The 57,671-nt window shown below is 34.3% G+C and carries 56 protein-coding genes and 9 pseudogenes (1 of these 65 running past the window's edge); 33 read left to right on the forward strand and 32 right to left on the reverse strand.

Annotated features, from left to right (window positions below; genetic code table 11):
- Positions 1 to 4 precede the first annotated feature (4 nt).
- From AC1RYN_RS12375 to AC1RYN_RS12470, 20 genes and pseudogenes are all read right to left on the reverse strand, one after another.
- Positions 5 to 373: a hypothetical protein gene (locus AC1RYN_RS12375; RefSeq protein ID WP_481807206.1), complete on the reverse strand. Its 369-nt coding sequence runs from the start codon at positions 371 to 373 to the stop codon at positions 5 to 7.
- A 152-nt stretch (positions 374 to 525) separates the two neighbouring features.
- Positions 526 to 1,344 carry a hypothetical protein gene (locus AC1RYN_RS12380; RefSeq protein WP_481807207.1) on the reverse strand — a complete coding sequence of 273 codons (819 nt, stop codon included), beginning with the start codon at positions 1,342 to 1,344 and terminating at the stop codon, positions 526 to 528.
- Positions 1,345 to 1,783: 439 nt separating this feature from the next.
- Complete coding sequence (locus AC1RYN_RS12385) at positions 1,784 to 2,167, reverse strand: hypothetical protein (RefSeq protein ID WP_481807208.1); 384 nt, start codon at positions 2,165 to 2,167, stop codon at positions 1,784 to 1,786.
- Positions 2,168 to 2,383: 216 nt separating this feature from the next.
- Positions 2,384 to 3,205 (reverse strand): trypsin-like peptidase domain-containing protein, encoded by an 822-nt coding sequence (locus tag AC1RYN_RS12390; RefSeq protein WP_481807209.1) that lies wholly within the window; start codon positions 3,203 to 3,205, stop codon positions 2,384 to 2,386.
- Positions 3,206 to 3,581: 376 nt separating this feature from the next.
- Positions 3,582 to 3,899: a hypothetical protein gene (locus AC1RYN_RS12395; protein WP_481807210.1), complete on the reverse strand. Its 318-nt coding sequence runs from the start codon at positions 3,897 to 3,899 to the stop codon at positions 3,582 to 3,584.
- 223 nt (positions 3,900 to 4,122) lie between these two features.
- A complete protein-coding gene (locus AC1RYN_RS12400; protein ID WP_481807211.1) occupies positions 4,123 to 4,332 on the reverse strand; it encodes a hypothetical protein in 210 nt (69 codons plus the stop codon).
- A 571-nt stretch (positions 4,333 to 4,903) separates the two neighbouring features.
- Complete coding sequence (locus tag AC1RYN_RS12405; RefSeq protein WP_481807212.1) at positions 4,904 to 5,491, reverse strand: hypothetical protein; 588 nt, start codon at positions 5,489 to 5,491, stop codon at positions 4,904 to 4,906.
- A gap of 133 nt (positions 5,492 to 5,624) precedes the next feature.
- Positions 5,625 to 6,153 (reverse strand): annotated as a pseudogene (locus tag AC1RYN_RS12410) (chromate transporter).
- Positions 6,104 to 6,703, reverse strand: coding sequence for a chromate transporter (locus AC1RYN_RS12415; RefSeq protein ID WP_481807213.1), 600 nt, complete (start codon positions 6,701 to 6,703; stop codon positions 6,104 to 6,106). The pseudogene AC1RYN_RS12410 and the gene AC1RYN_RS12415 overlap by 50 nt, the downstream one beginning before the upstream one ends.
- The gene (locus AC1RYN_RS12420) at positions 6,606 to 6,947 is read right to left on the reverse strand and encodes a chromate transporter (RefSeq protein WP_481807214.1); all 342 of its coding nucleotides are present in this window, start codon (positions 6,945 to 6,947) and stop codon (positions 6,606 to 6,608) included. Before AC1RYN_RS12420 ends, AC1RYN_RS12415 begins: the two co-directional genes overlap by 98 nt.
- A gap of 481 nt (positions 6,948 to 7,428) precedes the next feature.
- Positions 7,429 to 8,234, reverse strand: a pseudogene (locus tag AC1RYN_RS12425) (PRTRC system ThiF family protein); the annotation flags it as partial.
- Positions 8,231 to 8,476, reverse strand: a complete 246-nt coding sequence (locus tag AC1RYN_RS12430; protein WP_481807215.1) for a hypothetical protein — start codon at positions 8,474 to 8,476, stop codon at positions 8,231 to 8,233. The gene AC1RYN_RS12430 and the pseudogene AC1RYN_RS12425, both read right to left, overlap by 4 nt.
- Positions 8,442 to 8,555 (reverse strand): hypothetical protein, encoded by a 114-nt coding sequence (locus AC1RYN_RS12435; protein ID WP_481807216.1) that lies wholly within the window; start codon positions 8,553 to 8,555, stop codon positions 8,442 to 8,444. The genes AC1RYN_RS12430 and AC1RYN_RS12435 overlap by 35 nt, the downstream gene beginning before the upstream one ends.
- Positions 8,531 to 8,950 carry a hypothetical protein gene (locus AC1RYN_RS12440; RefSeq protein WP_481807217.1) on the reverse strand — a complete coding sequence of 140 codons (420 nt, stop codon included), beginning with the start codon at positions 8,948 to 8,950 and terminating at the stop codon, positions 8,531 to 8,533. The genes AC1RYN_RS12435 and AC1RYN_RS12440 overlap by 25 nt, the downstream gene beginning before the upstream one ends.
- Positions 8,947 to 9,273, reverse strand: coding sequence for a hypothetical protein (locus AC1RYN_RS12445; protein ID WP_481807218.1), 327 nt, complete (start codon positions 9,271 to 9,273; stop codon positions 8,947 to 8,949). Before AC1RYN_RS12445 ends, AC1RYN_RS12440 begins: the two co-directional genes overlap by 4 nt.
- A 55-nt stretch (positions 9,274 to 9,328) precedes the next feature.
- Positions 9,329 to 10,093: a hypothetical protein gene (locus AC1RYN_RS12450; RefSeq protein ID WP_481807219.1), complete on the reverse strand. Its 765-nt coding sequence runs from the start codon at positions 10,091 to 10,093 to the stop codon at positions 9,329 to 9,331.
- Positions 10,094 to 10,096: 3 nt separating this feature from the next.
- Positions 10,097 to 10,249 (reverse strand): PRTRC system protein C, encoded by a 153-nt coding sequence (locus AC1RYN_RS12455; protein WP_481807220.1) that lies wholly within the window; start codon positions 10,247 to 10,249, stop codon positions 10,097 to 10,099.
- Positions 10,250 to 10,306: 57 nt separating this feature from the next.
- Positions 10,307 to 10,846 (reverse strand): annotated as a pseudogene (locus AC1RYN_RS12460) (prtrc system protein e).
- A gap of 62 nt (positions 10,847 to 10,908) precedes the next feature.
- A pseudogene (locus tag AC1RYN_RS12465) lies at positions 10,909 to 11,972 on the reverse strand (DUF932 domain-containing protein).
- 178 nt (positions 11,973 to 12,150) lie between these two features.
- The gene (locus AC1RYN_RS12470; RefSeq protein WP_481807221.1) at positions 12,151 to 12,405 is read right to left on the reverse strand and encodes a single-stranded DNA-binding protein; all 255 of its coding nucleotides are present in this window, start codon (positions 12,403 to 12,405) and stop codon (positions 12,151 to 12,153) included.
- Between the two features lie 568 nt (positions 12,406 to 12,973).
- On the opposite strand from AC1RYN_RS12470, the gene AC1RYN_RS12475 reads away from it, so the two are divergent.
- A complete protein-coding gene (locus tag AC1RYN_RS12475) occupies positions 12,974 to 13,732 on the forward strand; it encodes a hypothetical protein (RefSeq protein ID WP_481807222.1) in 759 nt (252 codons plus the stop codon).
- A 410-nt stretch (positions 13,733 to 14,142) separates the two neighbouring features.
- Here AC1RYN_RS12475 and AC1RYN_RS12480 read toward each other — a convergent pair.
- Together AC1RYN_RS12480 and dinB are read right to left on the reverse strand one after the other, a co-directional pair.
- Positions 14,143 to 17,191: pseudogene (locus AC1RYN_RS12480) on the reverse strand (DNA polymerase III subunit alpha).
- Positions 17,192 to 17,245: 54 nt separating this feature from the next.
- Positions 17,246 to 18,419: pseudogene (dinB, locus tag AC1RYN_RS12485) on the reverse strand (DNA polymerase IV); the annotation flags it as partial.
- An 89-nt stretch (positions 18,420 to 18,508) separates the two neighbouring features.
- On the opposite strand from dinB, the pseudogene AC1RYN_RS12490 reads away from it, so the two are divergent.
- Positions 18,509 to 19,268: pseudogene (locus AC1RYN_RS12490) on the forward strand (XRE family transcriptional regulator).
- 69 nt (positions 19,269 to 19,337) lie between these two features.
- Here AC1RYN_RS12490 and AC1RYN_RS12495 read toward each other — a convergent pair.
- The 5 genes and pseudogenes from AC1RYN_RS12495 to AC1RYN_RS12515 all read right to left on the reverse strand — a co-directional run bounded on the left by AC1RYN_RS12495 (position 19,338) and on the right by AC1RYN_RS12515 (position 24,005).
- Positions 19,338 to 20,276, reverse strand: coding sequence for a PDDEXK nuclease domain-containing protein (locus tag AC1RYN_RS12495; protein ID WP_481807223.1), 939 nt, complete (start codon positions 20,274 to 20,276; stop codon positions 19,338 to 19,340).
- Positions 20,277 to 20,305: 29 nt separating this feature from the next.
- Positions 20,306 to 22,299, reverse strand: a pseudogene (gene mobC, locus AC1RYN_RS12500) (conjugal transfer protein MobC).
- Positions 22,300 to 22,382: 83 nt separating this feature from the next.
- Positions 22,383 to 22,622, reverse strand: coding sequence for a hypothetical protein (locus AC1RYN_RS12505; RefSeq protein ID WP_481807224.1), 240 nt, complete (start codon positions 22,620 to 22,622; stop codon positions 22,383 to 22,385).
- A gap of 10 nt (positions 22,623 to 22,632) precedes the next feature.
- Positions 22,633 to 23,625, reverse strand: a complete 993-nt coding sequence (locus tag AC1RYN_RS12510; protein WP_481807225.1) for a relaxase/mobilization nuclease domain-containing protein — start codon at positions 23,623 to 23,625, stop codon at positions 22,633 to 22,635.
- Entirely contained in the window at positions 23,610 to 24,005 is a 396-nt protein-coding gene (locus AC1RYN_RS12515) for a plasmid mobilization protein (RefSeq protein ID WP_481807226.1), read from the reverse strand. Before AC1RYN_RS12515 ends, AC1RYN_RS12510 begins: the two co-directional genes overlap by 16 nt.
- A 770-nt stretch (positions 24,006 to 24,775) precedes the next feature.
- Between AC1RYN_RS12515 and AC1RYN_RS12520 the strand changes: the two genes are divergently transcribed.
- The 3 genes from AC1RYN_RS12520 (at position 24,776) to AC1RYN_RS12530 (ending at position 27,267) form a co-directional block, all read left to right on the forward strand.
- Positions 24,776 to 25,093: a hypothetical protein gene (locus AC1RYN_RS12520; RefSeq protein ID WP_481807227.1), complete on the forward strand. Its 318-nt coding sequence runs from the start codon at positions 24,776 to 24,778 to the stop codon at positions 25,091 to 25,093.
- A gap of 266 nt (positions 25,094 to 25,359) precedes the next feature.
- A complete protein-coding gene (locus AC1RYN_RS12525; protein WP_481807228.1) occupies positions 25,360 to 26,886 on the forward strand; it encodes a MauE/DoxX family redox-associated membrane protein in 1,527 nt (508 codons plus the stop codon).
- 93 nt (positions 26,887 to 26,979) lie between these two features.
- Positions 26,980 to 27,267 (forward strand): hypothetical protein, encoded by a 288-nt coding sequence (locus tag AC1RYN_RS12530; RefSeq protein WP_481807229.1) that lies wholly within the window; start codon positions 26,980 to 26,982, stop codon positions 27,265 to 27,267.
- Positions 27,268 to 27,337: 70 nt separating this feature from the next.
- Here the strand turns inward: AC1RYN_RS12530 and AC1RYN_RS12535 are convergent, their stop codons facing one another.
- The 4 genes from AC1RYN_RS12535 to AC1RYN_RS12550 all read right to left on the reverse strand — a co-directional run bounded on the left by AC1RYN_RS12535 (position 27,338) and on the right by AC1RYN_RS12550 (position 34,500).
- Positions 27,338 to 30,028 carry an alpha/beta hydrolase family protein gene (locus AC1RYN_RS12535; protein WP_481807230.1) on the reverse strand — a complete coding sequence of 897 codons (2,691 nt, stop codon included), beginning with the start codon at positions 30,026 to 30,028 and terminating at the stop codon, positions 27,338 to 27,340.
- Positions 30,029 to 30,055: 27 nt separating this feature from the next.
- Positions 30,056 to 31,399, reverse strand: coding sequence for a RagB/SusD family nutrient uptake outer membrane protein (locus AC1RYN_RS12540; protein WP_481807231.1), 1,344 nt, complete (start codon positions 31,397 to 31,399; stop codon positions 30,056 to 30,058).
- Between the two features lie 76 nt (positions 31,400 to 31,475).
- Positions 31,476 to 32,678: a TonB-dependent receptor domain-containing protein gene (locus AC1RYN_RS12545; protein ID WP_481807232.1), complete on the reverse strand. Its 1,203-nt coding sequence runs from the start codon at positions 32,676 to 32,678 to the stop codon at positions 31,476 to 31,478.
- Positions 32,656 to 34,500 carry a SusC/RagA family TonB-linked outer membrane protein gene (locus AC1RYN_RS12550; protein ID WP_481807233.1) on the reverse strand — a complete coding sequence of 615 codons (1,845 nt, stop codon included), beginning with the start codon at positions 34,498 to 34,500 and terminating at the stop codon, positions 32,656 to 32,658. The genes AC1RYN_RS12545 and AC1RYN_RS12550 overlap by 23 nt, the downstream gene beginning before the upstream one ends.
- A 364-nt stretch (positions 34,501 to 34,864) precedes the next feature.
- On the opposite strand from AC1RYN_RS12550, the gene AC1RYN_RS12555 reads away from it, so the two are divergent.
- From AC1RYN_RS12555 to AC1RYN_RS12565, 3 genes are all read left to right on the forward strand, one after another.
- Entirely contained in the window at positions 34,865 to 35,317 is a 453-nt protein-coding gene (locus AC1RYN_RS12555) for a helix-turn-helix domain-containing protein (protein ID WP_481807234.1), read from the forward strand.
- A 217-nt stretch (positions 35,318 to 35,534) separates the two neighbouring features.
- Complete coding sequence (locus AC1RYN_RS12560) at positions 35,535 to 35,714, forward strand: hypothetical protein (protein ID WP_481807235.1); 180 nt, start codon at positions 35,535 to 35,537, stop codon at positions 35,712 to 35,714.
- A 400-nt stretch (positions 35,715 to 36,114) separates the two neighbouring features.
- Positions 36,115 to 36,246 carry a DUF3781 domain-containing protein gene (locus tag AC1RYN_RS12565; RefSeq protein WP_481807236.1) on the forward strand — a complete coding sequence of 44 codons (132 nt, stop codon included), beginning with the start codon at positions 36,115 to 36,117 and terminating at the stop codon, positions 36,244 to 36,246.
- A gap of 250 nt (positions 36,247 to 36,496) precedes the next feature.
- On the opposite strand, the gene AC1RYN_RS12570 is transcribed toward AC1RYN_RS12565, so the two are convergent.
- Positions 36,497 to 36,616, reverse strand: a complete 120-nt coding sequence (locus AC1RYN_RS12570; RefSeq protein ID WP_481807237.1) for a hypothetical protein — start codon at positions 36,614 to 36,616, stop codon at positions 36,497 to 36,499.
- Positions 36,617 to 37,258: 642 nt separating this feature from the next.
- Here AC1RYN_RS12570 and AC1RYN_RS12575 point away from each other — a divergent pair.
- From AC1RYN_RS12575 to AC1RYN_RS12695, 25 genes and pseudogenes are all read left to right on the forward strand, one after another.
- Positions 37,259 to 37,429 carry a hypothetical protein gene (locus AC1RYN_RS12575; protein WP_481807238.1) on the forward strand — a complete coding sequence of 57 codons (171 nt, stop codon included), beginning with the start codon at positions 37,259 to 37,261 and terminating at the stop codon, positions 37,427 to 37,429.
- A 276-nt stretch (positions 37,430 to 37,705) separates the two neighbouring features.
- Positions 37,706 to 38,257 (forward strand): hypothetical protein, encoded by a 552-nt coding sequence (locus AC1RYN_RS12580; protein ID WP_481807239.1) that lies wholly within the window; start codon positions 37,706 to 37,708, stop codon positions 38,255 to 38,257.
- A gap of 138 nt (positions 38,258 to 38,395) precedes the next feature.
- Positions 38,396 to 38,629 (forward strand): hypothetical protein, encoded by a 234-nt coding sequence (locus tag AC1RYN_RS12585; RefSeq protein WP_481807240.1) that lies wholly within the window; start codon positions 38,396 to 38,398, stop codon positions 38,627 to 38,629.
- 282 nt (positions 38,630 to 38,911) lie between these two features.
- Positions 38,912 to 39,205, forward strand: coding sequence for a hypothetical protein (locus AC1RYN_RS12590; protein ID WP_481807241.1), 294 nt, complete (start codon positions 38,912 to 38,914; stop codon positions 39,203 to 39,205).
- 4 nt (positions 39,206 to 39,209) lie between these two features.
- On the forward strand, positions 39,210 to 40,460 hold the full coding sequence (locus AC1RYN_RS12595) for a SprB repeat-containing protein (protein ID WP_481807242.1): 1,251 nt from the start codon (positions 39,210 to 39,212) through the stop codon (positions 40,458 to 40,460).
- The gene (locus AC1RYN_RS12600; RefSeq protein ID WP_481807243.1) at positions 40,423 to 41,025 is read left to right on the forward strand and encodes a hypothetical protein; all 603 of its coding nucleotides are present in this window, start codon (positions 40,423 to 40,425) and stop codon (positions 41,023 to 41,025) included. Before AC1RYN_RS12595 ends, AC1RYN_RS12600 begins: the two co-directional genes overlap by 38 nt.
- Positions 41,026 to 41,467: 442 nt before the next feature.
- Complete coding sequence (locus AC1RYN_RS12605; RefSeq protein ID WP_481807244.1) at positions 41,468 to 41,704, forward strand: hypothetical protein; 237 nt, start codon at positions 41,468 to 41,470, stop codon at positions 41,702 to 41,704.
- 70 nt (positions 41,705 to 41,774) lie between these two features.
- Positions 41,775 to 42,386: a SprB repeat-containing protein gene (locus AC1RYN_RS12610; RefSeq protein ID WP_481807245.1), complete on the forward strand. Its 612-nt coding sequence runs from the start codon at positions 41,775 to 41,777 to the stop codon at positions 42,384 to 42,386.
- Positions 42,367 to 42,573 (forward strand): hypothetical protein, encoded by a 207-nt coding sequence (locus AC1RYN_RS12615; protein WP_481807246.1) that lies wholly within the window; start codon positions 42,367 to 42,369, stop codon positions 42,571 to 42,573. Before AC1RYN_RS12610 ends, AC1RYN_RS12615 begins: the two co-directional genes overlap by 20 nt.
- A 133-nt stretch (positions 42,574 to 42,706) precedes the next feature.
- The gene (locus AC1RYN_RS12620) at positions 42,707 to 43,333 is read left to right on the forward strand and encodes a SprB repeat-containing protein (protein ID WP_481807247.1); all 627 of its coding nucleotides are present in this window, start codon (positions 42,707 to 42,709) and stop codon (positions 43,331 to 43,333) included.
- Positions 43,334 to 43,347: 14 nt separating this feature from the next.
- Positions 43,348 to 43,455, forward strand: a pseudogene (locus AC1RYN_RS12625) (SprB repeat-containing protein); the annotation flags it as partial.
- 78 nt (positions 43,456 to 43,533) lie between these two features.
- The gene (locus tag AC1RYN_RS12630; protein WP_481807248.1) at positions 43,534 to 44,331 is read left to right on the forward strand and encodes a T9SS type A sorting domain-containing protein; all 798 of its coding nucleotides are present in this window, start codon (positions 43,534 to 43,536) and stop codon (positions 44,329 to 44,331) included.
- A gap of 3 nt (positions 44,332 to 44,334) precedes the next feature.
- On the forward strand, positions 44,335 to 49,710 hold the full coding sequence (locus tag AC1RYN_RS12635) for a fibronectin type III domain-containing protein (RefSeq protein WP_481807249.1): 5,376 nt from the start codon (positions 44,335 to 44,337) through the stop codon (positions 49,708 to 49,710).
- A complete protein-coding gene (locus AC1RYN_RS12640; protein WP_481807250.1) occupies positions 49,710 to 50,459 on the forward strand; it encodes a hypothetical protein in 750 nt (249 codons plus the stop codon). Before AC1RYN_RS12635 ends, AC1RYN_RS12640 begins: the two co-directional genes overlap by 1 nt.
- 164 nt (positions 50,460 to 50,623) lie before the next feature.
- Positions 50,624 to 51,307: a deaminase domain-containing protein gene (locus tag AC1RYN_RS12645; RefSeq protein ID WP_481807251.1), complete on the forward strand. Its 684-nt coding sequence runs from the start codon at positions 50,624 to 50,626 to the stop codon at positions 51,305 to 51,307.
- Complete coding sequence (locus AC1RYN_RS12650) at positions 51,307 to 51,720, forward strand: hypothetical protein (RefSeq protein WP_481807252.1); 414 nt, start codon at positions 51,307 to 51,309, stop codon at positions 51,718 to 51,720. The genes AC1RYN_RS12645 and AC1RYN_RS12650 overlap by 1 nt, the downstream gene beginning before the upstream one ends.
- A gap of 289 nt (positions 51,721 to 52,009) precedes the next feature.
- Positions 52,010 to 52,474, forward strand: a complete 465-nt coding sequence (locus AC1RYN_RS12655; RefSeq protein WP_481807253.1) for a hypothetical protein — start codon at positions 52,010 to 52,012, stop codon at positions 52,472 to 52,474.
- A 296-nt stretch (positions 52,475 to 52,770) separates the two neighbouring features.
- Entirely contained in the window at positions 52,771 to 53,529 is a 759-nt protein-coding gene (locus tag AC1RYN_RS12660) for a hypothetical protein (protein WP_481807254.1), read from the forward strand.
- A 61-nt stretch (positions 53,530 to 53,590) separates the two neighbouring features.
- The gene (locus AC1RYN_RS12665) at positions 53,591 to 53,959 is read left to right on the forward strand and encodes a hypothetical protein (protein ID WP_481807255.1); all 369 of its coding nucleotides are present in this window, start codon (positions 53,591 to 53,593) and stop codon (positions 53,957 to 53,959) included.
- A gap of 329 nt (positions 53,960 to 54,288) precedes the next feature.
- Positions 54,289 to 54,516, forward strand: coding sequence for a hypothetical protein (locus AC1RYN_RS12670; RefSeq protein ID WP_481807256.1), 228 nt, complete (start codon positions 54,289 to 54,291; stop codon positions 54,514 to 54,516).
- A gap of 474 nt (positions 54,517 to 54,990) precedes the next feature.
- Positions 54,991 to 55,203, forward strand: a complete 213-nt coding sequence (locus AC1RYN_RS12675; RefSeq protein WP_481807257.1) for a hypothetical protein — start codon at positions 54,991 to 54,993, stop codon at positions 55,201 to 55,203.
- Complete coding sequence (locus AC1RYN_RS12680) at positions 55,169 to 55,363, forward strand: hypothetical protein (protein WP_481807258.1); 195 nt, start codon at positions 55,169 to 55,171, stop codon at positions 55,361 to 55,363. The genes AC1RYN_RS12675 and AC1RYN_RS12680 overlap by 35 nt, the downstream gene beginning before the upstream one ends.
- 33 nt (positions 55,364 to 55,396) lie before the next feature.
- Entirely contained in the window at positions 55,397 to 55,612 is a 216-nt protein-coding gene (locus tag AC1RYN_RS12685; RefSeq protein ID WP_481807259.1) for a hypothetical protein, read from the forward strand.
- A 130-nt stretch (positions 55,613 to 55,742) separates the two neighbouring features.
- Entirely contained in the window at positions 55,743 to 56,345 is a 603-nt protein-coding gene (locus AC1RYN_RS12690) for an IPT/TIG domain-containing protein (protein ID WP_481807260.1), read from the forward strand.
- Positions 56,346 to 57,224: 879 nt separating this feature from the next.
- A protein-coding gene (locus tag AC1RYN_RS12695) for a PKD domain-containing protein (RefSeq protein ID WP_481807261.1) crosses the window boundary here: on the forward strand, positions 57,225 to 57,671 show its beginning. The gene runs 672 nt beyond the window's last position; only the first 447 of its 1,119 coding nucleotides appear in the window; the start codon lies at positions 57,225 to 57,227; its stop codon lies off the right edge, out of view.

Consider the following 57,671-nt stretch of genomic DNA (forward strand, 5'->3'; position numbering starts at 1 on the left):
AAGGTTAATACATGCTCCTGTTGTTAGGGAGGCAGCACCTCAATCCAAGTTGATAGTGCTTTTTCTGTGAAATCTCCTCAGCAAATGCAATAACTTGGTCAGGAAAAGCATCCATAAGTAAGTTAATAAGATGCTTATAGATATTGGGGTAAATTAATTCAGGCAGAGCATAACCACGCTTCCAGTTCATTCTATCCCTGAGATCAGGAATCAGTTTTCCAAGTAAATCTTTCAGCGTTGGTTCAAGTGATTTTATTTCATCAACTTTCCCATCGACCTGATAACGCTTTATTTTTCCATTTAGGAAACATAAGTAATGGAAAATCTTTTTAATACTATCTTCCCAATGATGAGAAAACCCATATTTAGGCAACTCTGGAAACTGATTGGTAATATCAAGGAATCCTTGACATTCTGCATAAAGTGTAAGTTGATGAATAGATTGATGATCTAAATCGACCCCATTTTCCTTTCTAATGTTAAACTCTTCTTGTTGGGGATATACCTCCTGATAAAGTTTTTCAATTATATCTTCTCTGTTTGATCTTCCAGAAGGGTATACAATAGCATGAAGTGATAATCAGGATGCATACCATATTTATCAATTACATACTCCAGATTTTCAATCCAATCAGGAATATTATCAACTGCTTTTCTTTTTGGGCTTTTTTCTTGAAAATCTAAAGCGTGGTAAAGACTTATTGCAATAAATCCACTTGATTTATCATCAAATGGGAACTTGTCTTCTATTTCTTTGGTAAAAGGTGGAAGATTAAATCTCCAAATGAAATAGCCACTGTTATATGAACCTATATCATCTTTAAATTTATGTATTGTTTCTTTCGGATTACCACTCATTTCAATCATTTTAATCGCTGTTTCCTTCAAATGATCAAATTCATGAAAAGCCTCTTCAAATTCTGAATTAGAAGATAATGTAACAGCACTAAACTTTAACTGAATATATCTGTTGAATGAATCAGTATCAAATCCGCTTTCTACTATATTTTTACATGTTCGATTAATAGTGTTTAATAAAATTTCAGCTTCTTCATCTGCATCATACTCATAAAACTTTTGTAGTAGATAAAGAGCATCTCCATCTTCTGTTATTAATGTTTTATTACGAACTACATATCTGATGGCTTCTTCGGGCTTATTTAAAGCAAGCAAGGCATTCACAAGAAAGATGGCATTTTCGTGGAAAAGTGTATTGTATCTGAAATTTACCCGCTGTGAAAGAAGTAGTAAGGAAATAACCTTATGTGCTATTCCCATTTCTGCCGCAAGGCTAATAATGTGTTTAATGTCGGACAAAACGATGTCGGGATTTATACTATTCATTGCACAATCATCCACCCAAGTTTGATTGCATTCTTCTATTGCATTTTTTTTACCTTGATCATCACCATGTGCGAGATGATAAACCCGCTCAAAATCCCAAAATCTGTTTTGGGATGCTTTAATGCAAAGGCAGCAATGTTTGTATGTACTTGATTGTTTATATCCCCGCTCTTTTCATTTATAAAATCAGAAAACGATGTGATAAATACTGATAAAGTCTTTATCTCTCAGTAAATGTTGTATTTCCTTAAGACTTGTTATAAAATGGTGTTTTGTGGAGGCCGGAAGCAACTCCTGCAATATGCTTTTTGCACTGGAACTCTCAATCTTGCTAATGTAGCTGCTAGCCAGATTTCATCAGTTTGATTATCAAATTGCTGCCATATCTTTTCGTATAATTTTTGATTTCTCCTCCAATAATCGGTATAAATCGATCCAGTTATCTATAAAAAGTAAGATTTTCACTTTCCAATACGTATTTAATAAGATAGCGCAAATACAGGGGGTGACCTTCTGATTTTTGAGCTAGTTCATTTATTTGGATAGAATTTAGTTGCTTGTCTTTTAATTGTTTAGACAGAAATCTCTCAGCATTTTGTATTGATAAAGGAGTGACTTTTATCTCATTTGAGAGATTAATTGCTCTCCGAATTGAAGATGGCAGTACTTCCTGAGAAATACAAGAGAAGATAACTTTAAAATTCGATGGCAAATGTTGAGGTAAAACAGACAAGTATTCTTCGACTTTAGATTTACTAACATCATCTAAACCATCAACAATCAAAAATGCAATCTTTCCTTGCTGCTGATAATGGCTTGACAATTGTTGTATGACCGTGGATAGTGAATATTCTTTCGTTTAAAGTTGTTTCAGGTTTAGGCTTTGGAGGAGGGCTATTATACAATGCACGATAACAGACTTCTTCAATCCATCTTGTGAAAAATTCCGGTGTCGCTCTGATTTGTGTTGGGATTTCTTCACTCTCTGGTACTTTAACAAAGAAACGATCAATGATTACATGATTTTTATCCCTTAAATCTAATTGAGCCGAAATAGTGGTTTTTCCAGAAGCGGACTGCCACTTACCAAAAAATAACCTGAAGTAATCTGATTTGCGATGACTTCATTTATTTTTTCCAGCACTTCATCGTTGGGAGTATTATTGGAAATATCCTGCTCTATTGAATCCGGTATAGAATGTTCTTTAGTATTTACAATTACTATTTCATATTTAGCTAAAACTTCAGCAATATTTCGTACGCTTGTTGCTCCAAGTGTGCCGGCATTATCATATCCAATAACACCAGTTGCAAAACCATCAATAATTAGTGCTGAGCCAGATAATCCGAAAAAGTCTTCAAGATTAGCATATTGCTCACAAGCTAAATCCACATCCCATTTCGTCCCCTCATTAATCCGGGATACAGTACCATTATATCTTCCTCCAGAATTTACTCTTTGCACAGGAAAACCATAAGTCTCCCAATTTTCATTATACGGTATTTGTATATTTCTTAAGGGAAGTGAAGCTATATTGCTTGTTGTTTCCAATCTAGTTATGAGAACGGCAACATCTCGCTCTTGTATTCTTTCTAATATTTCAGCTTGGATCTCGGTATTATCTCCAAAATATAATTTAACAGATTCTCCTTCTGGAAGATTATGCTCGGCTGTAAGCAATAGTTGTTTTTCATTATCAACAAAAATGAAAAAAGCAGTGCCGGATTTATTACCACTCTTTATCTTTACAGTTGCCATCTCAATTTCTGTAGGATTTAATATTCTTGATGTCATAACGATAAGGTATAAGGGGCTTGATTTAAATAATGAATTGAGTAATTGTATTTTTTTTCCAGTCATCTCTATTAAAATATTCTGAGTTATTAGTAATATAATTGAACCAAATCTTCCGATGGAAATCTGCCGGGCGACTAATGATATGGGCTATGGTTTCTTTATCAGGATGATTATGCCTTCCCCCATTAGTAGAAATAAGATACTTAGGAGAATCAATTTTTTCTAATAAATTTTTACTAACATTATTGAAGCTTCCATGATGTGAAACCTTAATAAAATCAAAAATAATCTTACCATCGTTTTGATAATCGTTGAGTGATTGGGCAATTAAATTTGGGTGGGCATCTGCGAGAAAAAGTACTTTTCTTTCTTTAATTTGTAAGATAAAAGCGATAGAACTGCCGTTTGTAGGAGTAGTATCTTCTTCAAAAGGGAGTTGTCATAACTTCTGGATCGTTTCTTTTGCTGCAGAAATTGTCGTTGGTCGTTTTTTAGGCATTTCTTTTTCCCATGTCATAGCCATTTCAAAAGCATCATCATAAAATTCTGAACTGCCGCTATCATAGTTTGTCCCATATCTCAGTAGTTCCTCCTTCCATAAATTTTTGAGTTTCTCTAACTTCTCCTTATCAGGAGAGAGAAGAAGTAATTTTGCATTTTCGTCAACTATAATTTCCTTTTGAAAATCTATGCAGATTGCATTTCCATCAAAATCACTATTCCATGAATATTCTCCTTGCAAAATCAATGCTCCCACTGTTGTTCCTTGCTCGGCGCTAATTTCTCGCCCTCCTTTATCTCACTTTTTTTGCTGGATAACCTCTTTGAATTATCTGGTCAAGTATTTTTTCTTGATTTTTATCAATCCCTAATTGTTTTTTCTCGAAAAGATGGCGAAATGTATTGTGCCATATTTCTTTAATCTCGATAAATTTTTGAGAATTATTATCCTTCAGAAGTCTTATTGCACCTTGAATATATCATCCGCATCTATGTAGAGTAGAAATCAATTTTTCAAGAATTTCACCTTTCGTTCCAATTCTTGTTAAATCTTCTTTTAAATAGTTTTTTATTGTATCAGCGTAGCCGCAATCAATCAACAAATGCTTTTGTTCTTTTTCTTCTTCACCATAGCTTATCAAGAAACAGTCTCCATTTTTAGCTGGATACGCAACAATATTAGTATTCATTTTTCTAAGCCACTTTTAATAATTCGTCCTATGTACATCATCATTTTTAAATTTCTAATATATAAAATAGAATTAAGATAAAATAATCATTATTCTAATAATGATTTATTTTGCTACAGATATTAAAATTTGTTAAACATTTAATGTTAGATTATTATGTAAAAACACACATGATTTTAATTACTTCTTCCCAAACAATCCAATTACTACCAAGAAATCACGTTTAATACTATATACTGGTTTATGGATTTTTAAAGAATAATATATCTTTTTTATTGTTTATCGCGTTTTACTTAATACTATTAACTAGTTGTCTCCTTAAGTGGTCGATGGGGCTACAATCGAACACTTTATACCAATCTTAACCTTCTTTGATAGTTTAAAATAACCGATTAACTTAGATTATTTTTTTTGATGTATTATTCATTCAGAATCATTTAATTTATCAACTCTCTTTCTTTCTTCAATAGTTCTTTTGTTGTTAAATCATATATTAAAACATATTTTGATGTATCGACAACATAGTATATTTTATCCGTTTTGTGCAAAAAGAAGGTTCCGTCTTTTAGCTTTATGTCTTTTTAAGCGCAGCAGCTTTAATTTGTTTTGCATCCGCTCCCGCTGATGTAACTAGGAACAATCCAACAAGTAAGATAAGACCATACACTGAATATTTATTGATAAACAAATATAAAACTACAATTCCAAATGCCATAACTATATATAAAAGGGTTTGATACCGCATAAAATATCCAATACTACCTACGACACCAATAACTAGACATGTGAATGATATTATTCCAAAGTGAAGATGGTATTTCCAAAAACGGACAGAAATTACGCAGGCCGCAATGGCAAATACCATAATTAACATTGTAAACCAAAGTAATGTACCTTTTCTGTAGAGGATATAGTAAACATCATCAAAACTGTAGCAGAATTCAAAATAATCAACGTGAAATTCTTCAAGAAGTAATCTCCAGTATGTAAAAGCAGAAAGAGGAAGTATTAAAGCGAAAGTCGTGACAAGCCCAGTTATTTTCATTCCGGTTTCTTCTCTCCAATCGATTTGGTATCTTTCTGCTTTCTGATACTGAAGAGCTTCAAAAACTGTTGTGACTTTTTCGTATCCGGTATTAATTAATTTTTTCAAATTCATAATATTGTATTTTTTAAGGCTTTATTCCGTATTTCAACGCCCGTTACTTCATATCTTTATCTGCCAATAATTATGATACTACAGAAACTTGCAGAATATAATTAAAAAACAGAAACAGTATTTTTTGGTATCATCAAAATATTAAAAAACGAAGCAGACCAAATAAGAAACTAAGTATTATAAGGTTTAACATATTTAGTTTAAACTTTGTCAGCAAAAGCAGTGAGATCAGGCACCATCCCAATGCTATCCAATCGAAATTATTCACAGAAATCATTTTACCAGAAAACAAAATCCCTTCTCCCAGGTAAAATGCAAGATTTACAATAACTCCGACAACAGCGGCGGTTACTAATGACAATACAGCCTGTACAGTTTTATTTTTCTGACCTTTCAATTAATGGAGCTCCTATAAAAATCATAATAAAATTAGGGAGAAACGTAAAATAACTTGCTGCCAAAAGTCCAACGGTTCCCATTAGCAGGGAACCATTAAAGTGATTAAATCCAGCCATAAATCCAACGTACGATAATACAATAACCAAGGGACCCGGAGTTGTTTCCGCCAAAGCAAATCCATCTATCATTTGCGATTTTGAAATCCAAGCCAGTTTATTGGTAACCAAATTGGCTATATATGGAATAACGGTATAAGACCCCAATTGTCAAGAATGCTGATTCTGTAAATAGCAATGAAAGTTTTTGCCAAAATGGTTTATCGACAAGCAGAAACGTTACGCATAAAAAGGGAATAAGCCAGAGAAAGATAAAAACAGTAAGTTGTTTGATTGTTGTCTTTAAAGATTTTTTAGTTGGAGCTTGATGACTATTTACGTAATATAAATCCTCGTGATTATCAGTTTTATTCTTTCCGTTGTTCAAGAACATAAACTGGGGAGTTAAAAGACTTATTACTATTGACAAAAAGATAACTCCAAATATTATCCAAGGCGTAGAAATATGCAGAAAATAAGAACAAATGAACGAGGAAAGGGCTACAAAATAATGCAAAAAACTAAGTAGTGATTTACTTCCGACTTTCCATGTAGCAAAGATAATAATGGCGAGTACTGCTGGTTTTAAACCATTGAAAACGGATGTTAGCAATGGAGTATTACCATAAAGGGCATAGATAATACTCGAGACATAATAGAATAAGCATAGAAGGCAATACAAAAAATATACCTGATATAATACCACCTCTAACTCCATGTAATTTCCATCCTAGGTAAATTGCTAACTGATGTGCTTCAGGTCCAGGCAAAATCATGCAAGCATTAAGTGCGCTAAAAAACTTGCTATTGCTGACCCATTTCTTTTTTTCTACCAGAAAATCATGCATTATGGTAACGTGACCTGTTGTACCTCCAAAACTTATCCAGCCTAGTATAAACCAAAAACGGATTGCTTGTGAAAAACTTGGTTGTTGAAATTTACTTTCTTTTAGTATCTGCATTTATTTTTTACTTTCCAACTAGGTTTGTAGACCTCCCTATCTGTAGATTTTTGAGCCTTGTTTTAATTGTATTTCAATTAATTTAATCAAGACTTCCTTGATTGCTAAATTAGGTAAAAGCAAAAATAAAACCTAAAATCTAACCTAAAACTATGTTTTTAAAGTAAAATCAATAGTTTTATTTTGTGTCGGTAGTGATTAATCTGTTTATATAGTTGATTTTCTATTTATTAAATGAAGTCAAATAATGCACTCATTTTTTTTAAGTAGGTAATTAGCACTTACATTTACTGTTGAGTAGAATAGTGCCTATTAGTTATTCTATAGTATACTTTAAAATTAGTTGAAATAGTAATTAAAAACCTCGCGCCCGCTTGCATGAACTGCCAATAAAGGCATGTTCTGTGCAAGGGGCGCATCCGATAGAACGCCCCGCAATTGTCCCGACGAAGGAAGTGCAATTGTGGGGCGGATGGGCATCAGCCACCGATATCGGTTCTGACCTGAAATTACTCAAATTCAAAAAGAATCCCCTTTGGGTTGTCATGCCTTCACGGAATAGTTTCCAAAGTAAAGAAGCCCCCATACTAGCTAGTGTAGCATTAATAAATAAATCCTGTTTTTCGAGTGCTTCGGCAAGGGAGCAACTTGGCTCATTGTTTTCGGTCTGCGCTTCTAACAGTTCTTTAAATTCATCGGTAACCATAGGAAGATTGGATACAGTCCTGTATAGATTGGAATTGGGTTGTCTGATTTCTCCAATAGTTGACAATAGGGCTTGTCCTATATTTCGGGAATTACCAAGGTCAAGCCAATACAGTGATTTATTGCGTTCCCAACTGCTGTTTTCTGCACAGTCCTGTACTACTTTTGCAATGTCAAATCGTGCCGATACGGTATCGACACAACTGATGTACATATTTGCTTTTCCACGATTGGGTAGAGATTTTTGAGATTCGCAGTAGAGAACTGCTCTGTTATGGCTTTCCAATTCGTACCAAAAAAACAATTGGTTCGGTTAATCAGTGCTACCGATTTGTACAAACCTACTTCGGTATCTGCAAAAAGCTGTCGCCCCTGATTGGCTTGGGTTATCCTATCATCATCGTATAAATTAACCTGTAATCCTGTATGCCCTAAAGCCATAAGGCGGTGGTTTTTAATTATTGCGAGTTCTGTGAGCATCCTGCTACCTGTCCCTCCTGCACCAATAAGATTTATTGTAATTGGATTGGTTGGGTTTATCAGGTAATTATCGGTGTAATGCATTGGTTTTAATGTGTTCATGACAGCAGTTTATTAAGGGTTAAACCATTTTTTATTAGCACTTTCATAGGGAACTTTTTTCGGGTATTAATAAGACTCTGCCACAACTGAATGATGTTTCCTTTTTTTACAGGGCTTTTTTCGCTAATCAGGTGGCTGAAATAACTATTAAAAAAATACTGCTCCCACAACTGAATAAATTCTTCCAATAGGCAATCGGCTTTAATATTAGACTGAAACGGTTCCCATGCAAACCCTACCATCGGAGTATAAATTAAAATAAGGGGCATTGTATAAAGGGGTCGTTTCGGTAATGGCTACAGTTTCCCCCAAAGCATACATCGACAGCGTGTTTTTAGAGGCTTTCCAAAGCAAAGGAGGTATTGACGCTTTGCCGTTGGAATACCCAAGCTATCAACAAAAAACAAGTCTACCTTTTGGGATGGTGTATGCCAAATGGCATAGCCATCGTGGTTGGGATTGATGTACAGTACATTTTTGGGAAGTAATCCTAAAGGTTTCAAAAAGTTGCGTTTGAGTTCGTCAGAAGTATCTAAAGCATTAGCAAGCTGTGTACTTTCTTTTACGCTCAGTGGATGGGCATTGGTGGGATAGCCATTTTTATCCATGTCGTAGCTTTCCACATAAGTAGTCTTGTCAGACGAATTTTTCTGATAGATTACCAAGGCTTTTACAGGAGTGTATAATGTTCCGAAATCGGCTGTTATATCTTTCATGGTATATAGTTTAAAAGGGTACATAGTTCATTAATCAAAGGGAAAATTCGGTATTCAAAATCAAGTAGCTCTTTTGATGGACTGTTTTCGCTATCATAGATTTGCTGTAGTGTGGGTTCTTCGATTTCCCCACATTCATTAAATTCATCATTGACAACACGAGCAATGTTCTCATACAACAAACCATCGGTGTCCGCTATAAAAGAGATGTATTGTTCTGCGTGTATGATGCTATCATCTTCATCCAGTTTGGGATTCAGGGTATTTCGGAAAATGCTGGCATCGGGATAATCACTTAAGAGCGCAAATGCTTTTTGTGCCACGTTAAGGCAATCCCAACCAAAAGAAGACGTTGGCTTGTAGGTATCGATTCGCTGTTTAAAAACATTCAGATGATAGGGATTGTATATTTTTCAGTAGCATTATATCCCCATATTGGTTTGCCTCGTTAAATTCTGAAAATTCACGGTTCGCATGTTCATTATCGCAATTTTCCAAATCATCTATCAACCATTCTTCCATACACTGGTACTGATAAAATAGATAGGTATGGTTTTCTCTATAATACGGAATCCCTGCAACATGGTAGAGATAGCTAAACACCGACAATAAAAGTTCAGCAGTCTGTTTCTGTTTTTTGTCCTGCAACAATCGGTACAAAAGGAGTACTGCAATATAATACAGGGTTGTACCTGTATTATAACTGTGATTGGTTGCCAGTTTTATCATTCCATTATCGTCCTGCATAATGACAAGTTCAATGTCCTGTCCTGATTTTTTTAGTTGTCTTTGAGCGTACTTATGCGCTAACAAGATATTGTACGGATAGGGTTTGCGCTCTACTTCTATCTGTTCGAATCCGTACAATCCTGTCAGGATGTTCAACGAATCAAAAAATCCTTTTTCAGTTGCTTCGGAATTTGGCATTTTTTCACCTTGTTCGTATAACGGTAAAAACTGGTGTTTTAAAAAACCATCGGTAAGAGTTCCAAAGGTACTGAGGTGGGTTTGTTGTTTTTTATTTCCTGCGCATCGGGCAAGCGGTTGGTGTTTTTCTGCCCAAGCGCCTAACTGTTGGTGTAGTTTGCATAGTTTTTTCGTTTTTGGCAATCTGATACTGCCTGTTATGGATTTCGTTTTCATGGTTTATCCTTTTGTTCCGATTTGCGATACAAATCTGTATTGTACGGCATCATCATTTATTACAGGTCCTTCGATGGTTGCTGTTGTTAGTATGGGATAGGTCTGCGCATAAAAATTCAATACCGCTGGGGCTGAATGAGGCGCACGGATCGGCAAGTTTAATATCGTGTTCTTTATCCTTAAAGGAAAAGACTCGCTCTAGTAATGTGGTTGTTAACATGGTGCTGAAGTGTTAGGGTCGTTAAAAAGGTCAATGGGAAACTTATCGGAAAGTTCTGCTTTTCGCTTGTGGATGATGTCCTTATGTTCGGGATATACGTCTGCTTGTGGCACTTTCATCCATGCTTCTTTAAATTTCCCAAGGGAGTTCCTTCGAGTTCATCGGCTTTCTTCATCGCTTCTTCGTATTTTTTCTGCATTTTCGGTTTTCTCCTTGCCCATCTTAAGGATGTTGTCCTTTTCCATTTGAGAACTGATTTTTGCCTGTGCTGATTCTTTTAGGAACTGTTCCATATTGGCAAATAGCTGTGCCGTATCTTTTACAGGTTGTGCGATAGCCTCAAAAAATCCTGCGTCCAATTCTTCGGCTGTGCCTTTAAGCAGTATAGGCGGTACTTTTTTACGTGCCTCATCGCCAATGGCATCATTAAAAAACAATACCGATACAATAAGCCTATCGGCAGTTTCTTTGACTATGTTTATTTTCCAGTCACCTGCAACCTGCAAGGCGATTAGGGTTTGAAAGAAATTCATGTTGTTCTATTTCCAAGTGAATAAAAAAGAAGGGACAGACAGGATGTGCCTGTCCCAATTTATTAATTGAGAATTAACATATCTGCACCTTTACTTGCAAAATCCATACACAAATTGAATGCGGACTGTGTGCGTAGCTGTCCTGTTCCTCCCATTAAAAGAGAGGTTAGTTTGGCTTCATCGTCTTTATAGTTTCGGACATGCTGAAAGTAACCTGTTACAGCATTGTACGCCCCCAAACACGTACTTTTGTGGTATCCATGAGTTGTGTAGGGTCACTCATGGCATACTCAAAAGCACTATCAACCATATTAGTAAAACAGGTAGAAAGTTCGTCTTCTTTACCGTCCTGTATGGATTTTAAAACCTCCTTGTTGGGAACAAGAGCGAACGAAATGAGCTTTTTAACCTCTTTATCTGTGATGCGCACTTTTGTCCAATCGTTAAAAATACTTTCCATTTGTGCCGATAACATATCGGATATGCCCATTACCTTATGTGCCTGTTCCAAACGTTGTTTGGCATTGGACGTATGGCGAATACGTACCGTGTTGGTTTTGTTGTTCATAGCGGCATTAAGGGTATTGGCGCATACAATTCGGATGGGGGTAAAAGCGGCTGTTATACTTCCGCTTCCGTCGTGTGAGGTGGTAAGGAACAGGTATTTTTCGATAAGGTCTTCATTGCCGACCCTAATGTAATCAGGTAGTTTAGCGGTTATAAAAATGCGTTCGCCTTTACCCAAAGCCCCTGCGGTTTCGTCTCAAGAATACCTTCACCACCAACGATGCTATCAAAAAAAGAAAAGGCATCCCTGTTCTGTACGATTTGGTAGTCCTTCCCCACTACACCCAAAACGGCATTGTTATCAGTACGTACCGTGCTGAAATAATTCGGTAATTCGATTTTTATTGTGGGTGGTTTCATTATTTACAATAATTTCCTGAGAATACGGTGTAAATAGCTTACGTTTTTCGACTTCGTAATTGAGTCCTGCATGCGCAATAGCTTCTGCGCTTGTTGGGTAGTCTGAAATTATCTGCCCTAAATTGTGCCATGCTTTTTCTTTTACGCTGAAAAAACTGTGTTTTTGACTTTGCTCGTTGTAATTTATATTATGTGCCATGATATTTAAATTTAGAATGTTATTGTTTGAATGGATTAAAAAAGGCAGGTCGTCTGCGGGTTCTTGTTTTACTCCCTCGTTGGATTGAGGTGTTATTTCGGTTTGGGTCTGTTCTGCTTTTTTGGCAAAAGCCAAAATTTTAATGTTGTTGGTATGAAACGTAAGGCTACCCAAAGCTTTAACCATCGCTACTGCTGTATACATTCAGACCGATACGCCCGAATAGTTGTACGAGTGCGCCTTTTTTAAGCCACTCGGCTGTCTTTGCGCTTAACCAATACGAACAATCAATATAGGTGGTGATTTCCTTTACCTCGGAACTGTTTTTGGGTTTGTAACTGTCATTGATGGCAATTGAAAAATTGACCACCTCTTTGTCACTCTTCACTTTGTAAATTGTGGCATCTTTTGTAATGCGTCCTGTGATTTCCATGATGTAAAATTTTAATGATTACTACTGTTTTGATTTCTTCTCCAATCCCTTAAAAAATTGTTTTCAAAAGAAAAAACGGGAAAAAAGAAAGCAAGAATCAAGTGACCAGTTAACGGATGCGGAGTGCTATAAGTCCCGAAGGGTGGCGCAGCCATTATGCGCATGCAGCATACGACGGGCACTATCTTGGCTGCCCTTTTAGTCCGTTTCGAGTGAAAGCTTTAAGTAAAATTTCTTAATGTACTTTTAATAGAAATATCATATATCTTATCACATGTAAAATCAATAAATGATAATGAGTTAAGAAAAGTTTGCGGACAGTTCCTACAGATTAGAATTAAAAATTGACGCTAGAATAACCTATGGAATGCTTTCCAAAAATTCATATCCTGAGTAAAGGAATTTTTATTCAATTTTTAGAAAACTAGTTTGCTGTTATTTTTACGAAAAATTGACCTTTCTAAAAAACTAAATAATATGATAATCAGTAAATTGCATAATAGTATGAAAATCATTTTTTTTATACGAAATTTATTATATTTTTGCAAAAATCATAAATACAATCGTAATGAAAAAAGTTTTATTTTTATTTAGTGCTATCAGTTTAGTACTAACTTCTTGTTCTAGTTCTGATGATGACAATGGTGGTGATAATTCTAATGTCGAGAATACAATTTTCCCTAAAACCGAAAAATACACTTCTACACTTTCTCCAGAAGAGAATTCGACTGTTACCTATGCTTATCAAGGGAACAAAATTGAAAGTCTTACCTACAGTGGTGGTGATAAAACAACCTTTTCATATACAGGAAATGTAATTACCAAAGCAGAGTCTTTTGAAGGTGGTGTATTAAAAACAACTACAAATTTCACTTACGAAAACAATAAACTGAAGTCTTATATTGAGGTTCCTGCATCAGCAGATTCTGCCAGCCTAAAGAAAAGCTATACTTACAATGCTGATGGAACAATTTCAACTGTTACAGTTATGATTGATCCTACCACACTAGTAGAAACACAAGAATCATCAAGTGTATTTACTTTAGATGCCAGAGGAAACATCACTAAAGTTGTATTTAATGATTATATCAATGTAGTTGAGTATGATACAAAAAATAATCCTTTTAAAAATATTTTAGGATATACTTTGTTATTGGATGCAGGAATTTTTGATAAAGACGTAAATACACCTAATAATTTCACTAAAATAACAGAAACAAAAAATGGAGAGAACGTAGGAACAACTACTTACGTAAACACATATGATGGCAATAACTTTTTGACAAAACAAGTTAGTGGTGGTGAAACGTTCGAATATACTTACTAGTATAAAAAACTCTTAACCTCACAAAAAAATAGGCTGTTCGATGAACAGCCTATTTTTTTGTGCTTTGAAACCAAATTCTGAGAAATATAGCAGTTTCCATATAAACACTCTCTATGTCTTAAAAAAGAAAACCAGCCTATAAGTAAGCTGGTCTTCAATAACAATGGTATTTGGAAATTATGACTACTTCTACTTTACTTAAAACAAAATCAACAGCTATCAATACGGAACTTGAATTTTTAATTAAACCATTTTGTTCCTCAAAATTTAGTAGTGTGACCTTATTAAATCATTTTATTTATTTGTACGAAAATACATAAATTAATACGCAAATTCAAGTTTATACTTATTTCTGTTTGACTTTAACATATCTGCTTCAGATAATACCTTAACTATCAACAGTTTTAAATTTAAACCATCTTTTGCCTAGGTAAATTAATTTCAGATTCTGAAGGATAAGGAGCACGATGTGTCATACTCACATCTTCTCGTATATGCTCGTGTGCTTTAATTGTCTGTCACTCGTATTTGAATATCGCGGATCAGGTATAAATGGCATCTTTGCCATTTTTGTTACCGTTACCGTTGGAAAATGATACTCTACGGCAACATTTCCTAATAGTAGATAACAACCACCACCTTGGAAAGGATATCTGTCCAGACTATCTGGGAAATGGGCTGTATCGAAATACTCCCCTTCTGTATCAATCCAAGTGCCAAAATACATGGTACCTCTTTTGGTAGGCACATGTTTTCTGGAAATGAGATAAGCGAGCATTTTTACTGTTTTCTTGTGATGACTCACTAAATCCTTTGCCATCACAGCCCCTCTGTATGGAGTTTGTAAAAGATCAAAAGGAGTACACGATACAGGGAAACTAAGTAGTTCAATTTCATCAAAGGCATCTTCATAAGCAGAGCGTTCGAGTACAGGTAGCTTATATTCTTTGACTGGCTCCTGAAGTAGCATGAGGTTTCTATTTTCAGGCTTAAAATTCACCAATATCAATCGGGCTATTACCAGCAATTGATTTTTTGTTTTACCAGTAAAGCGAAAAGCACCGATAAAAATCAAAATCTGAATGCCTTCAATACCAATTGGAATACGATTGATAAAATCTTCCAATGATTTAAAGTCCCCCCCATCCTCTCGATTGGATATAATAAGATGCGCCAGTTTAGTTTCTAAACCCTCTAAATGCATCAACCCGAGATAAACATCAACTCCGTATAGTGTTGCTTCGTATTCGCTTTTATTGACGCAGGGATTATGTATTACTGCTCCAGACATTCGAGCCTCATGAACATAGACTTCGGTCCTGTAAAAACCACCTTGATTATTGATAACGGCTACCATGAATTCCAGGGTAATGTACTTTCAAATAAAGACTCTGATAACTCTCTACAGCGTAAGATGCCGAATGCGCTTTACAAAACGAGTACCCGCAAAGGATTCGATCTGGCGGTATATTTCTTGACTCAATGTTACAGGATGCCCTTTTTGCAGGCAAGAAGCAAAGAAATTATCCTTTACTTTTTGTAAAGCTGCTTTAGAACGCCCCTTACCGCTCATAGCGCGACGCAGAATATCTCCGTCGGCAGCTGGTAAGCCCTCCATAATACAAAGCAATCTTAATGACATCTTCCTGATAGACCATAATGCCATAGGTTTCTCCCAATTGCTCTTTAAAAACTTCATGAAAATATTCGAATTTATCGGGATGGTTATGACGAAAAATATACTCTTTCATCATTCCAGACTGGGCTACTCCAGGACGAATAATAGAGGAGGCCGCGACTAGTATTTTATAATTATCACAATTCAGACGGCGCAATAGTCCTCGCATAGCGGGGCTTTCAATATAAAAGCAGCCAATGGTCTTGCCTGTAGCCAAATAGGTATTGCAAACAGCCTCATCTTTGGATAACGCCGTATTCCGAATATCTACCTTAATTCCACGGTTCTTTTGGATAAGTTTCACACTATCATCAATATGACCAATACCTCTCTGGCTTAGAATATCAAATTTTTCAAAACCAATATCCTTGGCGATGTGCATGTCAAAGAGCACAATAGGAAATCCTTTGGGCGGCATTTCCAGCAGGGTATAATTGGTGAGAGGTTCTTCGGAGATTAATATCCCACAGGAATGCATGCTGCGCTGGTTGGGGTATTTCTCGAGCAACATCCCATATTGCTGTACATACTTCACCACTGAATTGTCATCGTGGAGTGCCATGGGATTTTTAGCCAGTACATCGAGTTCTTCTTTGGGGAGCCCAAATACTTTTCCGACTTCTCTAAATATCGAGCGGTACTTGAATTCTACATTGGTTCCACAAAAAGCCACATGGTCTGCGCCATAGCGATTGAAAATATATTCAAGGATTGTATTGCGTTCTTTCCACGACCAATCAATATCAAAATCTGGAGGGGTTTTACGATTGAGGTTCAAAAAACGCTCAAAGTATAAATCCAATTCTATAGGACAGATATCTGTAATCCCAAGACAATAACTCACAATACTGTTTGCACCACTCCCCTGCCCTATATGCAGAAAACCACAGCTATTGCTATAGCGGATAATATCCCATGTGATTAAAAAATAACCACTGAACTCAATTCATCAATCACACGTAGCTCCTTCTCCACCCGCGCTTTTGCCTGTAAATTAGTCGTTCCGTACCTCCACACTAATCCTTGCTGAGCAAGGGTTGTAAGCAAAGCCATATCACTAGTTCTACTATTGGTATAGTATTTTTTATTTTTTGGTGTTTTAAAATCAAATTCGAAATTACACTCGTCTATTATTTTTTGGGTATTTTGGATAATCTGAGGATAATTCGTGAATTGGGCAAGCAAATCTTCAAGTGGTACCATTACATCCGAAGTGCTACAATAATCCGACTCGGAAAGCTTTGATAGGATAACATTGGTATCAATAGCCCGAAGAATTTTATGCAGATTAAATTCTTTTTTAATCCGAAAGGTTACAGGCTGAGAAATGACCATTTTATCAACTCTATTTTTCCAATGAGAACTGAATAGTTTTGGAAGTTCTTCGGGACGAATACCGATGTATTCATTTTCTTTCAGAGTTATTGGGGCGTTCTCCAAGGAATAGATTATAATAACCGATTTGAATTCAGGTGCCTCTAAAGACAAGGTTGTATTATCAAAGTTATGTTTGGTCAAAAAACGATTCATCTCTGCAAGACCTTCACTATTTTTGGCAAGCCCAATATATCGCAGTTTATGATTGCATCTAAATTCAATTCCAACAAGTGGTTTAATTGAAACTGCATTACATGCTTTGATAAAATCATAAATTCCAGTTACGGTGTTGATGTCTGTAAGAGCCATGGCTTTTACATTACATGCCACAGCTTGCTGTACCAAATCTACAGCGGAATAGTCCCATAGCGCAAGGAATGGAAAGAATGACAATTGAGATACATGGCTAGTGTATTTAAAAAATGGAACTTACAAAAAGATATATTTTGAATTATTGATTTACGTTTTAAAATTGCTGCTTTGTTGTTGGGTTTAACGAAGCCCCTGCACACCGCATAACGGCATCAAATCCATAGCGGCTTTTCATTTTATCCATTGCCTGATATAAGGTAACATTTCTTCGGTATCTTCAAAGAGATTAATTTGATAGGTTCCTCGAACAAGTCCACTAAAACGGATTCCAATCAGGCTCAGTCGCATCCGGCGCTGGTAGAGCTTGTCGAAAAGATCCGTCACATTCTTGGTCAGCGTATGATCGGCAGAGGTATAAGCGATACGACATTGTTTGGTCTCAGTATCAAAATTGGCGTAGCGGATTTTAATCACTACAGTTGAGGTAAGCCATTGCTCAGAGCGCAGTTGGAAGGCTAATTTTTCGACCATACCCACCAGGATGCGTTTAAGTTTTATAATATCAATAGTGTCTTGAGAGAAAGTATGTTCGGTTGATATGGATTTTCTCTCTGTATAGGGTTCCACAGGATTATGATCAATACCGTTGGCTTTCTTCCAGAGTTCTGTACCATTTTTTCCAATCATTTGCTGCAAAACTTCTGAAGGCATTTCAGAGAGTGTTTTAATGGTTCTGATCCCAATTCGTGAGAGTAGCTGAAAAGTCTTATCACCCACCATCGGAATCTTCTGAATAGATAAAGGATTTAAAAAGGGCTGTACCATATGCTCAGGAATCTCCAAATTCTGTTTTTGTTTTCCCTCTCCAGTACCAATTTTAGAAACTGTTTTATTCACTGATAAAGCAAAAGTCAGTGGTAATCCTGTTTCTTTGGTAATGGTTTGAGCCAGTTCACTTAGTCCATTTATAACTACCATAGAATTTGTCCATACCGGTTATATCCAGATAAAATTCATCAATACTTGCTTTTTCGACTATGGGTGCTTTCTCTTGAATTATTTCTGTAATGGTATGCGATAAGGTGGAATACAATTCCATATCGCCTTTCATCACTTTTGCCTGAGGGCAAAGCCGAAGTGCCATCTTAATAGGCATGGCCGATCGCACTCCAAAAGTACGAGCCTCATAGGAACAAGAAGCTACCACTCCCCTGTCCCCACCTCCAATAATCAGAGGTACTCCATTAACGCTGAATTGGTCAGCCTTTCGCAGGATACAAAAAACGTATTCATATCAATATGTACAATTGACCTTCCCATAATCCTCTTCCTTTTTATACGGAACAAAATTAGTACAGATTATAACAAAAATACTTATATTTGTTGATACAAATTGTAACAAAACTAACATGTCTTTATTTTCTGACAATATCAAAAGCCTTAGAGCAAAAAGGAAGTTTCTCAGGAAAAAGTCGCTGAGAGTCTTCTTATTACCCGGGGACGCTACGCCAAGTATGAAGACGGAACCTCTGAAGCACCGTATGAAATCCTAAAGAAAATAGCGCACTATTATCAAATCAGTATCGATTTGTTGCTTTCTGTAGATGTTCGGAAAATACCGATGGATGATTTGCTGAAATTGGAAAACAACAGATTACTGCTACCGATTACTGTTGATGCAGCAGGAAAGAATTATATTGAAGTAGTTACCCAAAAAGCAAAAGCCGGGTATTTGAATGGGTATGCCGATCCTGAATTTATCGAAAACTTACAGCAGATTTCTTTACCTTTTTTAGGACCATGGGAAACACCGGGGTTTTCCTGTGGAAGGAGACTCTATGCCACCACATGAAGATGGTTCAATTATTATAGGCCGCTACATAGACAAATTGGGAGAGGTAATGGATGGCAAAACCTATATCATAATCACCAAAAGCGACGGTATGGTTTATAAAAGGCTCAATAAAAAATAAAAGAAACACGCTGGTTTTAGAATCGGACAATCATTTTTATCCTGATTATGAAGTCAAGGCTTCTGATATTCTTGAGATTTGGGAGTATGAATGTAATATCGGCAAAAGCGACCAAAAACAAGAATCATCAGATTTTTCAAGTCTTAGAGACATGCTTTTAGAATTGAAAAGGGAAGTCAAAGAGTTGAAGAATTAATTTCTACCAAAACTTGATTAAGGCAGGAATCCCATTATTTCTATTCCAATAATTCTTTAAGCTTTTGCTTTAGTAATTGTTTATGGGTAACTGGATTCTATATTCAGCAACCATCGTAGAGGATAAACTTCTATTGAGTGCATACTCGACAACCTTACTGTCTTTATCTGTACATAACAATATTCCAATACTTGGGTTTTCATGTGTTTTTTTCACGTCACGATCTAATGCTTCAAGATAAAAATTCAATTGTCCCAAATGTTCCAGTTTGAATTTATCGGCTTTGAGTTCAAAAGCGACCAGACATTGTAATCCTCTGTGGTAGAATAATAGATCAACATAAAAATCGCTATTACCTACCTGTAGTTTGTATTCCTGATCGATGAAGATAAAATCTTTACCTAATTCCAGAATGAAATTTTTCATTTGTTTAATGAGTCCCTGTTGTAATTCATTCTCGCTATAAGATTCTGGAAGGTTTAAAAAATCAAAAATATAACTGTCCTTGAACGTATTATTAACCTCAGGATGTATTTCTCGCACCACTGGTGCGAGTTTTGAATTCCCAAGCATTGTTCTTTCAAAAAGACTGGATGAAATCTGGCGCTCAAGTTCTCTTTTGCTATAATTTTCATTTTTGGAAAAGTTTAGATAAAACTCGCGTTCTTCTACTGTTTTACATCTTGAAAAGATAATCAGATTATTAGACCAGTTAATTTCTCGCACCAGTGGTGCGAGTTTTGGTGTATCCTTATAAATCTCATAAAACTGTCTCATACGCCAAAGATTCGCATCTGAAAATCCTTTTAAATCAGGCTCGCTTTTCTGTAAAAAATCGGCTAATTCTTTTACGACTGATTTCCCCCACTCTGCTGTTTCGATACGATTGTGAATGTACTGTCCAATATTCCAGTATAGGTTAATCATTTCAGTATTAACTGCAAGAATAGCTTTTGATTTGGATTGTTTTATTAATTGGATAATATCGGTAAATTGTTCTTGTATCATTATTTCTCCCTTTAAATTGTTATTTTTTATCACTTCTTAATTACTAAATGCCTTAGCTCGTAATCATTTAATAATCTTTCTTTTTCAGAATAAATAATATCCTTGATGTCCTTTTTTATTTGCAAATAGTTGCGTTGTACCATAGCGTTATCAACTTTTCGAATAACAGGAATAGCTACATAATTATCCTGTTCTTCTTTCAATGCTTCATGGTTATTTACAATTTCAGAATGGAATGTTTTGAGTTCTATTTTACAATCAGGGTCATCCGCTACCATACCCACTAATTCACCGGAACTAAGTCCGGAAATTTTGGATGGAGGTACTGCGGATTCCAATTGTTTAGATCTACTTATAGAAGTATCTCCGCTATTAATGGAAAGACTTTCTCTGTCCTGCATAATTTTTCCAAAACGCTCTGATAATTGTTTGGCAGTATCACCTGTAACCTGTCCACTGACTACGTTTCCAACAATATTCATAATCACATCAGCCTGTTCTCGTCCATAGTCTTTACGCAGCTGGCTAAAATCCTGAATCCCCAAACAAGTAGCCACTTTATTACTTCTTGCCGTGGCAATCAAACTATCCATATTGTTGAGGTAAATTGTTGGAAACTCATCGAATATTAGGCTGCTTTTCTGCTTATTTTTCTGGTTCACTTGTTTTACCAATCGGTTTACGTATAGCGATAATACAGCCCCATATATTTGAATTTTCTGCGGGTTATTACCCATGCATACAATCTTGGGTTCTTCTGGATTATTGATGTCCAAAGTGAAATCATTACCTGATAAAACATAATACAATTGCGGGGAGGAAAGCCTTGCCATAGCAATTTTAGTAGAGGCAATTTGCCCCTCCAATTGGTCCATCACATGGTTAAGATAAGCATTCACAAAAGGATTAATGAGCACCTCAATTTCTTTTTCAGCTCTAAGTAAGGTAAACAGGCTATCATAATCCGCCTGCATGAGTTCAATCACATGAGGAAGGGTGCAGAATTCTCCGTCCTTGTATTTTTTTAAATACCATATTATGGCTGAGAGAAAATTAATTGGTGATTCTACAAAAAAATCTCCTTGTCTTTTTATCCATTCCTTGTTTAATCCTAACAGAATAGTACGTGCAGATTCTGAAGCATCTGTAATATCACTCATAGCTGAAGGATCTAATGGGTTACATCGGTTACTTCGGGTCAAATCATCAAAATTAATAACATAAAACTTTGGTACTATTGGATAAAGATGTCTGTATTTAAGCCACGTATTATAGACGATTTTCGTCAGATCATCAAACTTGAAATCATAGACGAACATGGTGAATTTTTTACAGATGTGCTGGGTGATTACATGACGTATGACAAAATAGGATTTTCCAGAGCCAGGAGTACCAGAAACTAGTAAACCCCGAAACGGATTAATGATGTTTATCCAACTGTTTCTTACCTTATCCTTTAAATGGTATCGAGCTGGGAGGTTGATGGAATATTCATTTTCCAAAAGTCTTTCTTCTTGCGGGAAGGTTTCATTTTCGGTATTAAAAATATCCTTGTTATTTAACCTGTTTTTTATAATTCTGGATAATAATGTCCCTCCTGTGAGCATTAAAAGAAAACCACTGGAAGTAATGGTCATGTAGGCAATTGCTGCCAGCATTAATTCTATTTTTAGGTATAATGAAAGGTAACTTATAAAGTAAATCAGAAATCCCGTAACTATATAAGCAAAAGCTGTTTTGTAATTTAGTTTTTCATCTTTTCGTCCTTTAGCTCCAATTAGTGAGATTATTAAAAATCCCAGTGCAAGGGGAAGAAAGGTTTGGATTTATGGAAATTACTGAACAATCCTGTATAGTAAATATTCCTCATAATTTTATCACTCAATCCGAAGGTAAACAAATGCCACTTTCCAAATGCGGCATAACAGTAATAATAAAAATGGATTGTTAAAATAGTAATAACTGATAGTCTTGTCATATCCAAGATCTTTTCTCAGTGCCTGTTCGTTTCTCCTGTCTGCATAGCCATAATTTCAAGTTTTATCGATTATTAGACTGTCCTCTTCTTCTTTTTTTCTTTTTTTTTTCAGCTCGTACGGAAGGTAATTAGCCGTTTGTTGCGACTTTCGTGAGCATCTCTGCTAATTGTGCCATTATAGTGCTGGATCCTGTGTATTTGTCATCCCTAAAATCATCACCAAACAGCGTTGCAATAATTTCCGATTTAGGTGCTTCAAATGTGATTGCATGTGATTTTTCTGTTATTAAACTTACCCTGTTTTGCTCTACCTGACTAATCGATGCACAGCGTTCCTGTATTGCTTTGGCACTGTATTGTTTTCCCAATATACTACCGTTAAAAACACATTTTTGTGGTATGGTCAACGTAGGTAATACCATAAAGTAATCCTTCTGCATTTTTTCTAAAAACTGTATCGATTCCCTCTTTCTCCAGTAGTTGCGCTAATTCTGTAAGTGAAATTTCCGTTCTTAAAAATGCCATATCAATGGCGTTTTTTACCCTTCTTATGTCTAAGACTTCATTTGTGGTATTGGATGCAAATTTTCCCTCTAAAAATTTCAGAGTTGGTTTGTTGTAAAAAAGACTTGCTTTTATAGGCACTCCAATAGGTTTTCCTGTATCATCGAGTATCCTGTACATTAATCCTTTTGCTTTAAACATTCTTGAATCATCATTACCTGGGTCTGCTAAAACATTGTATTGTTTCAGCACTGCATTGAGTTCTGGAAGACTGGTATATTTATAAGAGTAAAGTACTTGATCCAATACATTTGTAATAGCCTTTTTTGATTCGCTTCGCCCATACTGAATCTTTCCTGAGGTGATTGGCTTAAGTTCGAAATTCTGACTGTTTTTATTCCCTTCTGCTTTAACAAGTCCAAAGAGTTTTTCAATTTCTTTTCTTGCTGGTTCAGATCGGTTTTTACCAATATTTTGCATGTCAATTCGTGTGCCATCTCTCTGGACATTTATCGAAACCAGATGGATGTGCATATGACCGGAATCGTGATGCTGATATACTAGATAAGGTTGTTCACCAAAACCTATCTTTTCCATATACGAATCAGCAATAGCCATTAATTTTTCCTTAGAATGATTTTCTGACGGATCAAAATTGATTGAAATATGTACACTGTTTCGTTTTACATTTTCATTTAACTCCAGCTGTTTCAAAAAACGATTCAGTTTTATAGTAAGTCCCATTTTATCCACATCAATCGGGTAATTTCCGGCGCCTATACACTCCGCCACACTCTCTTTTACTTTGTTTTCATTGTAATAGAAAACCTTATGGATAGAGTATCCCGTTTTTATGATCGCAACCATCTTTCCGAGATTTTCTGGATGTAATTTTTGATTTCATCTATCTTATCAAAAAGATTTTTCTTGTCGAGTTCAGCACTTATAATCCATACTTTAAATTCCGGAATTTGATTTAGGGTATGTAGTTTTTTTACCGCCTGATTGTAGTTGTTTCCAATACCATTTAATTGTTTAAACAACTGCGTCATTTCATGAATCATATCATCTAATGACTGATTCCTATAAGTGATGTTTATAGATTTATCAAATAGGTGTTTGCGAATGTAATCGCTCAGCTTACGGCAAGTACTAGCTTTCCATTTTCGTTCCATTTTCGCATACTCTTCGGAGGTAAACCGTACCCCGACAATGCGTGTTCTGTTTGAATTTTCTCTTTTCATCATCTCTCTTCTTCATTATTATCAAACTCTTTTTAACCTTTCAGTATCACTGCTAACGAGTCCCGAGTGTATAGCAGCAAGAAGCTGTTGTTTAACAACAGGAACATCTTGCCGATTGCAGGAACGTTGCAATCTTCCTGAAACTTTAAAGGTTCTGTAGACATTGCTGAATTTTTAAAATGTTCCAAATTCAGTTTTTCCATTTATTGCTTTTTTATACTGTGTAATCTATTAATTGTATTATTCCGGAAACTCAAAACACTACTGATACAGTCATTAAAATTTTAGTATTTTTTATAAAAACTATTTCACTTTTATTTTTAGAACTCAAGGAAAGTGCGCACTGCATGTAATTCTGAACTGTTGTAACTAGGGAATCATAATGCCAATTTGTCCTCTGGTTTTAAATTGAAAAACGTGCTCTTTCAAAACAATAAACCAATTTTAAAACAACAAAATCCTGACTGTTTTCAGGGAGGTTTTGGTTGTTCATTCTAAAAGGGTAAAAGCGTCATTAAATACTTCAATGATGTCCTTTTCTAGGAACATTTTAATTCCATGGAAGAATTTCAATTTATATATTTTACAAATATTACTCATCTCCAGATTCTCTAAAATTCTCTTCTACATTTTAATACTTATCACTCATCTGCGATACAAAATTATGCAAGTGACCCGGATTCTAGCTATCACAGGTAAATTTTACCTATCAAAATTCATATCCGACTTTATACCTTTACAAGAATAAATTATTAATTAAAAACGTGAAGATTATGACAACAAATGATGTGGCTCAGGTTTTAGATACTGTGCTTAGTATCCCTGGAATGAATGATGTAGTGAAGATTGATTTGAAAATTTCACGAAAAAATGTACTGTTATTAAATCATGTGATTGAACGTGGATTATCTGCCAAAGAGAGTACTAAACCGTCGATTCTTATGACGAGTGTTCCAGAAGAAAATCTCCAGGAATTAAAATTTTTTGGGGAGGAATGTTTACAAAAAGCTGGACTTATTGAACTCAGTGAAAAATTGAAAACATTGAGCGAACCGGAAAGTAAAATAGGTTATGAATGCAAAGTAAAATAATGCCAATAAATAGTAATTGTTTATTGGCATTTTATTTTTCACCAATCTATTTTACCCAAAAAATAATGCTTTTGAATTATATACAATAAAAATGGCGCGTTTTTTACAAAAATTAGCACGTTTTTTACAACTACCTACAAAACAGCTTGTTGTAATTTTGTTTTAGCTCCAACTCTAAATAATTGAACCCCAGTTAAAAAGCTTCCTTTATTTGAGTTTTTAAAATTTGACACTTTAAAATTGTATCAACTTAAAGATTAGAAAGCATGAAACTTAACGAAAAAAGTAAGAGGATAATTATTGAAATAACTTGTCTATTGTATATCCTTTTATTGGTTTATGCAGCGATGAACAAAGGACTTGATTTTGAAAATTTCAAGATAGAATTGGGGCAGTCTCCATTGCTAAGCGCATTTGCCCATTGGATATCCTGGACTGTCCTGATTGTGGAGTTCGCTATTGCAATATTACTTCTTTTTCCAAAAACACGCATCAAAGCACTTTATGCTGGATTTTGTTTGATGACCATGTTTACGGCTTATATTTTTATCATGCTGAATTACAGTTCTTATCTTCCTTGCTCATGTGGAGGTATATTGGAGAAAATGAGTTGGAACGAACATCTAATATTTAATATCGTTTTTGTAGTATTGGCTGGATTAGCACTCTGGTTAAATCATACTCCAAATAATTCAAGAAGAAAAAACACAAGAGCTATTTCATATCCTATACAATTATCATTAGCTTTCATATGTAGTAGCATTGTAATATTGCTTTTATTTCTCTCTTCAGAGGAAATTATGCAACAGCAGAATCCTTTTATCCGCCGATATCCGCATCATCCAATTACTTTAACCCATACTTTAGATCTAAAGTACAACTCGTATTATTTTGCGGGAGCTGATGCTGAAAAATTATATCTTGGAAATTCAACCGTTCCCTTATACTTATTATCTATTGATACTAAACTAAAGCAACAAAAAATACGAGCAACTTTTAATCGCAATAGTTTTTCTTTTAAATCAATTCGAATGGTAGTTCAGCCTCCCTTTTTTTATATAATTGATGGTGTAGTTCCTGCTATTTTCAGCGGTCGGATTAGTAATTGGCACGCCAAATTACAGGAGCCAGAACCTCCTTATTTTAATATTGCTGTACCTATAGACAGTAGTGCAATTGTTTTTAGGGGTATTAGTACGTCAAGCACTAACAGTACTCTTGGTAGTTTCAAGGCTGGAGATTCATCAAAAACACGTATAGCACCTGAATTATTGCAAAAACAAATTGATGGTATTTTTGATACTGACGGCATGTTACATTACAGCCAGGAAATGAAACGAATGATCTATCTCTATAGTTATCGAAACCAGTACATAGTAGCAGATGAAAATGGAAGATTAGATTACCGTGGCAATACCATTGATACCATATCGCGGGCACAAATAAAAGTGGCTTATCTCAAAGAAAAAAAAGAGCGAACAATGGCCATACCAACTCTAACGGTTAATAGAACCAGTAGCGTCTACGGGCATCTTCTTTTTGTAAACTCTAATGTTCCGGGACGTTACGAACAAAAAGAGGTTTGGAAACAAGCCTCGGTAATTGACGTTTATGATCTTAATAGAAAAGGGTATTTGTTTAGTTTTCATATTTATGGTATTGGTAATAAAAAGCTTAGAGATTTTATTGTAACAGCAAGCCATGTGTATGCCCTTATTGATACCAAATTGGTGGTTTACAAAATAAACAATAAGCTAAAAAATAAAATGAAACCTGTGCAGAAAAAAATCTGATACAGTAATGATATACTAGCGCTAAGTATCAGGAATTAGATCGAACACCTGTAGAAAAAAGTAGATCACAATTAACCTTTAAATTACACAATTATGAAATCTATAATTTTAAAAAAAATGATGCCTGCTGCAGTTTTTGTGTTGGGTATCTCAGGGGCACTTCTGACCACGTCAATGCAGAGTGATGCTAAAATCGACGATTTAAACCCTATAATGGGATTTGTTAATCTGTCAGAGCAACAACCTTGTGCAGTTCCTGTAGCCTGTGATGATCAGGGAAATGTCGTATGTCGCGCTTATCCAGGAGGGCCTCAAGCGTTTGGGATAACGAGTACTAATCCAACAACTTGTAGTAAGGTGTTGTTTCGTCCTCAAGATTAATTTTTAGGATGCTTATTAAAAAGTGTAATGCAGTTCTTTTGGAACTGCATTACTGTTTTAGTACAGGTTATTATTTGAGACCCGTTTTAATCCACACTGCCGGAGGCATATCTTTTAGATGGTAATCAAACCACTGATGTATTCTAACAGCAAGATCTTTTTGATTTTGACTCTTCTCAAGAGTATGAGCTTCTTCGGGATAGAGTAACATAATATGGGGTTTCTCTAAACGTCGCAGTGCCAAATAAAATTCTATACTTTGACTCCAATTGACCTGTTTGTCATCATCCCCAGTCCAAGAGAGCAGCGGTGTTGTGATATGTTTCGCATGTACTATTGGAGAATTTCTATCGTAACTCTCACGATCTTCAAATAATGATTTTCCCATGCGCCATTGTTGACTCTCAAAACGCCACATATCAGGTCTTCCTGTATTCCATCCCATTGTAAGATAAAAACTCGTTAGGTCCGTTGCGGCAGAACCAGCCACAGCAGCAGCAAAAAGGGGAGTCTGTGTTATAATAAAATCGGCCTCATACCCTCCAAAGGAGTGCCCGATGAGCCCAATTTTTTTAGGCAATACAAGTCCTTGCGAAATAACTTCGTTTGTTGCAGAAACAACACAATCAGTTGCCGATATTCCAGGATCACCAATTTCATATGAAATATCCGGAGCCAATACAAAATAGCCCTGAGTGGTATAAGTAGCAATATTAAATGATTCATCTTCTCCTGTGAATTGAGAAGGAAAGGAATATGTATTGTGAAGTCTTTTGGATAATTTTTCATAAATAAAGACAATCATTGGATATTTTTTTTGATTGTCATATGCTGCTGGATAATATAATACAGCCTGCAAGGATTTTTCCTTTGCATTTTTGTATTGAATTAACTCTGATTTTCCCCAACAAAATTGCTGTTGTTGTAAGTTACTTTGCGCTATTACCTGAGGTTTTTTATCCGTATTATTTTGTAGTAGCATCAACCTTGGGGAAAGATCATAAGATTGTTCCCTGTATAGTAATGTATCACCACTGGTGGACTGAATTATTTGATCCAGACGGGTATTATTTGAAAAGACGAGCTTATCATTAGATTTGGACGACCATTTATAATAACCAATTCCTCCTTTTTTGTCAGTAGCTTCCAAAAATAATCCTTTATTAAGATCTACGGCATTATAAATCCATCCGTTGTAATTTGGGTTTCCAAAGAGTGTATTATTGGAAAACCTAGCTAATCGAAATTGGGTTTGGGTTTCTCTGCCATGGGTTAGCCTTCGGGAGGAACTACCATCGGGACTAATTGCCCAGAGATCGTATTCATCAAATAGAAGGATTTCTTTATCTTCTAGGGTCCAGCCTAATTTTGGATAAATTTCTTCAGTTTGATGGTATTCACTTTTGTTGTGAAAGAAGGATTCTTTACTGTTTTTGGTGATATTGGTATGGGTTTTCTTTGTAATATCATAAACCCACCAATTTTTATCCTGAAAATAGGCTATATATTTTCCCTCCGGAGAAGCAATGGTGTATAGAAAATGACCTGAATGTTTTTTTAAAAGCAGCTCTTTTTTGCTGGTGGATAAATCTACCAGATAAAAATCCCTGAGACCTTCATAAGCATATTGTGGTTCGTATTGTTGTTCATTGGATAGAATGGCAAAGTTTTGATTTCCAGTTAGCATAACCTGTGATAGTGTATCATTGGAAATGAGCTGGTAGTCATCCAGCTTTGGTCGCCATAGTCCTAGATAAATGCCTTCGAAAGCTTTTTGCTTTTCTTTCATGGGATAAACCTGTTTTGCATTTCCATTCCATAATTGTACATCGGAATCTTTTATGCTATCATTTGATTTTGTTATAAGCTGTGCTGTAAAGAATATTTTTTGCAGGTCGTCGGAAATCTTTAATTTAGAACCTGCAGTTGGGATAAAGAGAGAGTCTCCCAGAAAATGGTACTGGTTTTCATAATTGGAACGGTATAATTTTTTACTGGATAGCTTATAACAAAATAGGAGACTACCAGAAGGGGAAGAGTCAGGGGCCTTTTGCATAAAAGCCACTGCCTTTCCTTTTGTATGCCAGACCAAATTACAAAAAGGATCAGCACCATTAAGTAAGACTGTCTTCCGATTTTTTTTAGAAAGTTCTAAAAGTGCAATAGTATGTTGCTTCTCTTTTGTTGTTGTTGTTGTTGTTGTTGTTGTTGTGTAAAGGACCATTTGCTTTGCTGGATCCATTATAAATTCATTTACTCCCGCAATGCGTTCCAGAGGGGTTCCATCGAGTTTGCGAATAAGCAATAGGTTCTCTTTTCCTTTTTGAGTTATCAAAAGTAAAAGTTGATTTGCTGTTGGTACGTAAGCATATTGAGTTACGTTAGTTAGGGCTTCTTGTTTATCCGTTGTGAGATTCACCAGATGCAATCCTTCTGCTGTTTGGCAGGAAAACCAATTGGGAGTTATGAAATCCCCTCCGTTTCCTAAAGGAAAAGCTTGCGTTTTAAGCGATTTGGTGTTTTTCAAAAATAAAGTATCAAGACCATTTTCGTAGCGTATTTGATAACTGATCCATTGTCCGTTAGCACTTATTTTATCAGCAGCTAATCTTCCCCATTTTGGATAATCTTCCGCTGTTAGCGTCTTTTTTTGCAATACCTGCCCCCAAAGGGAGCAGGCTACTAATTGCAAAATAAAAACCAAAAAAAAGAAAGACTTTCGCCGTAGCAACAAAACTGTTGTTTTGAATTGTATTTTCATTGCAGTGTTTGATATTAGTATAAAAAATTAATAACCCGGATTTTGAGGCATAAGATTTGGGTTAACATTTAGCTCACTTTCCGGAAGAGGTAAAAGGCTGTCGGTTGTATTCCAGCCCGGCTTTGCAGATAAGAGAGCATCTAGCCTCCCTGTTCTTTTAAGATCAAAAAAGCGATGTCCATACTCGGTGAAAAGTTCTTTTCTTCTTTCCTGAAGTATTGCCTCCAGAATTTCTTCTTTTGAACTCGCCACTATATCAGTAAGACCCGCACGCTTTCTGATCTTGTTCAGGTCATCTTTTGCTCCGGTGAGATTTCCTAACTTGGCGCTGGCTTCAGCACGAATGAGATATTGCTCGGTCAGACGCAATACTATGGAATATTCTTTTGAAGCGCCGGTCGAATTTTTTTCTTTGTATTTATAGGCATAATTCCAAGTATCGATTCCATTACTTATAGAAGCTGTCCAATGCGATTTTCGCAAATCGTTTACCTCAAAGGAATTTACGAGTGATTGGTTTAGTGCGACTAGTGGTGGCGGTCCTGAAGTAAAAATGAAGACAGTTGCCTCATCTGTATTTTTTCCTGTAAGAGCAGGCATGAATTGCCAGATTGCTTCTGTGGAGTTTTTTAGAAATACTTTATCGAGATTATCCTCAAAAAGATACAAAGAATTGTTGTCGATTACGGCTGTAGCCATTTTACTGGCATCATCCCAGGCGCCTTTATAGAGATAAAACCGGGCTAAAAGTGCTTTTACTACATATGAATTTGGACGTACCCTTTCTGTTGCAGGATAGGTTGGCGATAGTAACCCCTCAGCAGTTTTTAAATCGTTTAGTATATAGGCATATACTTGATCTCCGGGTATTCTGGTTACAACACTATTGGCTTTGTAATCCGTAGTTTGTACATAAGGAATGTCTCCAAAGAGCTGCGACAGGTAAAAATGAAGTAACCCACGTACAAAGAGGGTTTCTCCTTTTAATTGCGCTTTTTCCTGAGCACTGAGGTTAGATGCCTGAACTCCTTCTAATACTGCATTGGCAGCATAGATCTGATTGTAAGAGTTGTTCCAGAACTGGGCTACAGTACTGTTAGAAGACAAAACGGTATTGGTATAAAAGGCTAAAGTCGGATCGACAGGAGAACCATAAAATGCCAGCTCATCAGTATAATTACCCAATTGAGATGAAATGCCAAATAAGGTTCCGGTAAGTACTCCCTTATCTCTGATTTTAGAATAGACGTCTGCCATAGCAGCATCGGCTGTGGTATAATCTTGAAATACGCTGGTACTGGTGAGTTGTGATTTTGGTAGGTCTACCTCCAGAAAAGAATCACAAGCTGGCATAAAGAGTGTAGTGCTCAAAAAAACTATTTTTTTAAATGCACTCCAACAGCAATATAGATATCGTTTTTTATATTTTGTTTTCATACTTTATCTGTTAAAAAGTTAGTTGAATTCCGGCAGTTATTATTTTAAGTGGTGGCAAATAGCCACTGCTTGTAAATTCAGGGTCACCATCTTTATAAGGAGTAAATGTCAAAAGGTTCTGTCCTTGCACCATAAGAGTACATTGCACTTCTTTGATGGTCAAAGGAACATCATAACTAAGAGCAACCGTTTTAAGACGAACATAAGAGGCATCTACAAAAGTAGCGTTGCTATTGCTATATCGGGATTGCGCAGTGATAGCAGGAAAATTATACCCTGTGGTATAGATTTGATAAGGTCCTGTGTCACCTGTTTCTTGCCAACTATCAACCATTCTTTGGGGTTGATTAACCATCATTCCTGCAATGCCACTATCATAATTCAGATGGTGTTGTTTTACAAACTGAAAAAGAAAATCCAGTTTCCAGTTTTTGTAGCGGAATTGATTTTGAAATCCTCCAAAATAGTCGGGATTAAGATTCATTACAGTTTGTTTGTCATTAGGAGAAGACAGTTTACCATCGTTGTTTTGATCCTCAAACTGATATATTCCAGTGGATGGGTTCAGCCCTGTGTAGTTGTATCCCAATAGAATATTTAGTGGTTCTCCAATACGGTATTTGTTTTTATAAGTTGAACTATTCAGATTAGGGAAAGCAATGAGCTCATTTCGGGAAATACTCACATTGAGACTACTGGTCCAATTAAAATGGGTAGTAGAAAAATTAACAGTACGCAGAGTGAATTCCAATCCTGTATTTTCAACAGTTGCAGCTAAGTTTGCCTGTATTTGAGTAAAACCAGTTGTTCCTGGGAGTGGAATCCCAACGAGTTGATTCGAAGAGCGGTTTTGGTACCATGCTCCAGTTAGAAAGATTCGGTCAGCAAAGAATCCTAATTCTAAAGCTGCTTCCAGTTTTTTATTGACTTCCCATCCGAAGTCGGGATTAAACAAACGTGTGGGCTCCAATCCAACGGTAGTACCATAGTTAATACCTGAAGAATTATAGGTATTTAAAAATTGGTAATCTCCAATTTGATCGCTACCAGTAGTTCCATAACTGCTTCGTAGTTTTCCAAAACTCAGCCAAGAACTGTTTTTCAAGAAACTTTCGTTGGAAAATAACCAAGCCACACCTATGGCGCCAAAATTTGCATATTGATTTCCGGGACCAAAGCGACTTGATCCATCACGTCTTGCTGTCAGGTTCATAAATATAACAATCTTTCCAATTGTAATTGATTCTTCCAAAAAATGCCTGATATTTATATAGGGCTTCATCACTAAGAAGAACTTGCTGATTGGTTGCCGATGCTAAGTCATAAATAAGACTGTTGGAACTAAATCCACTTCCTGTTTGAAACAAACGCGAGGTGTTCTGCTGTTGGAAGGTTCCCCCTAAGAGAATTCCAAGCTTGCCGCCACCAAATTTCTTTTCCCAATTAAGCTGTGGCTCTATAATCCAGGAGTTGCGTTTGGTATTGTTGAGAAACAAAGACGAAATGGCGCTCGTATGTCCGTAAGAAGGGTTGTATATCGTCGAAGGAATAATGCGACTTTCTACATGCTGCAAATCGGTGTAACCAAAGCTGCTCTTCAGGGTTAAATCAGGTACGATTTCATATGATAAAACAAAATTGGCCAGTAAGTCCTTAGTTTTGGAAACAAATGCTGAGGATAAGTTTCGAAGGGGGTTTTCCCAAGTCCCGTTTTCCCAATTGAGATTTCCGGATGCATCGTATAGAGCAGGAGCATTTGGAGGAAGATATAGCGAGTCATAGGTAAGGTCAGAGGCAGGTTGGTTGTTGTTTTGCGCAGTATATCCTGCAGAAATTGCCAAGTGGAATTTGTTATCTGCTGATTGATGATTCAAATTGAACTGGGAACCTCCCTTTTTATATGAAAAATCACCTGGGAACACGGTTGATTCGGTATGGTAATTTCCACTAAATAGGAACTGGGTGTACTGTGATCCTCCGGTGATTGTTCCTTGTAAATCTGTAATTATGGCTGTTCCGCCAATAAGCTCTTTTTGCCAGTCGGTATAACGATTTTGATTCCATGTTCCATTGATGTCGTAATCCCACGCAGGATATTTAGTTATCCCATCATTAATAAAAGCCTGACGACGCATCGTAAGGTACTGCTCGGTGTTCATGAGCTTGGCGAATTTGGTTACCGTTCCGGTTCCCGTAGAGGCACTGAAACTAAATCTGGTTTTTCCCTCTTTCCCTTTTTTGGTAGTGATTAACACTACGCCATTAGCTCCACGAGACCCATAAATGGCAGTTGCATCAGCATCTTTGAGTATTTCAATACTTTCAATGGCATCCGGATTGATACTATTTAATGGGCTGGTTACCGTTGGAAAAACCGTTGCCGTCTGATTGTACCCAATAGGATCTGAAGCATAGGGAACGCCATCTATAATATATAAAGGATTATTTCCTTCTGGGCGTATGCTGTTTTGCCCCCGTATCTGGATTTCGAATCCTCCACCGGGGACTCCTGTGGTTTGGGTTACGTTCACTCCTGCCATACGTCCTTGCAGGGTAGCAAGAACATTAGTCACGGGTTGGGTTTCAATGTCTTTGGCTGTGATTCTTGAAATACTGCCCGTACGCTCGCTTTCCTTTACTGTATAATATCCTGCGTTGACTCTGACTTCTTGCAGTGCCATGGTATCGTACTCTAATACTATGTTTATGGTATGTCGCCCTTTTATGGGGACCAGGACAGTTTTGAAACCTATAAAAGAAACGACCAAAGTATCTGAAACAGCACCAGCTATATTATACTGTCCGTTGTAATCGGAAATCGTACCCGAATTAGTTTTGCTTTTTAGGGCAATGGTTACGCCTGGTAAAGGATTAGTACCATCGGTAATGGTACCATGTACCAGATTTTGTTGAGAGTTGGACTGCTGTTGCCGCAGTACACTTTTTGCTATAACAGGGGTAAAAGACAAGAAACACCCGAAAAAAATCAGGCAATAAAGAGCCTTACTACCCTTGTAGAATGAATAATTATTCATAATATTGGGTTAGTTAAGTAAAACGTTTGTTTTGTTTGCTACGGTCCTCTATACTAGTTTGGTGACGAATTAGAGGGCCATTTTTTGTGCGTTAAGTTAGGTGGAGTATGGTATCGACTACCATTTTTGTTGAATCATAGGCACTAAATTTTGGTTAGTTGAACTAATTAATTGCGAGACTATGAAAATGATGAAGTTTTGGTGCTATGAATTAAAGCTGAAGCATTTGCATGAAATAAAAAAATGGCGCAGAACTCAACTTACATCGCTCCAAGGTACTGGTATACCCGCACACGAATAAGTGAGCCCACGCCATGGTCGTGAGCATCTTACTTATCCTCTCGCGTGCTAAAATTACCAGTTTTTGGAACGAGATTCAAAGCGAATGCTTCAAATATTTTATATGAAGAATCGCAAATTTAATAAAATGAATACTAATTTGTTAGTAATCAAGTCAAATATAATAAAAAATATCGGTACTACAAACCGTACCGATATTTTATTTAAGTTATCGTTAATTGCATTTGTGAAAAAAGCTTTAGAAGAAAATATAAAATTCAGGATTACAATTAGTCTACGCAAGCTTTTGCAAAGCAAAGGTAAAGACGCTGTTCCACAAAGCTATAATGATATAGCTACGGCTGCTGATATTCGTAAAGCTACCGTTTCAGATACTTTCAATGCAAAATCAATCCCAAGTTCTTCAACGCTAATTCTCATTTTAAAAGCTATGGGGTCTTCACTTAGTGATTTTGAGAAAATATTTGATTCTTTAAAAGATTCGGATATTCTGGCATTCAAACGCGGTTTAGTATAATAACTAATTTGAATTTTACCAGGAAAGATACGTAAGTATTTTCTTCTTATTCAATATACTGTAGGCTAGTACAATTTACCTTCTAATTATTTCTACAAAAAAACTATTAATATGGATTTGTCCGATATAAATCACTTTATACTGCTATTAGTGACTGGGGCAGCAATTCCCATCATAACAACATTTTTTAATAATAAATCAAACCAAGAGGGATACTTTGAAATATAAAAACGATCTGAAAACTGCAATAGAAAATAGAGAGTTTGAAGAAGCTAAAAACTACAGAGAATATTTAATGAAAACTGTTGAAGAGATTCATCAATTGTTAAGCTACTTTGAACACAATATATCATTAACAAAAAGTTTAATTGAATTGCGCAAAAAAAATAACACCTGAAGAATCTGATACTATATATGAAAACGAATAGAAAAATTAATTGGTTAAAAAGCATTGTATGTTCAAGATTTTCCAGATTACCTATGATAACATCTTAAATATTGCAGCTTTGCATAATGTCTTTTGGGGAAATCAAAGAACACTTTTTTAGGAATTAATATCAAGGAAAACACAGAAGGATACAGGTTAACAACAGGGCTTCCTATTTGAAACCCAGAATAAAACTAGAAAAGAAATGAGATTTGATATTAGTTCACTTGAAAAAAATACTCAGAAAAAGTTAATGAAAAATACAAGCTTTAAGGGTGCAACACAATAGTACGATTTAGTAAAATTAATTATACTAAATCTATAACTAAAAATCAAATAACAAAATGATTATAAGTGAAACCGAAGAAATTTGAATAACCTTTGTTACACTGAGCTAGTTTACGACAGAATAAACAAAAAACTAAATAGTAATTTTTCAAAATCTGAAATTGAAACAATGCTTTTTGGCATCCTAAAAGAAACTCAAGAAAAAGTCTTTTAGGAAAAAGGGCAAGAACTATTATGTTTCAAATACTGAAAATGACATTATTTAGAATCACGGTAAACTTATACACATACAGAATTATAACTGCTAACGAATTACTAAAGTTAAAAAAAATTACCGAAAAAAAGGAAAACCTAAAAAAGCAACCCCACTTGAATAATTCTAAGTAGGGTTTATTTATTTTAATCGAATTGCTTTTTAGCAGCTTCTACAGAAACTTTCTAAATTCTTTGAATAGTTTCTCAAGTTATAAGCTTGATTTACCAGCTCTTGGACCAGCCGCTTTAACACCTTTCTTGATTAGCGATTTAGATTCTGCTTTAAAAGTTTCGATTTCTGTGTTGATTTTTTCGATTAAATCTTTCATAATATTTTATATTAAATTAAGGCAGCAAAACTAATGGTTTGTTTAATATATTGAAATAATTTAAGTTTAAATTACATGCTATTTATACTGATTAACTTAATTACCTATCACAAAACCTTACTGTGGAATTATTGTATAGACTATTGTAGCTTTGAAATTCAAAACTATCTTTGTGCAATTTTTAAATATATTAGGTTGCTTTGGTTTTACATACTATATAATACTAAATACAAGAAAGTTACATATAGTGACTATCATGCTAAAATATCAAATCGTTAAAAATCACTAAAAGTGGGTATTGCAAAGAGCTAAAAAGCTACATACATTATGTGTGATTTTTCTTTAATGCAACAGAAATCCAATTTATTGAAATTTTACAATAGAAAAGTAAATTAAATAATCGACTTTGCTAAAAAAAATCTCCCATCCTAAAAGCTGTAAAACCCTTTGTTTAGGGAGTTTTCTAATGTAAAAATAGTATTAATTAAATATTAAAAAGCTAGTTTTGTAGCTTTTAAAATTATTCCATAGAATGTTGAAGATAAAATTACTTTTCTTACTAATTATTACGTGTTCATTAGGTTACAGTCAAAGCAAAGGCGCAAAAGTTATGGTCAATGCTGGGCTCAAAAAGATAAGATTTTGATTGGTTGGGCTATTAATTCTCCAATAGAATGGCAAAAAGCAAATAAAAAGGGATTTCTAATTACTAGAACTACAATACTTCGAGATGGCAATGTTTTGCCTAAACCCGATAAAATAGTACTTACACCAAAACCACTTCTTCCCAGAACCTTTGGATTCATGGCTTGACTTAGCACAAAAAGATAATAATGCGGCTATAATTGCACAATCTATCTACGGAGAAAATTTTGAAGTGTCTGGTGCGTAACGGAGAACTTGCTAAAATAGTAAGTATGGCTGATGAGCTGGATCAACGGTATACTTTTGCTTATATGCAGCCGATATGAGTTTTACTGGTGCAGTAAAAGCGGGTTGGGGATTTGTAGATACCAACGTTAAAGTCAATGAAGTGTATGCTTATCAGATTGAGGTCTCGAAAGCCCAAAGGTTAAAGAATCTTCTTATATGATCGGTTTAAAAGACTATAGTGTTTTACCCGCACCAACAGATTTTATTGCGATTCCGGATGATAAAAAAGTACTGCTTTCCTGGGATTATGAAACATTCAAAAGAATATACACTTCTTTTATGGTCGAAAAATCTTCTGATGGGATCAACTATACCCCAATAGCAACTACACCTTTAGTTAATCTGAATGATAAAGACGAACATCCATCTAAAACCATGTATTATATTGATACGCTTAGTGTAAACGATAAAATGTATCAATATAGATTATACGGTATAACTTCATTTGGAGAAAAGGGTGAAGTAACAAAACCAATTGCTGCAACTGGAGTGGCTGCTATCGTTACCGCTGCAAGGCTTATCGATTATAATATTGTGAACTCTAACGAAGTTAATTTGGAATGGGAATATCCTGTAGCCTCCGAAGGTTTTATTCAGGGTTATGAAATTAACCTAGCAGATAATGACAAAGGTCCCTATAAAGTGGTTACTAAAATGATTCCTCCATCGGAGAGAAAACTCGATGATTTAAAATTTATTTCCATCTAATTATTTCACCATATCTGTTGTGGGTAAAAACAATCAGCGCTTAACCTCGCAGAGTATGTTGATTCAGCCTGTAGATTCTATACCACCAGCAAAACCAATGGGCTTGAAGGTGTAATTGATAGTCTTGGAGTGGTTCGCTTGAAATGGAAACCAAATCAGGAAAAAGATTTGCGTGAATACCGAATTTTAAAAGCCAATAATGCTGGTGAAGAATTTGTAGATATTTATCATAAATCCTATGTAGGCAATGATTACAAAGACAGTGTGAGCCTTAAAATGACAAATAGTAAAGTGTATTATAGAATTGTTGCAGAGGACATGAGGTTTAATATTTCAGAACCATCCGATATTTTAATTTTAGATGAACCGTAAATTCCCCCTGCTGCACCCATTTTTAAAGACTATGAAAATAAAGACGGTAAAGTACATCTAAAATGGATACGCAGTTATAGTGAAGATGTAGTAGGACACAGTCTAAGAAGGAGAGAAAAAGGGCAAGAAAAATGGCAGGAGATTAAACAAATAAACGATACCATTCAGGAATATACAGATGACAGGATAGAGAACAAAAAAACATATCAATACGCTATTCTGGCCAGGGACAAAAGTAATCTGTGGTCATCATTAGATCATTCTATAATAACGGTACAAGTTTTGGATTTTACACCTGTAAAAATAATTACATTTTTGCAAGGACTGCCTGATCGAGAGAATAAAAAAATAGTCCTGACATGGAATTATAATAAAAGTAAGGACAAAGTAATCAGTTTGAGTATTTATAAAAATGTAAAAGGAACACCGCCAACATTATGGAAAGAATTAAATGGTACTGTTTTTACTATAGAAGATAAAAATTTAAATATAAACTCGGAATATGAATATCATTTAATTCCTAATTTACAAAATGATAGCCCTTCAAAAGTCGAAACCCTAACAGTTATATATTAAGCCTATGAAGAATTTTTACTTATTGATCATTTTATTGGTTTCGGGTTTTGGATTTGCTCAAAATGCTAGGATTGGGGAGTATGAGGTAAAAACTGTATTAAACATAAAAGCCGGCTCTGGAAGTTATAGTAGTAGTTGCCGAAATGATGTTAAGGTTGACTTAATTTATAATGACGGTACTATAACGATTATTAATGAAAACATAGGTGGAATACCCTCTGATCGATATACACTATATGAAAAAACAATTAATGTATTGGCAACCAGAAAACCCGTTAAAGTACAGGTTTATTCTTCTAGAAACTGGAAAAGAAAAGTTGGTGGTTGTGGAGGTAAGGGTTCTTTTAATGGCGATAAAAGAGAAAGTACACAATTTTTTTCATGTCTAAATAATTATACTGATATTGTAAGATGGTGGGATGATAAATTGTCTATAACAAACAATCCAATACTTACAATTATAAATCCTAAAGACGATTCCTTTCCGACAGACAGTAATATTACAATAGCATCACATACTGGATTTTTACCATCCGAATACAATTGGCAATATTCGCTTAATCCAGATCCTGATGAAGACCTTAACTCTCGAAGTTGGACAAATTTACCTCAATATAATACCCAATCAAGTATATCTACTAATGCAAAAGCCATTTTAGGCGCAAATGCAGCTAATTTCCATGGAAATAAAATTTATTTCAGACAAAAAGCATGCAATATTGTGTCTAAACCTGTTATTTATATAATTCGTCAATCTGCACCTTTTATCGTTTCTCATAACGAGAAAGAAACTACTTGTTTTAATAGTGAAGATGGTAAATTAGTTCTCAAATTCAGCAGACCTCTAATTAGTGCTGAGCAACTTAATTATTCTATAATAAATTATGATGAAGAAAAACAAACTTGGAAAGAAGTTATGTGTTCAACACAAGATAATGGCGGGATTATTGTTGATGCATCTAATAGTTTCCAAATTCCTTGTGATTTCGCTAAAGGCAGATACAAGTTATATTTTATAGGATCGATTAATGGAGTAAATACCAATCCATCAACAAACTTCGATAATCCATTTTTTTTTGAAATCAAGTCTCCAGCTCCCGTAGATTTCTCCATTACATCCAAAACAAATATCCTTTGCTATGGTGTGGATGATGGCGCAATCGAAATTACTGCTACTGGAGGTGCTGAAAATGGCATTTATCAATATTCAACAAATTATGATACTACTTGGAAATCTTTTACCAAATGGAAATAAACATACCATCATTAATTTACAAAAAGGAGATTGTATTATAAAAGTTCGAAAGATAAAAACCACAAGCAATACTATTGGATGTATTGCTAAACGATATGGTACAGAAGATGAAAAAACTCTTACTGAGAACATATCTAAACCAGAAAATGCTGTTGCCATGAGTTATACACTTATACAAAACCCCACTTTTTATGGTGCAGCTAACGGAAAAATAGTAGCATCAATAACTGGCGGGACTATTAATGATGATAAATCTTATGGTTTTGAATGGAAAAATAGCATTGGCGTTGCTATGCCTGCAACGGGCCAGTATAATACTGCCAATAAAACATATAATATCACATTAGACAATGCTCCTGAGGGAGAATACAAACTAACTGTAAAAGATAAAAATTACAATAACGCCATAAATAAAGAAGGCTGTTCTATTATCGAGTCCTCTCAAATATTAACGCAGCCCGAAAAAATTAAAATTACTTTACAAGAAACACAACCTATTTCTTGTAACACTGAAAATTCAGAATCAGATGTAAATAAATTCTCAGACAGGCTGAAGCAACAGTAAGTGGTGGTATTCCATTTTCAGGAACAGTAAATAATGGATTACCTTATATCTTATTTGGTCAAAATATAATACTATAACAGGGTTATGGGAGGAATTATCAGAATATAAAACAGCAACTGCTGAGAATCTTCGCAAGGAAACTATTCATTAAATATTATTGATGCTAACGGCATAGTACAGGGAACGTATAATACTACAGATTTAGTAACAGCTATTCCAACAACAAAAGAAATCGTAGAGCCTGCTAAACTAGAACTAACATTTGATTCTGGAAATGTTTCTTGTCACGCAGGAAATAATGGATGGGTAACTGCAAAAGTTAGGGTGGATCCAGTCGTTATACCTATCCATGGTATAATGCAGATGGAGGAATTATTGATGAAAACAAAATTTCTCATTTAACTGCAGGTACCTATACTGTTGAAGCTACAGATAGAAAAGGATGTTTTACAAGGGAGAAATTAAAATAAATGAACCTCAATTTCCTATTTCAATAGATTATAAAGAGATTATACTCCTACTTTTTCTGGAGCCACCTAATGGAAGAATTGTTGCTAAGATAACAGGAGGAACACCAAATGATGATGATTCTTATCAATATGAATGGACAAACTCTGTAGGAGATATTCAAGCAACAACATCTACAGAATTAAAAATGGTATATACTCTATTACTCTAAATGGTATTTCTGCCGATACTATTTTTTAACGGTTAAGGATAAAAATTATAACACAGGAACCACTCAAATAGTGAATTGTTCCGTATTAGAGTCAAAAGTCGCATTAACCGAACCTGATCCACTTGTAGTTACCTTCGAAATTAAACAAACCATTTCTTGTAATACTAGTAACGAATTTGGAAATGATAAAGATACAACTCCAAAAGATGGTCAGCGTGACGAGTCGCAAGATGGTATTTTAATAGCCCATGTAACTGGAGGAACTCCACTGGCGTCTTCTGCAAATAATGGATTGCCTTATTATTTTTACTGGAAAAAACAACAGGCAGATGGTTCTTGGACGGTTTTAGCTAACATTACAAGCGAAACAGCCTCAAACCTCTCTCATGGGAATTATGCTTTAAATATAAAAGACAGAAACGGGATCATGTTAGGGACTTATGTTAACAATGTGCTCACACAGGAAATTGATGTGACACAATTGATGCAGGAACCTCCAAAATTAGCTGTAACGATAACCAAAGGCGACGTTTTTTGTAATGGCGGAAATGACGGTTGGGCTACAGCAAATGTCGTGGGAGGAACGCCTCCGTATGATTATAAATGGTCTAATGAAGTAGATATTGATGAAAATACGATTTCTAAAAGCAAGCAAATACTGGGTGTTTATTACAGATGCTAAAGGCTGTACAACACAGGAAAGTGTTACTATCTTACAACCTGTAGCACCACTTGCTATAAAATATACAGAAGTTCTTGACCCAAGTTTTTACAAAGCAACCAATGGAAAAATTGTTGTAGAAGTTACAGGTGGAACAATTTTCCAGACAACTCCTATTGGTTTGAATGGAAAAATAGTAAAGGAATAGTACAAACTACAACCACAACGAGCTTTAGCAATGGTGTTTATACGATCTCTCTAAGCGGATTCCTGAGGAAACCTATAGCCTAACAGTTCGTGATGCTAATTATAAAGCAGCAACAAATAAAATAAGTTGTACGGTGGCAAATTCAATTACAACTTTGGATGATCCGGATCCGCTTGAAGTTACTTTTGAGATAGTTCGTACTATTTCGTGTAATGTAAGTAATGAATTTGGAAACGAGACCGACGCGAATCCACAAGACAACCAAAGAGACGAATCGCAGGACGGAATTTTAGTAGCTCATGTCAAGGGAGGAATTCAGTTAAAGGCAGATAAAAATAACGCACTACCCTATTTTTATACCTGGAAGAAACAGCAAAAAGATGGTTCATGGATTATTTGGAACGATCAGGATGAAACAGCCGAAAACGTATCTGATGGAACGTATGCCTTAAATATTGAAGATGCCAACGGAATAAAACTCGGAACGTATGTCAATAATCTTTTAGTAAAAGAAATAGATGTTACTCAGTATATGCCAGAACCAGCAAAGCTTAATCTGACTTTTACAAAAGCGAATGCCAGCTGTAATAATGGAGATGATGGTTGGGCAGAAGCACACGTTTCTGGGGGAACTCCACCTTATACGTATGAGTGGACAAATGGTGGAACAACGGCAAGAATTGAAAATATTACAACAAACAATTACTTTGTATCGCAACCGACGCAAAAGGCTGTGTTATTCAGGGGAGCATTTTTGTAGGTGATCCCAAAGGAATATTCACTACCGAAACAGTAAAAAATCCAACTTGTTATAGTGGTAATGATGGTTCAATAGAACTAAATGTTACAGGAGGAAATTTACCTTATAGTTTTTTATGGAATACAGGAGCTACTACCAAAGATCTAAATAATCTGGTAGCAGGAAATTATGAAGTAACTATTTCCTGCACGGATTGTTGTGTGTACAAAAAGAAGTTTATTTTAAAAGATCCGAACCCAATTGTAGTTGACTTAGGAAAAGACAGAACTTTATGCAACGATCAGGTATTAGATTTAGATGCTACAATATCAGATGATAAAGCACAATACAGTTGGAGTGCTACAAATGGATTTACATCAAATCAGGCTAAAGTAAGTTTGACCAAAGCTGGAACTTATACTGTAAAAGTAACTTCTGCTTTGGGCTGTGTTGGAGAAGACGAAATTATAATAAAAACAAATCAGGTAGTAATCAGTTCTGAGTTTTTACTTAGTTCTCAGGCTTACTCAGATGAAGAAGTCATTTTGATAAATACTAGTAATCCTTTTGGAGAAAGTACCCAGTGGATACTACCTAAGGGGGTTAGTATTGTAGAGCAAAAAGAAAAATACATTACACTTAAATTTGATGCTACTGGCATTTATACAATAGGTTTGCAACAAACACAAGGAGATTGTTTTGCAACCTACAATAAAAACATTACAGTAGAAAAACGAAGTACATTACCAAACGTAGGTACAATGTCAAAATTTATTACAGATTTTATAGTAACACCAAATCCAAGTAACGGTAATTTTAAAGCTATTATTAATTTAGAGAATAATAGTACAGTCAATTTACGACTGTTTTCTACTACAGGAGAATTTGCTACGCAGAAAAAAGATTCAGGAAAGAAAAAGTACGAAGTCGATTTTAATACTTCATTGCCCTCTGGAATGTATATTTTGGTACTCGAAACAGAGCAACAAACGCTTGTTAAAAAAATTATCATCTATTAAAAAATGAAAAACTTTTTCAAAAACATAATATTATTTGCTCTTTTTTGTTCCGTTTTGGGGGGCTGGGGAGCTCATGCCCAATTATTTCCTGTCCAATTAACACCTGTTTTTAATAGCCCATACAGTGTCAAATTATCCGATTACGCTACCAGTATGGATACTAAAATGCGGCTGTTAGTCAATCCTACCGATATTTCGATATCGCAACGACAAGTACGCTTAAAATTACACATACAAGGTAACGGACTCCATATACAAACCAGCGATTATATGGTGGGGCAACGCCCTATTTTTATCAATGGAGGCGAATTACAGACCTTAACCAATACTGATATTGGAGCCTTGTTTCGATTAGAAAACCTGCAGGGAATTACAGCTTTACAATATGCTAATGGATTACCAGAAGGCATGTACAGTTTTTGTTTTGAGATGTTTGATTATATGACCAATCAAAGAATTTCGCAAAAAAGCTGCGCGAGTTTATATTTAATTTTAAATGATCCTCCTCTTTTAAATACACCACAGAAAAATGAGCAAATAGCTTCAAGCGATTTCCCGAATATTATGTTTACCTGGACACCACGCCAGATGAATGCGACTAATATCTCGTATAAAATCGAGTTAAAACGCCTTATTGATCCTACACTAGACCCACAGTTTGCATTTCAGATGTCTCCCCTATTATATGAGGAAACTCTTTTTGGAACTGCACTGTTGTATAATTTAAGCATGCCAATCCTAACGCCAGGTATGCGTTATGCATGGAGAGTAAAGGCTATCTCCACAACAGGACTTTCCGAAAATGCTGTATTTAAAAATGATGGTTATAGTGAAATTTATTCGTTTAAATATACTGCTTCCTGCCCTGCTCCTACCTTTTTGTTAAGCGAATCTCAAAGTTCTAAAAGTGTAAAAATCACATGGGAAGGAATGCCGGAACACACCCGTTATCAGGTACAATATAAAAAACAAAATGTTCGTAATGCACAATGGTTTTCGACAAATAGTTTAAACACGCAAAGTTTAATCACCAATTTAGAGCCTGGTGTTACCTATCAATTCAGGGTAGGTTCAAGTTGTGATCCAGTAACTGATGGTGTTCAGTCGTTTACCTATTCGGGAATCAGCACATTTACAACACCAACTGAAACTAGTGGTGTTCCTGCTTATAATTGTGGTATCATACCCCAGATTAATATTCAGAATCAAAAACCACTTACCAATTTAATACAAAGTGAAACATTTAAAGCTGGAGATTTTCCAGTAACTATTCTTGAACTCAAAGGCGAGAACAGCCCTTACTCTGGGCTAGGTTATATTATTGTGCCTTATTTAAAAGACACTAAAATTGCTGTTGAATTTAACAATATCGTAGTTAATACCGATTATCAGTTAATTAGTGGTATCGTTGAAACGAGTTATAATCCGGAATGGAAAAATGTTACTGATGTAGAAGATTTCACAGGCGAAGGTAAGGGCGGGCAAATTGAAGAAACTGTTCCGTTTGAGATTGATAAGATTGTTATCAATGCCAATGGTGATATCGTTGTAAATGGTAAAAATGGAGAGCAAGTAACTATTCCGGGAGGAAAAGATACCGTTATTACGGATGGTAGTGGAAATACTTATACTGTTGACAAAGATGGAAATGGAAGTAATGAACCTACAGAGCCCGCAACAGGAGGAAAACCATCTCCCGAAAATACCGATGGTGTAGATAAAAGTGGTCAGGCCATTGCATTTACTGCCAAAGGAATCTCGATTGCTTTTTCAGGAAACGGAAGTAAATATGCTTTTGATGTAATGCCAAATAATGCCTCTGCCGCTTTACAAAAGTCATACAAAAAAGTAGGTGACGTTGCCTTGCCCTATAAAGCAGTTTTAAATGGTGATACGGATACTGTATTGGCTACAGTAAATATTACTGATGCGAATGTAAAAGCGGATAGTATTGTTTTTAAAACCCAAAATGGTGCCAAAATAAACTTTACAAGAAATGATAAAGTCTTCGTGCTAACAGTAAAAGGAAACCTGAGTTATGCCGAAGAAGAAATATTAGCCACTATAAAACAAGGAAAAAAATGGAAAGTTATAGGAGCTTTTATGCTCGTACATATTTCTCCTAAAGAAGTAAATGTAGCGCTGGTGCCTACAGATAACACTTCGAAAAATAGACTTGATGAAGTGATTGCTAATACTCAGGCGATTTATAATAAAGTTGGAGTAAAGATTAATTTCAAGAAAGAGGAAGTATTAAACATAGACAGCGTAGTTTCTGGAAATACAATTCAGACGGAGAAAAATACGCTTACCTCAACTTATAGTACAGACCAGCAAAAGATAAATGGTTTATATCAAAGTACAGAATCAAGTTATGTGCTTTTTGTAACAGATAAGGCTTCAAGTACCGGACAGCAAGGATATATGCGACTGAACGGACAGTTTGGGTATGTATTTAAATCTGGATTAGCAAAAACTCCTGCGCACGAATTAGGTCACGGAATCTTTAAATTAGAACACCCTTTTGAGCGGTACAAGACTTCAGAATCTGGTACCGATTTCTTAATGGACTATAGTTCAGGAACTATCTTAAATCACCTAGATTGGAAACAAATCAATGATCCTGCATTTAAGCTGTATGCGTTTCAGAGTCAAGCTAGTGGGCAGTTTGCAAATTATGTAATCACTCCAGATTATAGAATTGCCAGTTTACCAGTTCCAAATAGTTTAATTTATGACGCATGTAATTTTGATAATACAAAAAAGGGATTAGTATATGGATTTAGTGAACAAGGAAAGCGTTACTGTTGGAAAAATGATGCTTATTATGAGGGGACTACAAATGTTAAGTATAAAGGTGAAATAAAATATATTAGTAATCCAAAAGATACAGACAAAATTGTTCTGTTTTTTGATATTGAGCGACCTTGTCCTTCAAAAGAATTAACTATTAGTTATTTAGAATTAAAAAATAAACTTAACACTACCGACCTAAATAAGTTTATTGAAGATAACATAAGTAAAGCTAAGAATGTTCCGTGTGGTAATGATAAAAATGCATTCACATCAAGTTTCTTTGACATTGCCAGTATGGATGTACCTCCAGGCGTTAAAGTTGATAGAATTGAAGGTGGTAAATTTTCTCTCGAGCAAATTCAGAAAACAATATCTCAAGTAAATAAGCTGATAGTAAAAAATAATGTGAGTTACGGTTATAATACTGAGATGTCTAATATTGATCTTGGAAATATAGCTGTTGATGAAAATATTCCTGCGGGCGGAGACAAATTAAACAGATTAGATCATAGTCTTGTTTATTTATCTGAGTTTTCGAAACAAAAGAATAATCCGGTAAATATTTATGTAGTTTATACGAAAGTAGATTACTTGATTAGTGGAAATTGGAATGAATTTACCAAACAGGTTTATGAGGCAAGTAACTTAAAGGACAAAAATGCAATACTAATTACGATTCCTTACTTTAACCTTAAAAAGGGTATTGGTATTACGGACTTTTCTGTAGATCATTTTATGCCGGGATTATATGCTAAAGGAGTTGATATAAAAACGAGTGATATTGCAAAAATAAAAGCAAATAATACGCGTAAAGAAACAACAGGAGCTGCAGGAACATATGAGTCTATACTTAATACGCAAGTAGAAGAGTTTATTGGGCAGGTGTATAAACAAGCTTATAAACCTTCAGTTATTTATTTAGGACTAAGATATGCAGATGGAACAATAGCTGTAGAAAAGATTGAAAGTAAGGAATATAAAGCAGGATACAATTTTGTAAAGACAGTATTGCTTAAACAAAATACATACTTTGATAAGATTGCTAATTTGCCAATTCCTCAGATTATGTATAGTACTACTCCTGGAAGTGGGGCTGTAAATCCTTTTTATGAAGAAGAAATTCTAAAGTATGAAATGGATAAAGCGGAACTTTTGGATAAAGCAAATTCCAGTAATAATTTACAAGATTGGATTGATTTTGAAAATTCAATAGAATTTAAAGAAAAACAGCTAGAAGAGCTTACAGCAAATAAATATATTACTGGTTATGCTTTTAAAGGTGGGTTTTCACAATGGACAAAAGATCTTTCTGTAGTCTTTGGTGGCACTAGTGAAACTCCTCCAATTTATGAGTTTGCTAATGTTTATAACAAAGACAAATGGAGTACACTTGATCCTATAGTATATGGTACTATTGATGCTGCTTCTATTGCTTCTTCTTTTGTAGGAGCTGATGCGATTCCAGAAGCAATAGGACTGATGTATGCTGTTGGTAGGAAAGATGCATTTAGTACAGCTCTTTATACCTCTGCTATTGTATTGCCGGTTATTGCATCTGGAGAGTTAAGAGCTGGACAGAAATTAGCGAATAAACTTGCTAAAGATTCAAAAATATTCTTTAGAGGATTTGTGTATACGCTGCAAACGGATGGTAAACTGACTAAGTTATCTACTAACTATAAACGTGGTAGGTTATTGGAATTTTTCAGGTTGTCTGATAATGCTGTTTCTCATGCAGAATTGGATGCCTTTAGTATTGCGTTTAAAGAGAATAAAGTAACCTCTACCGATATTAAGGCTATTCTGAGCGAATCAAACGAAGTGAAAAAAGCTACTCTTTTTAAAAACATATCTAACGATATCATTAAAGGATTAGAAAACTCAATTACAAAAAACCTTACTAAATCAGGAATTGCAAAATCTGTAATAGATGACATTATTATACGCGCAATGTATGTAGACGATGTTATTGGAAACAACCAAATGATGAAAATGATAGATGATTTAGCAAAAAATCCTAAATTTAAAAATCCTGAAGATCTACTAGGTAATTTAAATAGTTCATTTAGAAAACCCGTAAATGCAGGTGATGTAAATTTATCTGCTTCAGGTGATTTGATGAATGAATTTAATGAAGGTTTATATTGGATGAATAAAGGGGATGAAGTTTATGTGTCAAAAAAATGGAGTGGTAATGCTGATGAGGTGGATGTAACAATAAAGACTAAAAGGGCTTTAGTCGAATGTAAAAATGTAAGTGGCGAAAGCTTTAAATCTGTTGAAAGTAATTTGAAAGCAATTGTTGATAAATATACAATAGAGAGTAAGCTAAGTACATCGTTCAAAAATCAATATCCAAATCATTATGGAAAGTTAAATATTAGTTCTTCAAATAATCCATTTTATAATTCTACAAAAGCAGATTTCATATCTAAAATAAAAAATGGGGATTTAGCTAATGGACAGTTTAGTATTATTGGCAATGACAGCAATCAAATTCCTTTAGTAGATTTAAAGAAAGTAAAAGAGTTGCATATTGAAAATGCAACTGGTAGATTTATTATTAAAAATAGTGATTGGTAATGAAAAATAAAGATATAAAAGTTAGTAATTCTTCTGATTATTGGTGCGATTTTGAATCAGAGGTTAGTGTGTATGGTTTTTTTAAATGGGAAAAACAAGAATCTTTAGATTTTTTTTTAAACTCAAAAATTGCTTTTGCATGGGACTATATCTGTTTGTCAAATAAATTTGGTATAGCGGTATCAACAAAACAATTTGAAAATATTAGTCATTTTGAAAACGAATTTCTGATATATAAAAGTAGATTTAGTGATATCAGAAATCACAATCCTTTGTTATTTATTCATACCTATAATGATTCGTGGCTATTTCCAAGTATTTTATTCATTAATAAAGAATATCAACCAGAGAGGTTAGTATCTATTGACCCTGTCCTGAGATTAGAAGAACTGAACAGTAGGTATACATGTGCTCCAATCAAAGTAGCTTTAGACATTGGGCCAAAAGGTATTCAATTATATTATTATTTAGATAATGATCTATTTAATTTAAGGTTAGAAAATAAAAAATGTAATGAATTTGAATACGCTGTTGACAACTCCGAGTTAGCTTATTTAAATACTCCAAGATTAAATAGTTTTTTGAGAGACTTGAAAAAACTTTGTTTTGAGTATGGAGCAAATAAGTTTGAATTTGAGAATTTAGGATTACAAGATTTTTCAGAAAATGGTGTTTTGTTTGACGGAGAGGTTATTTATTATGAGGATATCATAGAAATATTAGAACCACATCAAAAAATAGTAAAATAATGCTCTCAACAGCTAATAATATGACCTAGCCCGCTCATAGAAGTCTCTTGATTTTGAGTAACAAATACGAAAAGACAGATTTAAAAAGGGATAAATTAAAAAGTTAGATACGTTCATTGACATAAAAAATATACTTAGGCCGTCACGTTAAATGTTAAGGTATATTGGAACAGGGTACAAAGTTGGGAGACTTCGTACAGCGGGATGCGTTTGCTACAGCTTTTAAGGAAGGTAAAATAACTAATGTTGAGATAAAAGAGGTCTTAAATGAAAGTGATGATGTTGTCAGGACCATTAAATTCAAGGAGATAAATACGTTACCGACAAAATTAGTTGAAGGAAAAAATATTTTTAGAGGTTTTGCTATAGATTATTCTAAACCTAAAATTACTTTTAAACAATTTAGAGAAGGTAGAATATATGAATTAAGAAAGAAATACTCAGGAGCTGAATTAATAGAAGAAATTCAAAAGTTTGATAAAAGAAATTTAGCTTATTTTGATGGAAAGATTAGTAATTTAAAATTAGACCCTATAGAAATAAAAATTAGTGGCAATAAATATGAAGGAGAGGCCATTTTTGATGCTTATAAAGTAGATGGAAGTGGAAACATAGGAACAGAAGGGGCTTGGAGTAGGGAATTTGATACAGAATATGTTGGATTAAGTGAAATTGCTAATAAATTGGGTGGCAAAAAAGGAAAAGTATTTCCAAAAATTAAAGGTGAAATGACTATAGCATCTGAATTACCTTATTGTGTTTATTGTCAAGGTGTTATTCAATATTTTGCAGATATGTTCCCAAATGTAAAGATTTACTTAGTTGATGGTATTAAAACTATAAAATAATGAATTATATAGATAAGAGTACAATTCCTTTTTGTATTGTACATGAAAAAAAGTTTGATTGGGGAGAACCTTATACAACATATGAGCCAATTTTTAAAATAAGTCCTATAAGTGAAGAATTTTCACTAGAAGATTCTATTATAATATTTGGAGAAAATAATTTTAAAAATCAGTTATTATTATTATATAATGCACTAAATAATTACGAAGAGTTTGACAGAATAGAACATTATAATGGAGAAACATTTAATAGACAAGAGATTTTAAAATTAATTAATTTTTATATAAAAAAGAATGAAAATTATCTTGCGCCATGGGAAAAATATGGGAGTGGTTTAATAGAATCTGATTATATAGCTATTTTAGAAAGTGAAGCACAAAAAAAAATAAATTATTGTAAACACCTGTTTTAAAAAGACTATTAGAATAGCATATCAATAATACGACATGATGAACTTAGACTACAGTACATTGCTACAAGTATGAAATCGAGACATTTTAAACAGTAGAGGATTTTGCAAAAATATCTAAAATTGAGATATCTGTTGAAAACGCAAGAAAACTTGTCAAAGAAGTTTATGGTATTGATTTACCACGTACTTTAACAAGAGATGAAGCTAACGAATTATTAGAGAAATTGCCAGCTTCATCATTGGATAATGCATTTGAATTCTATCAAAAATCAATAAAATATAATGGACTATGAAAAGATTTGGAGATATTGAAACAAAACTTTATTCTGACAAAACCTTAATGGAATTTCCTACTTTGTTTCTACAAGATATTCCTAGAGAAAAAGATTTACAAAAAGGTAACTTGCCTAAGATTGAAAACACTAATCAGGTCTTTTTATTCGCAAAGGCTTATGATTTAGATATAAAAATTAATACAACATTTGATATTATATTCACGTACAATAATATCGATGAATGGCTAAAAACAAAATGTATTTTAAAATATGTTTCTGTTAATCCAAGTTATGAAATAGATTATGTACCAATGAACTATTCAGCTCTGTGCTTATTTGAATTTGAGGACGGCAAACCAGAGATATTAAATAAGTTGAGATTTTATATGGAAAAAAAAGATTTGCATCATGATAATTTAATTATAACTCAAATGCCTTTGCATATAAAAGCATCTGAATTGTTAAATAGTGATCATTAGTTTTCAGGTAGTTATAAAAATAAATCTTTATGTAGAAAACGAAGAATTCTTGCCGCCTAGCGAGAATATTTTGCTCGTGAACGCAAAGTGATATTTTATTACAAATATGTTCATTGAAATTAAATAGTCAGTATTTTTGTACGTTTTTGTGATGATTAAATTCGGTATGAGCAAGACGCACGTACCAGCGAGTTAGAAGATGGTAAAATGTTTACATTAAATGAGCTTAAAAGTTTAGAAGAATTACACATTATTGTTAATAATAAAAGAATAATTATTAAACCTACTGATTGGTAATGGAAAATATTTCAAATAAATACTGGATGGATGGAGAGCTATATGCTGCTTGGGGATATTATTTTAAGGATAGTAGTTGCTTAAAAGATAACATTAAACTATTTATAGATAATTATCTTGCAATTACTCTAAAGTATGGGATTAATCTGCCATCATTAGTAGATCAAGATAAAACTTTTGATCTAAGCTACTTAAAAGAAAAATATATTGAAAGTGATAAAGCTCTTACAAACCTTTTGCTTAACAAAGTGTATTCTGATAATTTGGATCAGTATATTACAACATCTTTAATTTTTTTTAGGAATGATAAAGAAGAGATAGTAGGGACAATATATAAAGAATTAGAATTTTTTACAAAAATTGCTCAAACTGATAAAATTTTATTAAAAAGTTATTACATAGGTCTACGAACTAATGCCTTTTTTAGTGTGCTTGAAGGCTGGAATGATAATGGACAACAAATTCTTATTGATAATTCAGAATTAGCCTATTTGAATACTACAAGATTGAATAGTTACATTAGAGATTTAACAATCTTAATGTTTGAATTTTGCGATAATGAATTTGCTTTTAGTGATGAAAACCCAATTTATGATAAAAATGGAAGGTCTGAATTATATGATGGAATTTATTTATTAGTAAAAGGTGAAGTTTTGTTTTATGAAGACGTATATGAATTACTTCCAGACGAACATAAATACAAACCATTTGAAGAAATACAAGTCAATTGGATGATACTAATTACAAAAAATATTTGAAAAACAGCACTGAAAGATAGGATAAAGTAGTGAAATTAATATTTTATAAATTATTTCAAATATGACAGAGAGGAAATGTATTTTATATTTATTGAATGAAATTAAATATAAATTGACAGAATTAAATACACACAATTTTATTGAAATTGATTCAGAAATTTTAGACTCTTTTCATAAATATGAAAAAATGAGAATTAAAATAATTATAATTGATGAAGGGGATATGAGATTTTTAAAAATTGAGTTAAGACAAAAACGCTTTATTGATAATAATAATAATAATAATAATAATAATGATAAGAGTGGAGCTTCTTGGTTATTATGGGGAGGAAGCAAAAAAGATATTGAAAAAGGAATTAACGAAGCTAAGTCTAAAATTGATTACATAATGGAGGTATATCAAAATGTATATAAATATGATTTAAGATAGGTTTATGAAAAATTGGTCAATAGATAGTTTGCAAAAAACATGGTATTTCGTTACTAAATTGCATCAAGGACAAAAATATGGAGGGACGCAGAAGGACTAGAAATAGAATATATTAATCGTATTGGAAGCGTTGTGTTTGAAATTATAAAATCTTTTGATTACGATGAAAATATGAATACTGATTTTTCTATAACCTGTGCTATGCTGCATGATACTTTAGAAGATACTAATTTTCATTTGAAAAAATTAAAGATTTATTTGAAGTACAAGTAGCAAATGGAGTTAAGGCTTTATCAAAGGATATTACTATAAAAGATAAACTAGTTCAGATGAAACATAGTTTATTAAAAATAAAACAAGAACCAAAAGAAATTTGGTCAGTTAAAATGGCGGATAGAATATGCAATTTATATGCTCCTCCGTATTATTGGACACTAGAAAGAAAAATAGAATATCATAAAGAATCTGTACTTATTTATGATACTTTAAAAGAAGGAAATATTTATTTAGCTAATAGATTTAAAAGAAAAAATAGACAATTACAACAATTTTTATAAGTAAATAGTAAACGTGCCTATCAAGACAGAAGACAAACAAGAGAACTAAACAAAATGTCAGTGAAATATAAATTTTCTGTTTATATACACGGGATTTCAGATAATATCCAATCGAGCCTGAATACTTCATATAGCATCTAAAGTCTAATGCTTTTTTTAAACCTCAATGATGAGGAAAACATATAAGTATTTACAAGAAAATTAAATCTTTTCTTTTCAAAAAGCTTTAAAATAGACAATAATTAAATAAAAACTCACCCATGAAAAAAAATTTTAACCCTAATAATTATACTAATATGTATTTGTGGTTTTGCACAAAAAATCAAGATCGCCAAAGGAGAAATAAAGCTAGGTGAAAAAACGATTGGTTATATCGAAGGTAAAAAGCCCGTTTTTAAAATATCGAATTTAGACAAAAACTACACAGTTACTGTTGAGTTAAAACAAGTAGAACCAGTACCTGCTATTCCTATCATGCAACTAAAAAATGAAGCCACAGGAAAATTCAATGAAATTGCTTTTACAGATGGCAAGTTTAATCCTTTTAATAATGAGAAGAGCGTTGTTAATGCCTTACTGGAACATAACTATTTAAGTATTGATGGTTTAAATACAAAAGCAGTGGAAAAATTTATAAATGGAGAAGCAACAGGTGTTTCTGAAAAGCTTTTTAGGAATTCAAAATGAAAAAGATCAAATAAATAAAGCTGTAAATGCCTATCAGTTAACGATTGATGATGCGGGTATTATTTACAGCATAAAAGCGCAAAACCCTGATCCTCTAAATAAAAGAATAGGTTATATCAGGATGACATCACCATCAACAAATGGTGAATTAAAATATTGAAATTTTAGATCTAGACAATAGAATAATAGCAACTTGGTATGCAAAAGCAGCTATGGTTTCGGCTATGATAAATTTTTAAATCAAGAACTTATTACGTTTGATAATAAGGTTTTTAAAGCCACTTTTGACAATAGAGGTAATCCGATTGGATATAGAATGAGCAAAGATATAACTGCAATGAATATTGTGAGAGTACTTGTTGGTAACGGATACACTTTAGGGAGTCAATATTTAGAAAACATAAAATAATTAAGTTAACAGAAATTAAATAAAATGAAAAAGAGAATTTTAATCGTAGTTGCATTACAACTTTTTTAACGCTAAATAGTTGTAGTTCAGATTCAGGAAATGATTCGCCAACTCAGAGCCACCAGTTGTAGTGATAAAAGCAGCAAAAGTAACATCCTATTCAAAAAATGCTGGAGAAACTGGAGAAACTGTTAGTATCTATGGTGAAAATTTTTCGGATAAAGTAAGTGATATAAAAATAACATTTGATGGGGTACCTGCAACAATTCTTTCGGCTACTGCAGCAATATCATTTACACTACCAGCTACGGAAAAACTATTACCATCATTAGTTCTAACAATTGTAAACAGAATAGTAACTAATGATGTAAAAAATACTTATAATGGCAACATTGGTATTTTACCAATATCAATCAACTACGGCTGGTTCACTATTCCAATACATAGAAAAAGTGACTCTGCAATTCCTCGCATACAAATGTTAAGTGATAAGATTTTATATTACACTCAAAGTGGTGCACGTCTCTCTAGAACTTTAGATGGAGGTATTACTTGGACAGATTGGGCCAATAATGGTTTTGGTGCTGGATTTCATGCAACTATAAATGATGAAGGATGGTGTCATACTGGTTTTGGAATTTCTAAAATAGCAGTTGGTGGATATCTTGGTATAGATGAATTTCCCAATTTTGGAGATAACAAAGTAGAAACTGCATTCTATCTATGTAGATGATAATATGAAAGACGGGACAATTGTCTCTCAAAAAGGAAAAGTATTTACCACAACAGATGGATCAACTTTACTAAAGTTTACGAAATAGAAGGTAATGGAGCCAATCTTTATCAAGCAACAGAAATTGATAATGATCATATTTGGGCAATTGGATATAAGGAACAAGGTAATATCAATCAGCCTTTATCTTATTCAAAAACAACACAACAGACGGTTGGAAAGAGTATCCTTTTGTAAAGGAACCTGCAGGTTATTACGCTAAGAAATTTGTTTTGTTGATTCTAAATGGTTTTCTTTTAATCAATAAATATCTAAAAAAGCTATTAGATGTTAAGTTGTTTAAAACCATTAATGGGGGTAACTCTGCGTCTCAAATTTATAATGGAGAGATGTTTACCAAATTTACTTTAAAGATAGAAATACAGGTTGGGCAATTCTAGATAATAAAATCTATAAAACAATTAATGGTGGTAGTGTTTGGACTCTTGACTACACACACGACCAACCTATCCGCAATATTTCATATAAGAACAATGTTGTTTGGGCTTTTTTACAGATAAGATTATCAAACGCTATTTGTAATATTTAGCGATAGAATACTGTATAATAAAAACATTACAGCCCTAAAAAGCTGTACTATTTTAAAATAAATGGAATGAAAAAAACTTTACTCTTACTATTATTTATTGTTATTACTTCGTGTTATCAGGAAACTTCTATAGCCATAGAAGGTGATTATTAAGCTCGTATGCAAATGAGGATGAATCAATTCCTGTTATTATCAAAATAGACAATAAAGTCACTGGAGCAGATACGTATGAATGGACTTTTGAAGGAGGCAATCCAAGTAGTTCATCTTTAAAAAATCCAGGTGAAATATTGTATGATAAACAAGGAACGTTTATCATAAAACTCAAAGCATCAAATGTAGATGGAGAGCATAAAGAATTTAGTAAAACCGTTGTTATAAAAGACGGAATCAACATTCAGTTTACCCATGAAATTACTAAGAGTAATTATTCTCCGGTTGAAGTCGTACTAAAGAATACTACCCCTGGGGAAGGATTAACTTTTCAGTGGGACTTTCAAGACGGAATTCCTGCAAGTTTTACAGGAAAAACACCTCCAAATGCTGTATTTACAACTCCTGGTGAACACACAATAACGCTAACAGTTTCTAATGGTTTTGAATCGCAAAAACAAACTAAAACAATTACTGTTGCTCCTTATTTAGTGAGTTTGTTCACTTACGAACCAAAGTTTGAAGATGATGATTACCAGGCTCCGGTTACGATACATTTTACCAATAAATCTACTAGTGCAACA

Source organism: Flavobacterium sp. TC780 (assembly GCF_056783245.1).

What these genes read in the sequence shown, in the direction of transcription:
- AC1RYN_RS12530 (WP_481807229.1), top strand. Translation starts at nt 26,980, where the DNA reads ATGAAATCTATAATTTTAAAAAAAATGATGCCTGCTGCAGTTTTTGTG.
- AC1RYN_RS12670 (WP_481807256.1), top strand. Translation starts at nt 54,289, where the DNA reads ATGAAACATAGTTTATTAAAAATAAAACAAGAACCAAAAGAAATTTGG.
- AC1RYN_RS12415 (WP_481807213.1), bottom strand. Translation starts at nt 6,703, where the DNA reads ATGGAGTTAGAGGTGGTATTATATCAGGTATATTTTTTGTATTGCCTT.
- AC1RYN_RS12510 (WP_481807225.1), bottom strand. Translation starts at nt 23,625, where the DNA reads ATGGTTGCGATCATAAAAACGGGATACTCTATCCATAAGGTTTTCTAT.
- AC1RYN_RS12520 (WP_481807227.1), top strand. Translation starts at nt 24,776, where the DNA reads ATGACAACAAATGATGTGGCTCAGGTTTTAGATACTGTGCTTAGTATC.
- AC1RYN_RS12595 (WP_481807242.1), top strand. Translation starts at nt 39,210, where the DNA reads ATGAAGAATTTTTACTTATTGATCATTTTATTGGTTTCGGGTTTTGGA.
- AC1RYN_RS12675 (WP_481807257.1), top strand. Translation starts at nt 54,991, where the DNA reads ATGCAACTAAAAAATGAAGCCACAGGAAAATTCAATGAAATTGCTTTT.
- AC1RYN_RS12420 (WP_481807214.1), bottom strand. Translation starts at nt 6,947, where the DNA reads ATGCAGATACTAAAAGAAAGTAAATTTCAACAACCAAGTTTTTCACAA.
- AC1RYN_RS12580 (WP_481807239.1), top strand. Translation starts at nt 37,706, where the DNA reads ATGATCGGTTTAAAAGACTATAGTGTTTTACCCGCACCAACAGATTTT.
- AC1RYN_RS12655 (WP_481807253.1), top strand. Translation starts at nt 52,010, where the DNA reads ATGAAAAGATTTGGAGATATTGAAACAAAACTTTATTCTGACAAAACC.
- AC1RYN_RS12640 (WP_481807250.1), top strand. Translation starts at nt 49,710, where the DNA reads ATGAAAAATAAAGATATAAAAGTTAGTAATTCTTCTGATTATTGGTGC.
- AC1RYN_RS12605 (WP_481807244.1), top strand. Translation starts at nt 41,468, where the DNA reads ATGTTTTACAAGGGAGAAATTAAAATAAATGAACCTCAATTTCCTATT.
- AC1RYN_RS12405 (WP_481807212.1), bottom strand. Translation starts at nt 5,491, where the DNA reads ATGAATTTGAAAAAATTAATTAATACCGGATACGAAAAAGTCACAACA.
- AC1RYN_RS12535 (WP_481807230.1), bottom strand. Translation starts at nt 30,028, where the DNA reads ATGAAAATACAATTCAAAACAACAGTTTTGTTGCTACGGCGAAAGTCT.
- AC1RYN_RS12475 (WP_481807222.1), top strand. Translation starts at nt 12,974, where the DNA reads ATGAAAAAAGTTTTATTTTTATTTAGTGCTATCAGTTTAGTACTAACT.
- AC1RYN_RS12635 (WP_481807249.1), top strand. Translation starts at nt 44,335, where the DNA reads ATGAAAAACTTTTTCAAAAACATAATATTATTTGCTCTTTTTTGTTCC.
- AC1RYN_RS12380 (WP_481807207.1), bottom strand. Translation starts at nt 1,344, where the DNA reads ATGAATAGTATAAATCCCGACATCGTTTTGTCCGACATTAAACACATT.
- AC1RYN_RS12450 (WP_481807219.1), bottom strand. Translation starts at nt 10,093, where the DNA reads ATGAAAACGAAATCCATAACAGGCAGTATCAGATTGCCAAAAACGAAA.
- AC1RYN_RS12495 (WP_481807223.1), bottom strand. Translation starts at nt 20,276, where the DNA reads ATGATACAAGAACAATTTACCGATATTATCCAATTAATAAAACAATCC.
- AC1RYN_RS12440 (WP_481807217.1), bottom strand. Translation starts at nt 8,950, where the DNA reads ATGAAAGATATAACAGCCGATTTCGGAACATTATACACTCCTGTAAAA.
- AC1RYN_RS12525 (WP_481807228.1), top strand. Translation starts at nt 25,360, where the DNA reads ATGAAACTTAACGAAAAAAGTAAGAGGATAATTATTGAAATAACTTGT.
- AC1RYN_RS12470 (WP_481807221.1), bottom strand. Translation starts at nt 12,405, where the DNA reads ATGGAAATCACAGGACGCATTACAAAAGATGCCACAATTTACAAAGTG.
- AC1RYN_RS12435 (WP_481807216.1), bottom strand. Translation starts at nt 8,555, where the DNA reads ATGTATGCTTTGGGGGAAACTGTAGCCATTACCGAAACGACCCCTTTA.
- AC1RYN_RS12665 (WP_481807255.1), top strand. Translation starts at nt 53,591, where the DNA reads ATGACAGAGAGGAAATGTATTTTATATTTATTGAATGAAATTAAATAT.
- AC1RYN_RS12400 (WP_481807211.1), bottom strand. Translation starts at nt 4,332, where the DNA reads ATGAATACTAATATTGTTGCGTATCCAGCTAAAAATGGAGACTGTTTC.
- AC1RYN_RS12650 (WP_481807252.1), top strand. Translation starts at nt 51,307, where the DNA reads ATGAATTATATAGATAAGAGTACAATTCCTTTTTGTATTGTACATGAA.
- AC1RYN_RS12545 (WP_481807232.1), bottom strand. Translation starts at nt 32,678, where the DNA reads ATGAACCTGACAGCAAGACGTGATGGATCAAGTCGCTTTGGTCCCGGA.
- AC1RYN_RS12660 (WP_481807254.1), top strand. Translation starts at nt 52,771, where the DNA reads ATGGAAAATATTTCAAATAAATACTGGATGGATGGAGAGCTATATGCT.
- AC1RYN_RS12390 (WP_481807209.1), bottom strand. Translation starts at nt 3,205, where the DNA reads ATGACTGGAAAAAAAATACAATTACTCAATTCATTATTTAAATCAAGC.
- AC1RYN_RS12570 (WP_481807237.1), bottom strand. Translation starts at nt 36,616, where the DNA reads ATGAAAGATTTAATCGAAAAAATCAACACAGAAATCGAAACTTTTAAA.
- AC1RYN_RS12515 (WP_481807226.1), bottom strand. Translation starts at nt 24,005, where the DNA reads ATGATGAAAAGAGAAAATTCAAACAGAACACGCATTGTCGGGGTACGG.
- AC1RYN_RS12550 (WP_481807233.1), bottom strand. Translation starts at nt 34,500, where the DNA reads ATGAATAATTATTCATTCTACAAGGGTAGTAAGGCTCTTTATTGCCTG.
- AC1RYN_RS12430 (WP_481807215.1), bottom strand. Translation starts at nt 8,476, where the DNA reads ATGGTAGGGTTTGCATGGGAACCGTTTCAGTCTAATATTAAAGCCGAT.
- AC1RYN_RS12600 (WP_481807243.1), top strand. Translation starts at nt 40,423, where the DNA reads ATGATACTACTTGGAAATCTTTTACCAAATGGAAATAAACATACCATC.